Annotated in this window: 53 protein-coding genes, 1 tRNA gene, 1 other RNA gene and 1 pseudogene; 31 read left to right on the top strand and 25 right to left on the bottom strand. The window is 70.3% G+C overall.

The genetic code is table 11. The annotated features are described in order from the left end of the window. Positions 1-475 precede the first annotated feature (475 nt). Positions 476-1,450 (top strand): heme o synthase, encoded by a 975-nt coding sequence (locus D456_RS0119335; protein ID WP_017577835.1) that lies wholly within the window; start codon positions 476-478, stop codon positions 1,448-1,450. Positions 1,451-1,638: 188 nt separating this feature from the next. Then, the gene (locus D456_RS0119330; protein ID WP_017577834.1) at positions 1,639-2,928 is read left to right on the top strand and encodes a PrsW family intramembrane metalloprotease; all 1,290 of its coding nucleotides are present in this window, start codon (positions 1,639-1,641) and stop codon (positions 2,926-2,928) included. Here the strand turns inward: D456_RS0119330 and D456_RS0119325 are convergent. The 5 genes from D456_RS0119325 to D456_RS0119305 all read right to left on the bottom strand — a co-directional run bounded on the left by D456_RS0119325 (position 2,855) and on the right by D456_RS0119305 (position 6,534). Then, complete coding sequence (locus tag D456_RS0119325) at positions 2,855-3,979, bottom strand: COX15/CtaA family protein (RefSeq protein WP_026116029.1); 1,125 nt, start codon at positions 3,977-3,979, stop codon at positions 2,855-2,857. The two genes, D456_RS0119330 and D456_RS0119325, sit on opposite strands and share 74 nt — an antisense overlap. 123 nt (positions 3,980-4,102) lie before the next feature. Further along, positions 4,103-4,699, bottom strand: coding sequence for a DUF4352 domain-containing protein (locus D456_RS0119320; protein WP_017577832.1), 597 nt, complete (start codon positions 4,697-4,699; stop codon positions 4,103-4,105). Between the two features lie 168 nt (positions 4,700-4,867). Further along, positions 4,868-5,074, bottom strand: a complete 207-nt coding sequence (locus D456_RS0119315; protein ID WP_017577831.1) for a hypothetical protein — start codon at positions 5,072-5,074, stop codon at positions 4,868-4,870. Between the two features lie 137 nt (positions 5,075-5,211). Further along, the gene (locus D456_RS0119310) at positions 5,212-6,159 is read right to left on the bottom strand and encodes an EamA family transporter (protein ID WP_017577830.1); all 948 of its coding nucleotides are present in this window, start codon (positions 6,157-6,159) and stop codon (positions 5,212-5,214) included. A 6-nt stretch (positions 6,160-6,165) separates the two neighbouring features. Next, a complete protein-coding gene (locus tag D456_RS0119305) occupies positions 6,166-6,534 on the bottom strand; it encodes a hypothetical protein (RefSeq protein WP_017577829.1) in 369 nt (122 codons plus the stop codon). 145 nt (positions 6,535-6,679) lie between these two features. Between D456_RS0119305 and D456_RS0119300 the strand changes: the two genes are divergently transcribed. Further along, the gene (locus D456_RS0119300; RefSeq protein WP_017577828.1) at positions 6,680-7,462 is read left to right on the top strand and encodes an RICIN domain-containing protein; all 783 of its coding nucleotides are present in this window, start codon (positions 6,680-6,682) and stop codon (positions 7,460-7,462) included. Positions 7,463-7,471: 9 nt separating this feature from the next. On the opposite strand, the gene D456_RS0119295 is transcribed toward D456_RS0119300, so the two are convergent. Then, a complete protein-coding gene (locus D456_RS0119295; protein WP_017577827.1) occupies positions 7,472-8,302 on the bottom strand; it encodes an ABC transporter permease in 831 nt (276 codons plus the stop codon). Then, complete coding sequence (locus D456_RS0119290) at positions 8,303-9,241, bottom strand: ABC transporter ATP-binding protein (RefSeq protein WP_017577826.1); 939 nt, start codon at positions 9,239-9,241, stop codon at positions 8,303-8,305. A 318-nt stretch (positions 9,242-9,559) separates the two neighbouring features. On the opposite strand from D456_RS0119290, the gene D456_RS0119285 reads away from it, so the two are divergent. From D456_RS0119285 to D456_RS0119250, 8 genes are read left to right on the top strand one after another with little or no spacing between them, the layout of a single operon-like run. Next, positions 9,560-10,336 (top strand): helix-turn-helix transcriptional regulator, encoded by a 777-nt coding sequence (locus D456_RS0119285; RefSeq protein ID WP_017577825.1) that lies wholly within the window; start codon positions 9,560-9,562, stop codon positions 10,334-10,336. A 19-nt stretch (positions 10,337-10,355) separates the two neighbouring features. Next, on the top strand, positions 10,356-11,768 hold the full coding sequence (gene sufB / locus D456_RS0119280; RefSeq protein WP_017577824.1) for a Fe-S cluster assembly protein SufB: 1,413 nt from the start codon (positions 10,356-10,358) through the stop codon (positions 11,766-11,768). Between the two features lies 1 nt (position 11,769). Beyond that, entirely contained in the window at positions 11,770-12,930 is a 1,161-nt protein-coding gene (gene sufD / locus D456_RS0119275) for a Fe-S cluster assembly protein SufD (protein WP_017577823.1), read from the top strand. Further along, complete coding sequence (locus D456_RS0119270; RefSeq protein WP_017577822.1) at positions 12,923-13,258, top strand: non-heme iron oxygenase ferredoxin subunit; 336 nt, start codon at positions 12,923-12,925, stop codon at positions 13,256-13,258. The genes sufD and D456_RS0119270 overlap by 8 nt, the downstream gene beginning before the upstream one ends. A gap of 8 nt (positions 13,259-13,266) precedes the next feature. After that, positions 13,267-14,028 carry a Fe-S cluster assembly ATPase SufC gene (gene sufC, locus D456_RS0119265; protein WP_017577821.1) on the top strand — a complete coding sequence of 254 codons (762 nt, stop codon included), beginning with the start codon at positions 13,267-13,269 and terminating at the stop codon, positions 14,026-14,028. A 3-nt stretch (positions 14,029-14,031) separates the two neighbouring features. Further along, positions 14,032-15,333 (top strand): cysteine desulfurase, encoded by a 1,302-nt coding sequence (locus tag D456_RS0119260; RefSeq protein ID WP_017577820.1) that lies wholly within the window; start codon positions 14,032-14,034, stop codon positions 15,331-15,333. Between the two features lie 2 nt (positions 15,334-15,335). Further along, positions 15,336-15,809, top strand: a complete 474-nt coding sequence (gene sufU, locus D456_RS0119255; RefSeq protein WP_017577819.1) for a Fe-S cluster assembly sulfur transfer protein SufU — start codon at positions 15,336-15,338, stop codon at positions 15,807-15,809. Continuing rightward, on the top strand, positions 15,809-16,174 hold the full coding sequence (locus tag D456_RS0119250; protein ID WP_017577818.1) for a metal-sulfur cluster assembly factor: 366 nt from the start codon (positions 15,809-15,811) through the stop codon (positions 16,172-16,174). Before sufU ends, D456_RS0119250 begins: the two co-directional genes overlap by 1 nt. Positions 16,175-16,242: 68 nt before the next feature. On the opposite strand, the gene D456_RS0119245 is transcribed toward D456_RS0119250, so the two are convergent. Further along, a complete protein-coding gene (locus D456_RS0119245; RefSeq protein ID WP_017577817.1) occupies positions 16,243-18,534 on the bottom strand; it encodes a hypothetical protein in 2,292 nt (763 codons plus the stop codon). Between the two features lie 861 nt (positions 18,535-19,395). Between D456_RS0119245 and D456_RS0119240 the strand changes: the two genes are divergently transcribed. Then, the gene (locus D456_RS0119240) at positions 19,396-20,352 is read left to right on the top strand and encodes an SGNH/GDSL hydrolase family protein (protein WP_040699680.1); all 957 of its coding nucleotides are present in this window, start codon (positions 19,396-19,398) and stop codon (positions 20,350-20,352) included. Positions 20,353-20,474: 122 nt separating this feature from the next. Here the strand turns inward: D456_RS0119240 and fabF are convergent, their stop codons facing one another. From fabF to D456_RS0119220, 4 genes are all read right to left on the bottom strand, one after another. Further along, a complete protein-coding gene (gene fabF / locus D456_RS0119235) occupies positions 20,475-21,713 on the bottom strand; it encodes a beta-ketoacyl-ACP synthase II (RefSeq protein ID WP_017577815.1) in 1,239 nt (412 codons plus the stop codon). Positions 21,714-21,865: 152 nt separating this feature from the next. Beyond that, the gene (locus D456_RS0119230) at positions 21,866-22,108 is read right to left on the bottom strand and encodes an acyl carrier protein (RefSeq protein WP_017577814.1); all 243 of its coding nucleotides are present in this window, start codon (positions 22,106-22,108) and stop codon (positions 21,866-21,868) included. 102 nt (positions 22,109-22,210) lie between these two features. Beyond that, complete coding sequence (locus D456_RS0119225; protein WP_017577813.1) at positions 22,211-23,167, bottom strand: beta-ketoacyl-ACP synthase III; 957 nt, start codon at positions 23,165-23,167, stop codon at positions 22,211-22,213. A 2-nt stretch (positions 23,168-23,169) separates the two neighbouring features. Beyond that, positions 23,170-24,078, bottom strand: coding sequence for an ACP S-malonyltransferase (locus D456_RS0119220; RefSeq protein WP_017577812.1), 909 nt, complete (start codon positions 24,076-24,078; stop codon positions 23,170-23,172). Between the two features lie 373 nt (positions 24,079-24,451). On the opposite strand from D456_RS0119220, the gene D456_RS0119215 reads away from it, so the two are divergent. Both D456_RS0119215 and D456_RS0119210 read left to right on the top strand, forming a co-directional pair. Continuing rightward, on the top strand, positions 24,452-25,651 hold the full coding sequence (locus D456_RS0119215; RefSeq protein ID WP_017577811.1) for a PucR family transcriptional regulator: 1,200 nt from the start codon (positions 24,452-24,454) through the stop codon (positions 25,649-25,651). Positions 25,652-25,969: 318 nt separating this feature from the next. Beyond that, positions 25,970-27,031 (top strand): hypothetical protein, encoded by a 1,062-nt coding sequence (locus D456_RS0119210; protein ID WP_017577810.1) that lies wholly within the window; start codon positions 25,970-25,972, stop codon positions 27,029-27,031. Positions 27,032-27,388: 357 nt separating this feature from the next. Here D456_RS0119210 and D456_RS0119205 read toward each other — a convergent pair whose 3' ends face one another. Further along, a complete protein-coding gene (locus D456_RS0119205) occupies positions 27,389-29,041 on the bottom strand; it encodes a DUF7800 domain-containing protein (protein WP_026116026.1) in 1,653 nt (550 codons plus the stop codon). Between the two features lie 140 nt (positions 29,042-29,181). Here D456_RS0119205 and D456_RS0119200 point away from each other — a divergent pair, with 140 nt between their 5' ends. The 4 genes from D456_RS0119200 to D456_RS0119185 all read left to right on the top strand — a co-directional run bounded on the left by D456_RS0119200 (position 29,182) and on the right by D456_RS0119185 (position 31,060). Then, complete coding sequence (locus tag D456_RS0119200; protein WP_017577808.1) at positions 29,182-29,589, top strand: YjbQ family protein; 408 nt, start codon at positions 29,182-29,184, stop codon at positions 29,587-29,589. Positions 29,590-29,797: 208 nt separating this feature from the next. After that, complete coding sequence (locus D456_RS0119195) at positions 29,798-30,223, top strand: DUF3052 domain-containing protein (protein WP_017577807.1); 426 nt, start codon at positions 29,798-29,800, stop codon at positions 30,221-30,223. A gap of 101 nt (positions 30,224-30,324) precedes the next feature. Then, positions 30,325-30,786: a peroxiredoxin gene (locus D456_RS0119190; protein ID WP_026116025.1), complete on the top strand. Its 462-nt coding sequence runs from the start codon at positions 30,325-30,327 to the stop codon at positions 30,784-30,786. A gap of 200 nt (positions 30,787-30,986) precedes the next feature. Next, positions 30,987-31,060: transfer RNA gene (locus tag D456_RS0119185), tRNA-Val, on the top strand. Between the two features lie 92 nt (positions 31,061-31,152). Here the strand turns inward: D456_RS0119185 and D456_RS0119180 are convergent. From D456_RS0119180 to D456_RS0119170, 3 genes are all read right to left on the bottom strand, one after another. Then, complete coding sequence (locus D456_RS0119180; RefSeq protein WP_017577805.1) at positions 31,153-31,596, bottom strand: small multi-drug export protein; 444 nt, start codon at positions 31,594-31,596, stop codon at positions 31,153-31,155. A 94-nt stretch (positions 31,597-31,690) separates the two neighbouring features. Continuing rightward, positions 31,691-31,933 (bottom strand): hypothetical protein, encoded by a 243-nt coding sequence (locus D456_RS0119175; protein ID WP_152442618.1) that lies wholly within the window; start codon positions 31,931-31,933, stop codon positions 31,691-31,693. Positions 31,934-31,969: 36 nt separating this feature from the next. Next, positions 31,970-32,770 carry a cyclase family protein gene (locus tag D456_RS0119170; protein ID WP_017577803.1) on the bottom strand — a complete coding sequence of 267 codons (801 nt, stop codon included), beginning with the start codon at positions 32,768-32,770 and terminating at the stop codon, positions 31,970-31,972. A gap of 431 nt (positions 32,771-33,201) precedes the next feature. On the opposite strand from D456_RS0119170, the gene D456_RS24525 reads away from it, so the two are divergent. From D456_RS24525 to D456_RS0119155, 3 genes are all read left to right on the top strand, one after another. Then, a complete protein-coding gene (locus tag D456_RS24525) occupies positions 33,202-34,137 on the top strand; it encodes a SpoIIE family protein phosphatase (RefSeq protein ID WP_017577801.1) in 936 nt (311 codons plus the stop codon). Positions 34,138-34,426: 289 nt separating this feature from the next. Further along, complete coding sequence (locus D456_RS0119160; protein WP_017577800.1) at positions 34,427-35,587, top strand: FAD-dependent oxidoreductase; 1,161 nt, start codon at positions 34,427-34,429, stop codon at positions 35,585-35,587. A gap of 101 nt (positions 35,588-35,688) precedes the next feature. Then, positions 35,689-36,303 (top strand): TetR/AcrR family transcriptional regulator, encoded by a 615-nt coding sequence (locus tag D456_RS0119155; protein WP_017577799.1) that lies wholly within the window; start codon positions 35,689-35,691, stop codon positions 36,301-36,303. A 53-nt stretch (positions 36,304-36,356) separates the two neighbouring features. On the opposite strand, the gene D456_RS0119150 is transcribed toward D456_RS0119155, so the two are convergent. From D456_RS0119150 to D456_RS0119135, 4 genes are all read right to left on the bottom strand, one after another. Beyond that, positions 36,357-37,568: an acyl-CoA dehydrogenase family protein gene (locus D456_RS0119150; protein WP_017577798.1), complete on the bottom strand. Its 1,212-nt coding sequence runs from the start codon at positions 37,566-37,568 to the stop codon at positions 36,357-36,359. Further along, positions 37,568-38,581 carry a phosphotransferase family protein gene (locus D456_RS0119145; RefSeq protein ID WP_017577797.1) on the bottom strand — a complete coding sequence of 338 codons (1,014 nt, stop codon included), beginning with the start codon at positions 38,579-38,581 and terminating at the stop codon, positions 37,568-37,570. The genes D456_RS0119150 and D456_RS0119145 overlap by 1 nt, the downstream gene beginning before the upstream one ends. Before the next feature lie 66 nt (positions 38,582-38,647). Further along, complete coding sequence (locus D456_RS0119140; RefSeq protein WP_017577796.1) at positions 38,648-39,424, bottom strand: SDR family oxidoreductase; 777 nt, start codon at positions 39,422-39,424, stop codon at positions 38,648-38,650. Between the two features lies 1 nt (position 39,425). Continuing rightward, positions 39,426-40,181, bottom strand: a complete 756-nt coding sequence (locus tag D456_RS0119135) for an SDR family oxidoreductase (protein WP_017577795.1) — start codon at positions 40,179-40,181, stop codon at positions 39,426-39,428. A 155-nt stretch (positions 40,182-40,336) separates the two neighbouring features. Between D456_RS0119135 and D456_RS0119130 the strand changes: the two genes are divergently transcribed. From D456_RS0119130 to D456_RS0119120, 3 genes are all read left to right on the top strand, one after another. Further along, the gene (locus tag D456_RS0119130) at positions 40,337-40,630 is read left to right on the top strand and encodes a GNAT family N-acetyltransferase (protein ID WP_017577794.1); all 294 of its coding nucleotides are present in this window, start codon (positions 40,337-40,339) and stop codon (positions 40,628-40,630) included. 23 nt (positions 40,631-40,653) lie between these two features. Then, positions 40,654-41,556, top strand: a complete 903-nt coding sequence (locus D456_RS0119125; protein WP_017577793.1) for an LLM class flavin-dependent oxidoreductase — start codon at positions 40,654-40,656, stop codon at positions 41,554-41,556. Between the two features lie 77 nt (positions 41,557-41,633). After that, positions 41,634-43,130, top strand: a complete 1,497-nt coding sequence (locus D456_RS0119120) for a carboxylesterase/lipase family protein (RefSeq protein ID WP_017577792.1) — start codon at positions 41,634-41,636, stop codon at positions 43,128-43,130. Positions 43,131-43,191: 61 nt separating this feature from the next. On the opposite strand, the gene D456_RS0119115 is transcribed toward D456_RS0119120, so the two are convergent. After that, positions 43,192-45,537 (bottom strand): Tex family protein, encoded by a 2,346-nt coding sequence (locus D456_RS0119115; protein ID WP_017577791.1) that lies wholly within the window; start codon positions 45,535-45,537, stop codon positions 43,192-43,194. Between the two features lie 500 nt (positions 45,538-46,037). Then, a complete protein-coding gene (locus D456_RS0119105) occupies positions 46,038-46,382 on the bottom strand; it encodes a hypothetical protein (protein ID WP_017577789.1) in 345 nt (114 codons plus the stop codon). A gap of 220 nt (positions 46,383-46,602) precedes the next feature. Between D456_RS0119105 and D456_RS0119100 the strand changes: the two genes are divergently transcribed. Next, the gene (locus tag D456_RS0119100) at positions 46,603-47,874 is read left to right on the top strand and encodes an MFS transporter (RefSeq protein ID WP_017577788.1); all 1,272 of its coding nucleotides are present in this window, start codon (positions 46,603-46,605) and stop codon (positions 47,872-47,874) included. Between the two features lie 67 nt (positions 47,875-47,941). Continuing rightward, positions 47,942-48,631 carry a transcriptional regulator gene (locus D456_RS0119095; RefSeq protein WP_017577787.1) on the top strand — a complete coding sequence of 230 codons (690 nt, stop codon included), beginning with the start codon at positions 47,942-47,944 and terminating at the stop codon, positions 48,629-48,631. A gap of 8 nt (positions 48,632-48,639) precedes the next feature. Here D456_RS0119095 and D456_RS0119090 read toward each other — a convergent pair whose 3' ends face one another. Beyond that, positions 48,640-49,491: a deoxyribonuclease IV gene (locus tag D456_RS0119090; protein ID WP_017577786.1), complete on the bottom strand. Its 852-nt coding sequence runs from the start codon at positions 49,489-49,491 to the stop codon at positions 48,640-48,642. Between the two features lie 418 nt (positions 49,492-49,909). Between D456_RS0119090 and D456_RS0119085 the strand changes: the two genes are divergently transcribed. The 5 genes from D456_RS0119085 to D456_RS27145 all read left to right on the top strand — a co-directional run bounded on the left by D456_RS0119085 (position 49,910) and on the right by D456_RS27145 (position 53,116). Then, positions 49,910-50,779 carry a Nif3-like dinuclear metal center hexameric protein gene (locus tag D456_RS0119085; RefSeq protein ID WP_017577785.1) on the top strand — a complete coding sequence of 290 codons (870 nt, stop codon included), beginning with the start codon at positions 49,910-49,912 and terminating at the stop codon, positions 50,777-50,779. A 117-nt stretch (positions 50,780-50,896) separates the two neighbouring features. Beyond that, a complete protein-coding gene (locus D456_RS0119080; RefSeq protein WP_017577784.1) occupies positions 50,897-51,658 on the top strand; it encodes a zinc ribbon domain-containing protein in 762 nt (253 codons plus the stop codon). Beyond that, positions 51,655-52,305 carry a histidine phosphatase family protein gene (locus D456_RS0119075; RefSeq protein ID WP_017577783.1) on the top strand — a complete coding sequence of 217 codons (651 nt, stop codon included), beginning with the start codon at positions 51,655-51,657 and terminating at the stop codon, positions 52,303-52,305. Before D456_RS0119080 ends, D456_RS0119075 begins: the two co-directional genes overlap by 4 nt. A 22-nt stretch (positions 52,306-52,327) precedes the next feature. Beyond that, positions 52,328-52,714: RNase P RNA component class A (gene rnpB / locus D456_RS25185), an RNA gene on the top strand. A gap of 252 nt (positions 52,715-52,966) precedes the next feature. Then, entirely contained in the window at positions 52,967-53,116 is a 150-nt protein-coding gene (locus D456_RS27145; RefSeq protein ID WP_017577782.1) for a hypothetical protein, read from the top strand. Here D456_RS27145 and D456_RS0119065 read toward each other — a convergent pair. Both D456_RS0119065 and D456_RS26925 read right to left on the bottom strand, forming a co-directional pair. Beyond that, entirely contained in the window at positions 53,065-55,434 is a 2,370-nt protein-coding gene (locus D456_RS0119065; RefSeq protein WP_017577781.1) for a SulP family inorganic anion transporter, read from the bottom strand. The genes D456_RS27145 and D456_RS0119065 overlap by 52 nt on opposite strands. 324 nt (positions 55,435-55,758) lie before the next feature. Continuing rightward, positions 55,759-56,190, bottom strand: a pseudogene (locus D456_RS26925) (hypothetical protein); the annotation flags it as partial.

Genomic DNA, 56,190 nt, shown 5'->3' with positions numbered 1-56,190 from the left:
CCTGTCGGACTGCATCGCCGGGGAAGACAGCCGCCGAGGTCGGCGAAACCGCGACGGGTTCGGCCAACTGTGAGCCTATCGTCCGCGGTCGGTGGTGTCGTGGCCCGACACCTCTGTCTACCAGCCGGTAAGGTGACCTGCCCGCCCGCTGGGCCCTGCCGCGGCCGTTGCGCGCGGCGCGTGGCACGCTGGTTGCGGTCCGAGGGGTGTGCGACCCTGCTGTACGCCCTGGCCTGCCCGGAACGGGACTTCGGTTGACGGGGGGCTGGTCCTCGGTCCGGGAAAAGAAGTACTACAGTATGTCGTTGACGGGGTTTCCGCCGGTCCGGGCAGTGCGTCGGCCGTTCGGCCCCGCGTGGCGAGCAGTGTCGAGAATCCCTAGAGTTGTCGAGGTATCCGCGTGTCTGAAACCGAGCCGGTGCCCCCTGTGGGAACCCGACTGCGGCGTAGCCGTCCGGCCGTGAGGACACGGTAGATGGCCCTCGCAGACCGAACCCCGCACACGGGGTCCGCCGGCACCGACGGCACGAGCCCCGAGGCTGCCCGCAAGGCCTCCTTGGGCGAGTACGTGCGTGCCTACGTGGCCCTGTCCAAGCCCCGCGTCATCGAGCTGCTGCTCATCACCACCATCCCGGTGATGTTCGTCGCGGCCGGGGGAGTGCCGCCGCTGTGGACGGCCGTGGCCACCCTGCTCTTCGGGACGATGTCGGCAGCCAGCGCCAACGCGATCAACTGCTACATCGACCGCGACATGGACCGCAAGATGCTCCGCACCCGGAAGCGTCCGGGCGCGATGCAGTTGGTCACCCCGCGCGGTGCCCTGGTCTACGGACTAGCGCTGTCGATCGGCTCCACCGCCGGTTTCGCCCTGTGGGTCAACCTGCTCGCGGCAGCGCTGTCGGCCTTCGCGATCCTGTTCTACATCTTCGTCTACACGATGCTGCTCAAGCGGCGCACGGCGCAGAACGTCGTGTGGGGCGGTATCGCCGGCTGCATGCCCGTGCTCATCGGTTGGGCGGCCGTGACCGGCAGCCTCGCCTGGGCCCCCTTCGTGCTCTTCCTCGTGGTGTTCTTCTGGACACCGCCGCACACCTGGGCGCTGGCCATGCGCTACCGGGAGGACTACGCCGCCGCCAGTGTGCCCATGCTGCCGGTGGTGGCCACCGACCGCCGGGTGCTGCTGGAGTGCGTGCTCTACAGCTGGGCGACCGTGGCCGTCTCCCTCGTCTTCTGGCCGGTGGCCGGCACCACCGTCTTCTACGGTGCCGTCGCCTCGGTCCTGGGGGCGTTGCTGTTGGTGCAGGCCCACCGCATGTACAACCGCTCCCGGGCGGGCGTGACCGGCGCCAAGCTCAGGACGATGGGTTTCTTCCACCTGACCAACGCCTACCTCGCGCTGCTGTTCGTGGCGGTGACCGTCGACCCGCTCATCGCGGGCGTCCTCGCCTGAGCCCTGCCCTTCGCACGCGGCCGTCGCCGGCACCCGCCGGGGCGGCCGCACGTGTGTGCGACCCCGGAACGGCCCCGCACGGCCGACCCCGCCGCCGGGCCTCCCCCGCCCGGGATGTGGCCGGCACCACTGCGGAGCAGCGGAGCCGCTGCGGCCCTGAGGAGGCCTTCCTACTACGATCGGTGGCCATGCCCCGCCTCGACACCAGAGCCATCCTGCAAGGACGCAACTCCCGGCGTTCGGCCACCCTCCTGGTCGGCACCACCGTCAGCGTCGTGTGCATGGCCGGAATGCTCGTCTACCTCTGGACGCTCGCGATGGCGGGGGGAGCGGCAGCGGGCATCGACGGTGCCACCGGGTTCGTCCTCAGCCTCCTGGCCGCCGTCGTCCCCGTCAGCATGCTGGTCCCGCTCATCCTGCTGCTGGACCGGCTCGAACCCGAACCCCGCTCGGTCCTCTTCTTCGCCTTCGCCTGGGGCGCGGGTGTGGCGGTGGTGGCCTCCCTCGTGCTCAACACCTGGGGGATGCGCAATGTCGCGGTGCCGCTCCTGGGCCCCGAGGCCGGGGGGATGGCGGCGACCTCGGTCGTGGCACCGGTCGTGGAGGAGAGCGCCAAGGGGGCGGTGCTGCTCATTCTGCTCTGGCGGCGCCGTCACGAGATCGACACCTACACCGACGGTGTGGTCTACGGCGGCATGGTCGCCACCGGTTTCGCCTTCACCGAGAACATCCTGTACTTCCTCGGCGCCTTCTTCGAGGGCAACCTCGCCGCGACCTTCGTACTGCGCGGGATCGTCGCCCCCTTCGGCCATCCCGTCTACACCGCGGTGATCGGTGTCGGTGTGGCCTACGCGGCCATGCACACCGGACGGGCACTGGCGCCGGTCGCCGGATGGTTCGCTGCGGTGGTACTGCACGGCCTGTGGAACGGTGCGGCCCAGACCGGGTGGACGGGGCTGGGCCTGGCCTACGCGGTACTGTTCGTGGTCGCGCTCGGGCTCGTGGGGCTGTCGGCGCGCGACCGCCGTTCCCAGGTCGCGGCGATCGGACGCTACCTGCCCCCGTACGTGTCCACCGGCCTGGTCACGCCCTCCGACATCACCATGCTCAGCTCCGTGCCCCGGCGCCGTGAGGCCCGTGGGTGGGCCTCACACAACGCCGGGCCGAAGGGGCGTGCCGCGATGAAGGAGTACCAGCTCGCCGCGACCGAGCTGGCCCTGCTGCACCAGAAGATCGACGCGGGACGGCCCCGCAGTGACTGGAAGGTGCGGCGCGATTCCTACCTGGCGCTCATGCACGTGTCCCGGGACACGTTCCTGGGACGCATGCATCAGCCGGCCACGCCGGGATGGGCGGAGAACCCCACGGATTCCGGGTTCATGCGCCGCGCCGACTTCGCGCAGGTCATCGCTCAGGCGCGGGCTCCGCAGCCCCTGCAGGACTACGTTCCCCGCCATGCTCCGCGGAGTGGTCCGTGACGGGGGCCGCGGGCGCTTCCAGCCGGGTGGTGGAGAAGTACAGACGTGCGATCGCGATCCAGGTCAGGGCCGATCCGAGTACGTGCAGCACCACGAGGTACTCCGGTAGGGCCAGTGCGTACTGGACGTAGCCGACCACGCCCTGGAAGAGCACCAGGGCCACCAGCGCGAGCGAGGCCACACGCACCGGGCGGGCGGCGCCGGTGCTGAAGGCCAGGGCCACGGCGATCACGGCCCCGGCCAGGGTCAGCCACGCCAGGCCCGAGTGCACCGGGGTGATGATCTCCAGGTTCAGGTCCCAGCGGGGGGCCTGCGCGTCACCGCCGTGCGGTCCGGTGCCGGTGACCACGGTCCCGGCGATCAACAGCAGGAACCCGACCACGACCAGGCCGACCGAGATCGCGTGCAGCAGCGGGTTCACGATCACACGCGGTTTGCCCTGCGGTTCGAGGACGCGCACGTACAGAGCGACGGTGAGGAAGACCATGACCATCGACAGCAGGAAGTGGGAGGCCACCGAGGCCGGGTGCAGGTCGGTCCAGACGGTGATGCCGCCGAGCACGGCCTGACCGAGGACGCCGGCGGGGATGATCGCGGACAGGAGCTTCAGGTCGCGGCGGTGCGGGAACGAACGCAGGACCGCGATGAGGGTGATGACTCCGACCGCCATGACCAGGAAGGTCAGCGTGCGGTTGCCGAACTCCACGGCGGCGTTGAACGCGGCGTGGCCGGTGTCGACCGGCACGAAGCTCTCGGGGGTGCACCGGGGCCACTCGGAGCAGCCCAGCCCCGATTCGGTGACGCGGACGGTGGCGCCGGTGACGGCGATCCCCGCGTTGACCACGATGTTGCCCAGGGCCCATGCACGCAGGGACCGTGTGGTGGGGCTCCAGATGGTGCGTGCGAGGAAGATCAGGGCGAGGACCCCGGCGGCCGCCAGGGCGATCTGCCAACCCCACAGGGGCAGGCCCAGGACGACGATGTCGTCCATCTCCGCTGCGGCGGGGGGCAGGGTGCTCGGCGGTGTCGTGGTGGCCGGGGAATCAGGCATACGACAGACTGTAGTACACGGAGCGCGCGCCGGTGACGCGCCCCCGCCGCAGTCGCCACCTGCGGGGACGCGGCCCTTCCGCAGGCGTTCGGGCTCGTTCGCGACCGGAAGGTCCGCGGCGCCTCAGGGGCGGACGGGTGCCTCGTGGACCGGGTCCCCGTGGGGCCGGTCGAGCAGTTCCAGGCTCTCGGGCGTGAACGAACCCGGCGCACTGACGGTCCCCGAGGTCTTCTGTCGGGGGAGCAGTGTGAGGGTGCCGATCTGGTCCTCGGCGAGCCCGGCGGCGTCCGAGGACTCGTGTCGGCTGCCGGAAACGCCCTTGAGTACGAAGTGTGAGGGGCTCACGTCGAGTTCGCCGTCGGTGCGGTTGGCAACGGTCACGTGCACGGTGGTGTACTCACCGCCGGGGTCCGGTCCACCCACGGTGGTGTATCCGCCGTCCGGCCCGGGGCCGGGTGTGGCCGCGGGGACGAACTCGGCAGGGGCCACGGTCAACCCGACCGGCGCGTCGGGGCTCTCGGAGGGGACGGCCTCCTCGCCCGTGCGGTCCTCGACCCGGTCGGGTGAACTCCGGGAGGAGGGCGAGGACGGGGACCACGGGCCCGGGACGGGGCCGGAGAGGAACACCGCGCCGAGGACGGTGGTGCCGCCTACGAGCGCGGCCAGGCCGAGCAGGCCCTTGAGGGGCGAGGCCCGCTCCCGGCGGGTCGGTTTCGGCACGGTGAGCCCTCCTGGTCGGGGCTCCTTCACGCCCCGTATTCGGCCGGATGCGCACAGAGGGTAACGATCGTGGGTGCGGGGGTGGGGGAGGCCGACCGGTCTCGGCGGGGCGCATATGAAGGGGGCGACGGAGACCCCTGCGGTCCCGCCGCCCCCTCGAAGCCGCTCCTAGGCGTCAGCGTTGCTGATGCACTGGTTGAGCAGGTCCAGGTCGAGGTTGATCAGGCCGAGGGCCTGCTGCTCCTGGACGCAGGAGTGCACCACGTCGGTGTCCCACTCGTCCCCGCCGCTGCCCGCGGCGGCGGTTCCGACGCCGGCCCCCACGAGGCCGGCAGCGAACAGACCGGTGATGGCGATCTTGGCAACCTTGTGCATGTCTTCCCTCTCCGTGGGTGGATACAGCGTCTTGGGCTCGGTGCCCACCAGGGCAGATAACCGTTCGCTCACGGATCGAAACCCCGAGTGAGTAAACGCTTGGCAAGGGGCTCTCGGATTTGGGTGGCCACGCACTGTTATGTCGCTTGAGGCGGGCCCTCGTCATCGCCCGGGGACGGTGTTCGGGCCGTCCTTTCCGTGTCGCCGCCACCGTCGCGCGCGGAGGTGCGGGTCGAGCCGGCGCTGGCCGCGATCACGCACGCCACCGCGACCCACTGCCACACGGTCAACATCTCGCCGAGCAGCAGGAGCCCCACGAGCGCGGCCGCGGCCGGCTGCAGGCTCATGAGTACACCGAACACACGCGGTGGCATACGGCGCAGGGCGGTCAGCTCGAGGGTGTAGGGCACGACCGAGGACAGCACACCCACGGCCAGGCCGAAGAGCACGAGGCGCCAGTCCAACAGGGCCGCGCCGCCTTCGGCGATCCCGGGCGGCGCCAGGAGCGCCACACCGACGACGCTGCCGATCGCCAGCCCGGAGGCGCCGCTGAAGCGCTGTCCCGTAGCCGCGCTGAGCAGGATGTAACCGGCCCAGGCCACCGCCGCCAGCACCGCGAAGAACACACCCACAGGGTCCAGGTCGGTGCGTTCCAGACCCAGGGCGGCCACCCCGGCCCCGGCCAGACCGGCCCAGAGCAGATCCAGCCTGCGGCGCGAACCCAGGACCGCGATCATGAGCGGTCCCAGGTACTCGACGGTGACCGCGATACCCAGGGGGATGCGGGCGAAGGCCTGGTAGATGAAGAAGTTCATCAGCGCCAGCGCTGTGCCGTAACCGATCACCACCGCCCAGTCGGCGCGGGTGCGCGCCCGCAGGGCCGGCCGCACCAGGACCGTCAGCAGTACGGCCGAGGTGAGCAGGCGCAACCACACCACAGCGGTGGGAGGCAGCTCTTCGAACAGGCCCTTGGCCACGCCGGCGCCGGTCTGTACGGAGACGATCCCGAGCAGGACCAGCCAGGTCGGCGGGACCGCCTCGGCAGCCGAGCGCAGCGTCGGAGGTGTACCGGAGGAGATGCGCATGAGGGGTCATCCTACGTTTTCGGTGACCCGGTCCCCGACCCGGTCCGGGGCCGCTCCCCGGGGGCGCCGCTCGTGCGAACGCGGATCCACCAGCGCCCACAGGAGCACGAGCCAGGCCAACACCACCAGGCCCGGCTGCAGGAGCGTCATGGCCAGGCCGATCACCGTCAGGTCGCCCGCGCCGGCGGCTCGCTGTACCGCGATCCACAGGAACGGCAGCGCCGCGGCCAGCAGATTGGTCCCCAGGGCCGTCCAGGCCAGGCCCCGGCGGCGCGGGGGACGCCACAGCAGCAGGGTGCCGCCGACCACGAGCAGGAACAGGGGCGGCCCCAGATGGCGGACCAGAACGAACCAGGGGATTGCGAGGGCTTCCATGGGCTCCGACACTATCGGGACCCTACGGTACGCACAGGCCGTAGCAGAGCCGCCGTCGGCCGCACTTAAGGTGAGATGGTCTCGGCGCGCCCGAGTCCGCCCGTGTCCCCCGCTGCGCCCGTGTTCCCCGCTGGAGTCCTCGCCGATGTCCTCATTCCGATCCCGTTTCCACGACGATGCCGAGGAGCGCCGGGCCCCGCGCCGGCCCATGGTGGCCGGTGCGCTGGCGCTGCTGCTGGGAGTGACCGTGGGCGGTTACGCGGTGGGGGCGGCCGTCAGCGGGCTGGAGGAGGTCGAGGAGGACGAACTGGAGGTCTCCTCCGGCCTCCTCGTGGCCCCCTCCGACGGGCCGGAGGAGGCGGAGGGGGCGGAGGAGCCCGAACCGGAACCGGAGCCCGACCCGCTGCCGGAGGGCGTGGAACCCGGCGCCACGCACGTGCTGCAGAACGTCCACGGTGACCGGGTCATGGACGTGGCGGGCGGCTCGACGGACGCCGGCGCCCCGATCCACCTGTGGGACCGCCACGACGAGGGCAACCAGCAGTGGCGTTTCCACGTGGTCGACGACACCCACGTGGAGATCGAGGGTGTGCAGAGCGGCAAGCTCGTGGAAGTCGCCGAGGCCCCCGACGATCCGGGTCTGGTGCTCGGGGAACGTGACAGTGAGCCCACCCAGCACTGGATCGTGGTGGAGATGCAGGACGGTTCGGCCCGGCTCGTCAACCGGGAGACCCGCAGCGCTCTGGGGAGCCAGGACGGGAACCCGGAGAACGGTTCCCGGGTGGTGGAGGACACCGACGCCGGCCAGCCGCACCAGAAGTGGCGTCTGTTGCCGCTGGACCCGCCCCCGGAGGAAGGGCCCGGAGACGGCAGTGGAAACGGAGACGGCAACGGCGGCGACGACCGCCGAACCTCCCAGCCGGGCTGACCGCCGCCCCTATTCCCAGCGGAACAGGCGTGCGGCGAGCAAGGCGCACACGGTCGCCCACACCGCCAGGACCACGAACGCCCCCAACGAGGGCAGCGAGCCCTCCACCAGGGTGCTGCGCAGCCCGGAACTGAGCGCGGTGATCGGCAGGGCCGCGACCACCTGTTCCATCGGTCCGGGGAAGGTACTGGTCGGGAACAGCACTCCGCCCAGGCCCAGCATGAGCACGTAGACCAGGTTGGCGCCGGCCAGCGTGGCTTCGGCGCGCAGGGTTCCGGCCATGAGCAGGGCCAGCGAGCTGAACGCGGCCGTGGCCATCAGCACCAGTGCCAGCGCCCCCGCGACGGCTGCGGAGGTGAGCGCGGGCGACCACCCCAGGGCCAGTGCCACGGTGCACAGCACCACGGCCTGGATCGCCTGGATCGCCAGTACCGCCAGGGTCTTGGCGGCCAGGAGGCCGAACCGGGACAGCGGGGTGGCCCCCAGGCGTTTGAGTACCCCGTAGCGGCGTTCGAAGCCGGTGCCGATGGCAAGACCGGTGAAGGCGGTCGACATCACCGCCAGCGCCAGCACACCGGGTGTGAGTACGTCCACGCGCGCGCCCTCGCCCATGTCCAGGACGGGGGTGACGGTGAAGCCGATCAGGAGCAGGACGGGGATGACCATGGTCAGCAGCAGCTGCTCGCCGTGGCGCAGCATGATGCGCAGTTCCATACCGGCTTGTGCGAGCACCATGCGCCACAGGGGCGCCGCCCCGGGGTCGGGGCGGAACAGTGCGGCGTCGCCGGTGCCGGGTGTGCCGCTGTCGGCGGTGGAGGAAGTGGTGGTGTGCTCGGTCATTCAATCCCGCAGTTCCCGGCCGGTGAGTTCGAGGAAGACGTCTTCGAGGGTACGGCGCCTGACACGCAGGTCCTCGGCAAGGACGCCGGAGGAGGCGCACCAGGCAGTGACGGCGGCCAGGAACTCCGGTCCGGCCCCTTCCGGGTCCTCGGGCCGGACCACGTGGTCGTGGCGATCACCGTTGTGGGTGCTGGTCACGGTGGTTCCGGGGGGCAGGGCCGAACGCAGGGAGCCGGTGTCGAGACGGGCGTGGGTGGAGAAGCAGACTTCACGGTGGCCGCCGGTGAGGGCCTCGGGGGTGCCCTCGGCGACGACGGCGCCGCGGTCGATGATGATCACGTGGTCGGAGAGGCGTTCGGCCTCTTCCATGTGGTGGGTGGAGAGGATGACGGCGACCCCGGCCTCGCGCAGAGTGGTGACCAGGTCCCAGGTGGCCATGCGCGCCTGGGGGTCCAGGCCCGCGGTGGGTTCGTCGAGGAAGACCAGTTCGGGGCGGCCGATGACGGCGCAGGCCAGGGACAGGCGCTGCTGTTGTCCGCCGGAGAGGCGCCGGAAGGGGGTGTTCGCAGCCGAGGTCAGTCCCAGGCGGGTCAGGAGCAGCTCGGGGTCGATGGGGCGGGCGTGGAAGGACGCCATCAGGCGCAGCCATTCTCCGGCGCGGGCTCCGGTGGGTACGCCCCCGGACTGGGGCATCACACCCACGCGTGGTTTGAGTGCACCGGAGTCGGCCCGGGGGTCCAGGCCCAGGACGCGCACGTGTCCGCCGTCGGAGTGGCGGAAGCCTTCGCAGATCTCGATCGTGCTGGTCTTGCCCGCGCCGTTGGGTCCCAGCAGTGCCGTCACCGCTCCCCGCCGCGCGGTGAATGTGAGGCCGGTGACTGCGGTTTTGGCGCCGTAGCGCTTGACCAGGTCGACGACCTCGACCGCGGCTGTTTCCATGGGGCCAGAGTCTACGTGCGCCCGGCGGCAGGCTCTCACCGCCCCGGGTCCGAAGGCAGGGGTGAGGGGACGGAGAGCGGTCCCAGGCGCCCGCATGGTGGTCAAATGTCTCAACATGTGGACGTCGGGAATGTTCGGGCGCCGCCTGTCCTTTCAACCCTTGGTGTGCCGATCCCGCGAAGTCCCACTAAGGCAAGGCTGGCCTGCGTGATGAAAGGCATGGAGATGCGTTTGCCTAGCCGGACCGATTTAGGCCACACTGATGTTGTCTAATCAATTTGGACACTCCGAAGAGCCGTAGGACCGAAGGGGGGCCGTATGTCGGACGCATCCAGCATGCCCCGTCCTCCGAGCGGTCCCGAGCGCGGGGCCGAGAACGGTACGCGCGCGCGTGTGGCCCGGCTCATTCTGGAGAAGGGCCCGATCACCGCAGCCGACCTCGGCGAGCAGCTCGGGCTCACGCCGGCGGCCATCCGCCGCCACCTCGACAACCTGACCGGCGAGGGCATGGTCGAGGGACGCGACGCCCGGCCCCATGGCGGCCGCCGCCGCAGGGGAAGGCCTGCGCGCGTGTTCGCCATCACCGAGGCCGGCCGTGACGCCTTCGTCCACGCCTACGACGATCTCGCCTCCGGTGCACTGCGCTTTCTGGCGCAGACCGCCGGTCCCGAGGCAGTGAGCGAGTTCGCCCGCAGTCAGGTCGCCGATCTGGAACAGCGCTACGAGCCCCTGCTGAACTCGGTCCCGCCCGAGGACCGCGTCCACCTGCTGGCCCAGGCACTGTCCAACGACGGCTACGCCGCCACAGCGGGCCGGGCGCCCGCACCCGGAGGCGGCGATCAGCTCTGCCAACACCATTGTCCCGTCGCGCATGTGGCCGCGGAGTTCCCGCAGCTCTGCGAGGCCGAGATCGAGGCCTTCTCGCGGCTGTTGGGCACACCGGTGCGCAGGTTGGCCACCATCGCCCACGGCGACGGTGTGTGCACCACCCACGTCACCCCTCGGGATGACGCCGTGAGCGGGGAGGACCACAGCCCCGCGACCGACAGCGTCCGCCGTCCGGCGGACGGAAGATCGTCCCACGAGGACGTCTGAGTCCAGGAGGAGTCCGCGCATGACGTCTATCGCGCACCCCGAGCTCGAAGGGCTGGGGACTTACGAGTACGGCTGGTCCGACTCGGATGAGGCCGGGGCTTCGGCCCGCCGTGGTATCAACGAAGAGGTCGTCCGCGACATCTCCGCCAAGAAGGACGAGCCGGAGTGGATGACCAAGCTCCGCCTCAAGTCGCTCAGGCTCTTCGACAAGAAGCCGATGCCCCAGTGGGGCGCGGACCTGTCCAACATCGACTTCGACAACATCAAGTACTTCGTGCGGTCCACGGAGCAGCAGGCCACCTCCTGGGAGGACCTGCCCGAGGACATCAAGAACACCTACGACAAGCTGGGTATCCCCGAGGCGGAGAAGCAGCGCCTGGTCGCCGGTGTCGCCGCGCAGTACGAGTCCGAGGTCGTCTACCACCAGATCCGTGAGGACCTGGAGGAGCAGGGCGTCCTCTTCCTGGACACCGACACCGCGCTCAAGGAGCACCCGGAGATCTTCGAGGAGTACTTCGGCTCCGTCATCCCGCCCGGTGACAACAAGTTCTCCGCGCTCAACACCGCCGTGTGGAGTGGTGGGTCCTTCATCTACGTTCCCAAGAACGTGCACGTGGAGATCCCGCTGCAGGCCTACTTCCGGATCAACACCGAGAACATGGGCCAGTTCGAGCGGACCCTGATCATCGTCGACGAGGGCGCCTACGTCCACTACGTCGAGGGCTGCACCGCGCCGATCTACAAGTCGGACTCGCTGCACTCGGCCGTCGTCGAGATCATCGTCAAGAAGAACGCCCGTTGCCGTTACACGACCATCCAGAACTGGTCGAACAACGTCTTCAACCTGGTCACCAAGCGCGCCATCGCCGAAGAGGGCGCGACCATGGAATGGATCGACGGCAACATCGGTTCCCAGGTCACGATGAAGTACCCGGCCGTCTACCTCATGGGCGAGCACGCCAAGGGCGAGACCCTGTCGATCGCCTTCGCCAGCGAGGGCCAGCACCAGGACACCGGCTCCAAGATGGTGCACTGCGCGCCCAACACCTCCTCGAAGGTCGTGTCGAAGTCGGTGGCACGCGGCGGCGGACGCTCCTCCTACCGGGGGCTGATCCAGGTGCAGGAGGGAGCCAGCACCGCCAAGTCCTCGGTCGAGTGCGACGCGTTGCTGATCGACACGATCAGCCGTTCGGACACATACCCCTACAACGACCTGCGCGAGGACGACGCCGAACTCGCGCACGAGGCGACCGTCTCCAAGGTCAGCGAGGACCAGCTCTTCTACCTGATGAGCCGGGGCATGGAAGAGGAAGAGGCCATGGGCATGATCGTGCGCGGGTTCGTCGAGCCCATCGCGCGTGAGCTTCCCATGGAGTACGCGCTGGAACTGAACCGACTGATCGAGCTTCAGATGGAAGGAGCGGTTGGTTAAGTTGACCAGCCCGAGCACCGAACCCAAGGCCCATAGCCACGGCCTCGGGGAGATCCCGTTCTCCAAGCTTGCGACCCACGGGTCCTTCGACGTGAACGACTTCCCCGTTCCCAACGGCCGCGAGGAGGAGTGGCGTTTCACTCCGCTGCGCCGTATGAAGGGCCTGCACGACTTCAAGGGCGAGGCCGACGGTGTCGACAAGCTCGACGTGGACGCCCCCGAGGGCGTGACCGTCGAGAAGGTCGGCCGTGACGACGCGCGCCTGCGCACCGCGGGCCTGCCCGCGGACCGGGTGACCGCCCAGGCCCACAGCTCCTTCGAGGAGGCAACGGTCCTGACCGTGGCCAAGGGCACCGCCCTGGAGCGCCCGATCACGATCGAGCGCCAGGCCCAGGGCGGCACGCGCTTCGACCAGTACCTCATCGAGCTCGAGCCGATGGCCGAGGCGATCGTGGTCCTCAAGCAGACCGGTACCGGCGTGCGAGCCGGCAACCTCGACCTGCACGTGGGGGAGGGTGCCCGTCTGACCCTGGTCAGCGTGCAGGACTGGGACGGCGACGCCGTCGACGTCACCCAGCACAACGCCCAGGTCGAGAAGGACGGCACGTTCAAGTCGATCGTGGTCACGCTCGGCGGTGACCTGGTGCGGCTCTCCCCGAAGGTGGCCTACAAGGACCGCGGCGCCAACGCCGAGCTCTACGGCCTGTACTTCAGCAGTGACGGCCAGCACCACGAGCACCGTTCGCTCATCGACCACAACGTCTCCAACACCCGCTCGCGTGTGGAGTACAAGGGCGCACTCAGCGGCAAGGACGCCCACGCCGTGTGGATCGGTGACGTGATCATCGGTGAGGGCACCACCGGCACCGACTCCTACGAGATCAACCGGAACCTCCAGCTCACCGACGACACCCGCGTGGACTCGGTGCCGAACCTGGAGATCTTCACCGGTGAGGTCGAGGGCGCAGGGCACGCCTCCGCGACCGGGCGCCTGGACGAGATCCACCTCTTCTACCTGCGTTCGCGCGGGATCCCGGAAGAGGAGGCCCGTCGCCTGGTCATCCGGGGCTACTTCCTGGAGCTCATCAACCGGATCCCGATCGAGGACCTGCGCGAGGAGATCATGGAGAAGGTCGAACAGAAGCTGGCCGCCCATGAGTGAGTCCGCGCACTGGGTCAAGGTCGCCGAGCTCGACGAGATCCCCGACGAGGGGGTTCTGGGGATCGAGACCGACGACGAGACCCCGATCGCCCTGGTTCGCAGTGAGGGCGAGGTGTTCGCGGTAAGGGACGTGTGCTCCCACGCCGAGGTCGCCCTCTCCGAGGGCGAGGTCGAGGACGGCACCATCGAGTGCTGGCTGCACGGGTCGTGCTTCGACCTGCGCTCCGGCGCTCCGCTGAACCCGCCCGCGACCAAGGCGGTCCCCACCTACGACGTGAAGCTCGACGGCGACGACGTGCTCGTCTCCCTCGACCGAGAGAATTCCTGAGGCTTGACATGACGAAGTTCGAAATCCGCGGCCTGCGCGCCGATGTCCTCATCGGTGAGGACGAGCGCCAGGAGATCCTCACGGGCGTTGACCTGACCGTCAACTCCAACGAGACCCACGCCATCATGGGCCCCAACGGCTCGGGCAAGTCCACGCTGGCCTACGCCATCGCCGGGCACCCGCGCTACGAGATCACCGAAGGCGAGGTCCTTATCGACGGTGAGAACATCGTCGAGATGAGCGTGGACGAGCGCGCCCGTGCCGGCGTGTTCCTGGCCATGCAGTACCCGGTCGAGGTCCCGGGTGTGTCCATGTCCAACTTCCTGCGCAGCTCGGTCACCGCGGTGCGTGGCGAGGCCCCCAAGCTCCGCCAGTTCTCCAAGGAGCTGCAGGGCGCCATGAAGAACCTCTCGATCGACTCGGGCTTTGCGGCCCGTGGCGTCAACGAGGGTTTCTCCGGTGGTGAGAAGAAGCGCCACGAGATCCTTCAGCTGGAGCTGCTCAAGCCGAGGATCGCCGTTCTGGACGAGACCGACTCCGGTCTGGACGTGGACGCGCTCAAGGTCGTCTCCGAGGGCATCAACCGCGCCAAGGAGACCCACGAGATGGGCACCATGCTCATCACGCACTACACGCGCATCCTCAACTACGTGAAGCCGGACTACGTGCACGTCTTCGCGAACGGGCGCATCGCCGAGTCCGGTGGTCCCGACCTGGCCGACACCCTCGAGTCCGAGGGTTACGAGCGTTTCGTGAAGGCGGGCGCATAACCGATGAACATGCGCGAGCTGGAGCGGCTCGACGTCGAGGCGGTCCGTAAGGATTTCCCGATCCTTTCCCGGACCGTCCGCGACGGACGCCGCCTGGTCTACCTCGATTCCGGGGCGACCTCGCAGAAGCCTCGACAGGTACTGGACGCCGAACGGGAGTTCTACGAACGCCACAACGCGGCGGTGCACCGAGGCGCGCACCAGCTCGCGGAGGAGGCGACCGACGCCTACGAGGCGGCCCGTGAGACCATCGCGTCCTTCATCGGTGCGAGCAGCGGTGAAGTGGTCTTCACCAAGAACGCCACCGAGGCCGTCAACCTGGTGGCCTATGCGATGAGCAACGCGGCCACCGCCGAGTCGGCGTTGAACCGTTTCCAGGTCGGTCCGGGCGACGAGATCGTCGTCACCGAGATGGAGCACCATGCCAACCTGGTGCCCTGGCAGCAATTGTGCCAGCGCACCGGGGCGACGCTGCGGTGGTTCCCGGTGACCGAGGAGGGTCGCCTGGACCTGTCCGACATCGGTGGGATCGTCAACGAGCGCACCCGTGTGGTGGCTTTCGCTCACCAGTCCAACGTGCTGGGCACGGTCAACCCGGTGCACACCATTACCGCCCGGGCCCGCGAGGTCGGCGCCCTGGTGGTGCTGGACGCCTGCCAGTCCGTGCCGCACATGCCCGTGGACGTGGGTGAGCTGGACGTGGACTTCCTGGCCTTCTCCGGGCACAAGATGCTCGGTCCCAACGGCATCGGCGTGCTCTGGTCGCGCCGTGAGCTGTTGGAGGCCATGCCGCCCTTCATCACCGGCGGGTCCATGATCGGTGTGGTCCACATGGACCACTCCACCTGGGCCGAGCCCCCGCAGCGTTTCGAGGCGGGGGTCCCCATGGCGCCCCAGGCGGTCGGGTTGGCTGCGGCCTGTGACTACCTGAGCGAGATCGGCATGGACCGGGTCGCCGCTCACGAACACCGGCTCACCGAGTACGCGCTCGATGTGGTCGGTTCTGTCGAGGGCGTGCGGATCGTCGGCCCCACCGAGGCCGTGGACCGCGGGGGAGCGGTGTCGTTCGTCGTGGACGACATCCACCCCCACGACCTGGGCCAGGTCCTGGACGACCGGGGCGTGGAGGTCCGGGTCGGGCACCACTGCGCCTGGCCGATGCACCGCAAGCTGGGTATCGTCGCCACCACGCGTGCGTCGTTCTACCTCTACAACTCCGTGGAGGACGTGGACGCGCTCGCCGAGGCCATCCGGGACGCCCAGAGGTTCTTCGGGACCCGCCCCAAGGACAAGGATTCAGCCTGACCATGCAGTTGGACGCGATGTACCAGGAGATCATCCTGGACCACTACCGGAACCCGCACAACAAAGGGCTGCGGGATCCGCACAACGGTGAGGCGCACCACGTCAACCCGACGTGCGGTGACGAGGTGACGCTCCGGGTCACGCTGACCCCCGGGGACGGTGGCGCACTCGACGAGGAGGCCACCGTCGCCGATGTCTCCTACGACAGCATGGGGTGCTCCATCAGCCAGGCGAGCACCTCGGTCCTGACCGATCTGCTGATCGGCCGGACCGTCGCCGAGGGGATGCAGACTCTGGACGCATTCACCGAGCTGATGCAGTCCAAGGGCAAGGGCGAGCCGGACGAGGACGTCCTGGACGACGCCGTGGCGTTCGCCGGGGTGTCGCAGTACCCGGCTCGGATCAAGTGCGCGCTCCTGGGCTGGATGGCCTGGAAGGACGCGGTGTCGAAGTCTTTGGACAAGGAAGGCGTCTGATGAGCGAGAACGAGACGACCACCACCGAGGCCCCCGAAACGGCGGCCTCCCCCGAGCAGGAGCAGCTGGCCGAAGAGGTCGCTGAGGCGCTCAAGGACGTGATCGACCCCGAGCTGGGGATCAACATCGTCGACCTGGGTCTGCTCTACGGGGTCAACACCGACGACTCGTCCATCACTCTGGACATGACCCTGACCAGCGCGGCCTGCCCGCTGACCGACGTCATCGAGGACCAGGCCAACGGTGCGCTCGACGAGTTCGGGCGCGAGGTCAAGATCAACTGGGTCTGGATGCCGCCGTGGGGCCCGGACAAGATCACCGACGACGGGCGGGACCAGCTGCGGATGCTGGGCTTCAACGTCTGAGGTGACCCGAGTGTGCGAAAGGGCCGGGACCCACGGGGTCCCGGCCCTTTCGCACACGAGGACGTGTGTCAGCGTGTGGCGAAGAGCCCCGTGCGCAGCTCCTGGGCGATGTCCTCGTCGCCGCGGCGCGAGAGGTGCTCCAGCAGAGACTGCGGGTCGGGCAGGGCGCTCTCGTCGGAGTCGGTGATGCGCCGCGACAGGATCCGCAGCGCCTCCTCGGTGGAGGCCGGCGCCGTGTACCCGCTCAGGTGCAGGGCCCGCGCGGCCGGGGAGAACCCGCTCATGTCCGTGGCCGGGAGCTTGCGTGCGTCCAGGCGGTCGCCGGAGACGGTGATGAACATGCGGTCGCCGGGCTGGGCGGCCTGGCGGCGCAGGAGCGGGCGCAGCGAGTCGAAGGCCGGGTGGTCGCGCCAGACCAGCACCAGCAGGTCGGCGCCGGGCGCGGTCAGGCACAGCAGGCGGCCCGGCTGCAGGCCCAGATGGGTGGCGTAACCCGTGGGAACGGCCACCGGGGCGCCGTTGAGGTGGTCGGCGGTGATGTCGACGCGGTGCCACCAACGCCCGTCCGGGGCGCGGAAGCAGCGCGCGGACGTGGAGGGGGCGCCGGGGCCCTGGTGGGCCGCAGCCGGCGCGGCAGGTGTGGCCGGAGATGCTGTCGGCGGCACGGGGGCGGGCTGCGGTGCGGGCTCGTGACCGTGCTGGGGCGTGTACGGCTCCTGTGGTTGGGCGGGCGCCTGCTCCTCGGGGCGGCGGCGGATCGGCAGCCCGTTCTCGGTCATGGCACCGTCCGTGCCCTGGGGCGCGGACGTGGGGGCGGCCGGGGCCTCCATGGGCACGGAGGGGTCGACGAACACGTGCCCGTCGCGGATGTTGATCCCCGGGGTGCTCAGCAGCCAGGCGCGCAGCTCGGGCTGGCGGATACCGATACGGGCCAGCCGGTTGCCGGCATCGGTGAGGTTGGGTGCGTCGGTGACCATCTCCCGGGTCTGCCAGCGTAGCCGGTTGGGGTCGTCGGCGATGAGCCAGCCGTTGTGCATACGGCGGTCGGTGAACAGGGTGATGACCACTCGCCACATGGGCGTCTGCAGGGTGGGAACGTCCACGGGATGGTCGGCGTGGGCGTTGATGAGCCGGTCGATGGTGGTAGCGGTGCCCAGCTGCTCGGACAGGTCGCGCAGATGCTTGGTGAGTGAAGCGCCCTCCGCCGAGTTCAGCCAGGTCAGCAGGCGCTCCTCGACCTTGCGCTGTGCGGAGCGGATGTCGTTGACGTCCACCGAGAGCTGTTCGGAGAGCACCCGGATGCTGATGGGGTCGGTCGCGAAGAGGCGTTCGGCGGCCACCGTGCGTTCCAGCTCGGGCCAGGAACGGATCATCTGTTCGGTCTGGTCGACGAGGGGGTGGTCGCCCAACGCGGGCGCCTCGGGTGCCTCCTCGGTTTCGGCGCGCATGGCTTTGGGCGGGCCGAAGCTCGGACGGCGCAGGGTACGTCCGGGGCCGAGCAGGGAGCTGCGGAACCGCGAACGCAGGTCGGTGCCGCCGGGTTCCTCCGCCTCGGTCCCGGCCGGGGAGCTCTCGTGCGCCGTCTCGGGGATCATGGCAGCGGAGCTGACCATGCCGTTCGCGGGAGACTGCTCGCTCGCCGAGGCCTCGTACCGGCTCCCGGTGCTCTCGTGTCCGTCCTGGCTCTGCTCCTCGCGGTCGCGCTGGGCCCGCAGCGCACGCAGGGTGCGGATGGCCCGTGTGGCCGGGGTCTGGGGAGGCCCGCTGCTGCCCTCGGTCGCGTCCTCCGGGGGGAGGCCGTCGGCGTTGGTGGCCGTGTTCAGGTAGTCCAGGGCGTCGCGTACGTGTTCGGGTGCGGACTCGGGCAGCCAGTGGGAGATGGTACGCACCGCCTCCAGCATGAGAGCCGGGGAGGGGGTCGGGCCGGTGGGCAGGTTGCCGCAGGGGCGCAGTGCCCGCCAGGCGACCGTACTGACCACGTCGATGGCGCGGCACTCACGCAGCGACCAGGAGTCGATCTCCTGTGGGGAAGCGTTGACGAGCCGCTCCCAGTGGCCTGCTGTGGAGGAGACCGCGGTGCGGACCGGTTCTGCGAGCTCGCCGCACTCGACCTGTTGACCGCGCAAGCTGGGCAGGAACTCCACCAGGGGCACGTGTTCCCACTGCTCGACCGCCAGACGCGCGAGGCTGTGCGCGAGCCAGGGCGGTCCGGCGATCTCCAGGACACGGGCGACGGGCAGGGAGTTCCACCACCCCTCGACGAGTCGGTCGTGGTGCAGCAGGGATGCCACGTCCGGCGACTTCGACCAACGCAGAGCGGGGGCGAGGTCAATGAGGCAGATCGGAGAGACGGCGTTCATCTGAGTGTTGGGCGTGGGGACCCCACCTTCAGGCAGGGGAAGAAACGCCCCCTCCTTCCTGACGCAAGCTTATAAGAAGTCCCGAGAGCGTGTGAAAATGGTGAGGGGCGCGGTGAAACGGGCATCCGAGTGCCGTTTCTTTTCCACTGGTGCGCAGGCAGCGGAGGAGGATGCGGGGCCTCGACGGCAGTCCTGCCGGGCGGGGCGCCCGGTGGTGGAGCAGGAAACCCCGGGCGGGTCCCCGAGGGTCTTTCTCCTTCGAAGAGAAAGGTGAAGCCAACCTTCACCTCCTGGTCTCTGCTCGTGAATGCGAAAAGAACCGCACGGGTCTTCGGCTCGATCTACCACAGTATGCGCCCCCGCCCCGGTCACGGGTCGGCGAGGTGCGGGGGAGCCACCGGTGCTCCTGGGAGGGCACGGCCGGCCGGGGTCGGGGCGCCGTGGACACTTCCCGGAATCGTACGTGTCTCGGAGACGTATCGGTACCCCCATGGTCTCCTGTGCAGCGCCGCCGCGCCGGGCAACACGGTGGGTGATCGCTCAACAGCAGGAGTTTCCGCAGGGTGCGGCACGTACTCCTGTGGCTTACCTCATGCCCGGCCACGGGCTCCGACGTTGTTCCCACGGGCCCGAGGACCGGTCGTACACGCATGAAACGGAAGACGTCCCGGGTATGCTGGTTCGGCACTGTCCTCGTCCGAAGGACCTTCGGCCGGGTGGCCCGCTCGAGGCCGACCAGAGGTCGACGGTGTTCGAACGCGGGTCGGCGGCCCAGCGCCCCCGCACCAAAGGATTTGCCGTGACCCACGCACCCTCGGCCCAGCGCGAGCGTGGGGCGGTCGAGCCGGATGATTGGTTGACGTGACAGATCTTGAGAAGAACCCCCCCGCGTCCGCGCGCGTGGGAAGACCGGAACCGATCCGGTCCTACGTGGCCATCGGCGACAGCATCACCGAGGGGATGGAGGACAACAGCGGCCCCGGCGGTGAGTATCGCGGATTCGCCGACCGTCTCGCCGAGCACCTGGGAACCCTCACACCGGACTTCCGGTACGCCAACCTGGGGGTACGCGGGCGCCGCATGCACCACATCTTCGGGGAACAACTCGAGCAGACCCTGGAGTGGAAGCCGGACCTGGTCACCGTCCTGGCCGGCGGCAACGACGTCCTCCGCCCGCGCAACGACCTCGATGCCCTGGCCGAGCACTTCGAGTGGGGCGTGCGCCAGTTGCGTGACGCCGGTCTGCGTGTGGTCATCCTCTCCGGCCACGACACCGGGTGGATCCCCGTGCTGCGCTACTACCGGGGCCGCATCGCCGTGTTCAGCATGCACATGCGCTCGGTGGCCGAACGCACCGGTACCGAGATCGTGGACCTGTGGGCCCTCAACGCCCTGACCGATGCGCGCGCCTGGAGCGAGGACCGCCTGCACCTGAACGGGACCGGCCATCAGATCGTCGCCGCCCGCGTCGCCGACCTGCTCGGGTTCCCCATGGGCCCGCGCGAGGCCTGGACCGACCCGTGGAGGACCCCGCCTCAGCAGCTGCCGCGGATCCTGCGCCGCCGGGAGAACCGGCGTTGGGCCCGCCAGTACCTGGTGCCGTGGCTGCGCCGACGGGTCATGGGCCACTCCTCCGGTGACGGACGCATGGCCCGCCGCCCGCAGCTGGACTTCCTCTACGACGAGGCCACCCGCGCCCGTGTGGCCCGGGACCTGGCACCCGGTGCCGCGGACGGTGCCCAGGGGCCGGTCGCCCCCGTGGAGGAGGTCCCCACCATCAGCCCGTCGGGCACCAAAGGACCCGCGCCCCGCGACTGATCCCGTCACGACCGGTCCCGTGACCCGGGCCCCTTCCCAAGGGCCGGGACCGCAGACCGTACCGGGAGGCGGAGAACGGGCGGGCACCGCCGTGTGCGATACCCGCCCGTCCGTCGTGTGTCTCAGGCGCGTTTGAAGGCCAGAGCGATGTTGTGTCCGCCGAACCCGAAGGACTCGTTGAGGGCCGCCACGTCGCCGGCGGGCAGCTCCTCGGAGCTGCCGCGCACGATGTCCACGGCCGTGTCCGGGTCGAGCTCGTCGATGTTGATCGTGGCCGGGACACGTCCCTCGTGCAGGGCGAGCACGGTGGCGATCGACTCGACCGCTCCGGCCCCGCCCAGCAGGTGGCCGGTCATCGACTTGGTGGAGGTCACCCGCACGCTGTCGGCGGCTGCGTCCCCCAGGGCCGTGCGGATCGCACGGGTCTCGCCCACGTCACCGGTCGGGGTGGAGGTCGCGTGCGCGTTGACGTGCACGATGTCGGACGGCTTCAGGTCGGCGTCCTGGAGCGCGTCACTGATGGCACGGGCCTGTCCGCGGCCCTCGGGGTCGGGCTGGACGATGTCGTAGGCGTCGTCGGTGTAGCCCACCCCCGCGGCCTGGGCGTAGACCTTGGCTCCGCGTCGGGCGGCGTGCTCGGCCGACTCCAGGACCAGGATGCCGGCGCCCTCGCCCATGACGAACCCGTCGCGCTCCCGGTCCCAGGGGCGCGAGGCGCCCTCGGGGTCCTCGTTGCGGGTCGACAGCGCCCTCATGGAGGCGAACGAGGCGATGTTGAGCGGGTGGATGGCGGCCTCGGTCCCGCCGGCGATGACCACGTCCGCGCGGCCGCTGCGGATCATCTCGACCGCGTCACCCACGGCCTCGGCGCTGGAGGCGCAGGCGCTCACAGGGGCGTGGGCCCCGGCGCGGGCGGTGAACTCCAGGGCCACGGCGGCCGAGGGGCTGTTGGGCATGAGCATGGGCACCGTGAACGGGGAGACCCGCTTCCAGCCCTTCTCACGGAAGGTGTCGTACTGCTCCAGGACCGTGAGGATGCCGCCGATGCCGCTGGAGACCACGACGCCCAGGCGCACGGGGTCGACCTCGGGGGCCCCGGCGTGGTCCCAGGCCTCCTGTGCGGCGATGAGCGCGAACTGCTGGGTACGGTCCAGGCGGCGCAGGCGCGGCCTGGGAAGTTTCTCGGACGGCTCCTGTGCGATCCGACCGGCGAAGTGCACGGGGAGGCTCTCGTGCCATTCCTCCGGCAGCATGCTGATACCGGAGCGGCCGTCGAGGAGCGCGGACCATGTGGTCGCGACGTCACCCCCGAGGGGGGTGGTGGCCCCGAAGCCGGTGACGACGACATCGGTCTTGGACATGATCCGATCGCCCTTCTCGTGGGTCGTTCCCGGTCGCGGGCCGGGAGGTGGTGGGTGTGCGACTAAGGAGTGCGATGCGGACCCGGGGCCGGAGACCGGCCGGGGTCCTGGGGCGCCCGCGCGAGGGTCTCCCGCCCGGGCGCCGGGACACGCTACTTCTGGATGTAGTTGATGACGTCCTGGACCGTCTTGAGGTCCTTGAGCTGGTCGTCGGGGATCTCCACGCCGAACTTGTCCTGTGCGGCGACGGCGATCTCGACCATGGACAGCGAGTCGATGTCCAGGTCGTCCACGAAGCTCTTCTCCGGGGTGACCTCGGAGGGCTCGGTGCCGACGATCTCCTCGACGATCTCGCCGAGGCCGGCCAGAATCTCCTGCTCGCTGTGGGCGGCCATGTGTCTTCTCCTTGTTCGCTGTTCTTGCTTTCGACGGCCCCGCCGCACGGGGGTGACGGGAATCGGCCCGTGGCCGTGCGGTGCCGCTCGGGCTCGGCGGGGTCAGGGGATGCGGATCACCTGTGCGGCGTAGACCAGCCCTGCTCCGAAGCCCAGGGTGAGTACGGTGCTCCCCGACCGCAGCTCCCCGCGTCCGATCAAGCGCGAGATCGCGAGCGGAACGGATGCGGAGGAGGTGTTGCCCGCGGTGACGATATCCCGGGCCACGAGTGCCTGGGGAGCTCCCAGCTTCCTGGCGATCGACTCGACGATGCGCAGGTTGGCCTGGTGAGGGACGAAAGCGGTGATCTCGGTCGGGTCGACCCCGGCGCGTTCCAAGGCCTGCAGTGCGACCTTGTACAACTCGGTGGTCGTCCACCGGAACACCGCCTGGCCCTCCTGGTAGAGGTAGCGGTTCTCCCGCAGGTAGATGGTGTCGGCGCGCTCACCGGAGGAACCCCAGACCACCGGTCCGATCCCTTGGTCCTGGTCGGCCGAGACCACGGCGGCGCCGGCCCCGTCGGCGAAGATCACACACGTGGCGCGGTCCTCCCAGTCGACCCAGTCACTGAGTTTCTCCGAGCCCACGACCAGGACGTTGCGGGAGCTGCCCGCACGCACCGAGTCCGAGGCCAGGTTCAGCGCGTAACAGAAGCCCGCGCAGGCCGCGTTGACGTCGAAGGCGCCGGGGGCGGGGATGCCGAGCCGGGCGGCCACGGTGGCGGCGGAGTTGGGGATCTGGTCCTGGGACGTGCAGGTGGCCACGATCACCAGGTCGATGTCCTCGGGGGCGAGCCCTCCGGCGGCCAGGGCCTTGCCTCCGGCGGCCACCGCCATGCTCTCCACACTGTCGTCGGGGCCCGCCACTCGCCGTTCCTCGATGCCCACACGGCTGCGGATCCACTCGTCATCGGTGTCCACGCGCTGGGCCAGGTCGTGATTGGTCACCACACGGGCGGGCTGGTACTCGCCGAAGGAGCGGATCACCGCTCCGCCCGGCGCGCTGGGGGCGTTGAACATGGTCAGCCTTCCTGAACGGTGCCCGCGGTGGGGGCCGAACCCGCGTGCTCCTTGATGATGGAGACGGCGCGCTCCAGGTCGTCGGGGGTCTTGACCGCGTGGAGCTGGACCCCGCGCAGGGCGCGCTTGGCCAGTCCGGTCAGGGTGCCTGCCGGAGCGAGTTCGATCATGGCGGTCACGCCGAGGTCGGCGAGGGTCTCGGTGCAGGCCTGCCAGCGTACCGGCGAGGAGATCTGCGCGACGAGCCGTTCCAGGTACTGCGAGCCCTGCTCGACGACGGCTCCGTCGAAGTTGGACAACAGGCGCACCGAGGGGTCGTTGGTGCGCAAGGAGGCGGCGGCGGTGCGCACGCGCTCCACGGCCGGGACCATGTGCTCGGTGTGGAAGGCGCCGGCGACCGGCAGGGGGCGCAGCCGGGCGCGCTCGGGCGGGTTCTCGGCGAAGGCTGCCAGCTGTTCGGTCGTGCCGGCGGCCACGATCTGTCCGGAACCGTTGTCGTTGGCGGGGGTGAGCCCGGCGGTCCCGATGGCGGCCAGCACGTCCTCGCGGCGCCCGCCCAGAACGGCAGTCATCCCGGTCTCGGTGCGTGCGGCGGCGTCGGCCATGCCTCGGCCGCGTTCACCCACCAGCGACAGCGCGTCCTCGGGGGTCAGGACCCCGGCCAGCGCGGCAGCGGTGAACTCGCCGACGCTGTGGCCCGCCACGGCGTCCACGCAGGAGGGGTCCACGGGCAAGGGAACCCGGGAGTCCGAGACGGAGCCCAGCAGTGCGGTGGCGGTGGCCAGGCCTGCACTGACGAGGAGGGGTTGAGCGACGGCCGTGTCGCGGATCTCGTCCGCGTCGGCGGTGGTGCCGTAACGCACCAGGTCCAGCCCGGCCACCTCCGACCAGGCCTCGAACCGCGGGGCCATGCCGGGCAGTTCGAGCCATGGAGAGAGGAAACCGGGTACCTGGGCGCCTTGGCCGGGAGCAACGATGACAAGCACGGCATCCACCTTGCCCTGTAGGAGATCACCAGTCGGATGGGGACGGACACGAACTTCGCTCCGTCCTGTTTGTGGACCCTCCACAAAACGGGGCCGACCTTGTGTTTCGGGGGCCGGCGCCGGTGAGGGGCGCACCCCTTGACGTTACGCGGTTCCGGAGCGCGTTCCCCTGTCAGGTGCGCCGTTGTACTCGTGTGCAGCCCCGGGGCGGGGCCGGTCCGCTGCGCGGGGCGGATGCCACCCTGGTGGGGTGAACGATCAATCCGACCGACCCCATGACCACGAGGACGCTGAACCTGTGGAGGCCGATCCCGGAGGCCATGACGCGGTCCGGGCCGAGACCGCGCGCCGCCTGGAACGATCGATGGGCCGACTGGGCACCGCGGCCGTGGTGAGCATGGAGGAGCGCCTGCCCTGGTTCCGGCGTATGTCCGCCGAGGACCGTTCCTGGATCGGGCTGGTCGCCCAGTCGGGGGTGGCCGCGTTCGTCGACTGGTTCCGCAACCCTGTGCGCGGGCGCCCGGCCATCACGGTGGAGGTCTTCGGCACTGCCCCGCGTGAGCTGACCCGTTCGGTGTCGCTGCAGCAGACCGTGGACATGATCCGTGTGGTCATCGACGTGGTCGAGGGCCAGGTCGATGCTCTGGCCGCCCCTGAGGGCGCCCAGCAGTTGCGTGAGGACGTGCTGCGTTACACCCGGGAGGTGGCGTTCAGCTCGGCGAAGGTCTACGCCCGTGCCGCCGAGGCCCGGGGGGCCTGGGACGCGCGCCTGGAGGCGTTGATCGTGGACGCGCTGCTGCACGGCGACCACCAGGACGGGCTGCAGACGTGGGGGTCGGCGCTGCGGTGGTCGCAGACCCCGGTGATCGCCGTCGCCGGCGACAGCGGGGAGGAGGACGGCAACAAGATCCTGGACGATCTGCGCGGGGCGGCCCGCCGTATGGGCCATGACGTCATCGCCGGGATGCAGGGCGAGCGTGTGGTGCTGGTGGTAGGGGTCGGGGAGCGCTACTCCGAGGGCGCGCTGCCCGCAGCGGCCGCCGAACCCCTGGTCGGCCTCTTCGGACCTGGGCCCGTCGTGGTCGGTCCGGTCGTGCCGGACCTGAGAACCGCGGGTGCTTCCGCCCGCGCGGCCGTCAGCGGGTTGCGTTCGGCGACGGCCTGGCCCGACGCGCCCCGTCCGGTCCTGGCCGAGGACCTGTTGCCCGAGCGGGCTCTGCAGGGGGAGGGGAGCGCGCGCCGCCAGCTGGTCGAGGAGGTCTACCGCCCCCTGCTCGGTGCGGGGTCACCGCTGCTGGACACCCTCTCGGTGTACCTTGAACACGCGTCCTCCCTGGAAGCCACGGCACGCATGCTGTTCGTCCACCCGAACACCGTCCGGTACCGGCTCAGCCGCATCGCCGAACTGACCGGCCACACCCCGTCCGACGGCCGGGGCTCCTTCGTGCTCCGTATCGCGGTCGCACTGGGGCGGCTCGGTGAGACCGAGCACGGGTGAGTGCCACAGCACATGATTCGAGTGGAACCTCACAGGTCACAGGAACGTCCCACGAAACAGGCGTGATTCGATCGTTGCCTGAACCTTCTGTCCGCTTATCGCACTTTCATCGGTGTCGGGTAGGTATGTAACTGACCGTACGCGCCCGGGGACGACGCGAAAAGGGATAGCTTTGTGACGAGCGGAGTACCGCCGGTGGCGCGGTGACCGGATCCGGACCTCGGGCGAGGGCTATCGCACCGCTTCCGTCTGTGACGTTCTTGGGGGATCGAAACTGTGGTCGAACGACCGGGGACAGGGGGCCGGATACTACGGCCCGTGACCAACTACGTGCTGGAGCCGACGCAGGAGGGCCAACTGCGTCGCCGGGTCCTTTTCTGGCTGCCCGCGCCGCTGCCCGTCCTGGGGCTGGTCGCCCTGCTGGTGGGCGGCGCGCAGTCGGCGTCCGGCTGGACCATCCTTCTCGCGGCGAGCGTGGGTGTGGGCACGCTGCTGCTGGCTCTCGTCGTCCACCCCACACCACTGCCCGAGGGGCTCACACCCCAGGTCTCCTCGCGCCGCTCACTGCACCGTTTCCGCCAGTTCACCGGGCTCCGTATCGCCCTGGCGCTGGTCCCGGTGGTCATCGGTGCGGCCGCCTCGGTCATCGGGGGCGGCATGTATCCGCTCTACGCCGCGCTGGCACTGGCCTGGCCGCAGATCCTCATGGCGCTGCCGACCTTCTTCGTCGTCACCCGGGCACGGCGCGCCATGGAAGCCTGGGGGACGACCGCTTACCTGTGGCACGCGCTCTCCCGCCCGGCCAAGGTCAGCTGGCCCGTCGTCACCCCCGCCCGACGGGTCTGGAGCCAGTGGCGGCATGACCGGACCAAGGCGCGCGCGGTGGCGCACCGTGAGTCCGAACTGCGCCGGTCCGAGAAGGCCGAGCGCGATCAGGCCCGTGACCCGCACGTGGTCCTGCCCCACCCGGACCAGGTGACCACGGCACGCATCCCGGTCCTGCCCGAGGACACGGCCGCTCAGGACGACGGTTCCCAGCAGCAGGACGCCGGTTCCGACGGGGCGAGGACGGAGGTCTCCACGACCGATGCCTCCGCGACCGACGGCCCCGGGGCCGAAGACACCGGGGACACGGGCGAAGAGGCCGCTGCCCCCGACGGGAGCGGGAACAGGGAGGACAGGGAGGGGATCGAGCCCACTGCCCTCCTGCCCGCACTCGATGCGGAGGCCCGGACCGCCGAGACCCCGACCACGGGCACCGGCTCCGAGCGCACCGCGGGCACCCTGTTGGAACGGGGAGGCGCACCCTCCCAGAGGGTGCGCCGGAACCGGCGCGGGTCGTTGCAGTCCACGCGCCGCCCGCGCTCCCAGAAGCCCTGAAGCACGACCCCTGAGGGCAGCAGCGACGCGGCCCGCCGGTTCGGTTCCGGCGGGCCGCGTCGTCGCGTCGGGCCTTACCAGTCTTGTCCGAGAGCGCTCCGGCCTTCAGGCCGGAGGTGAATCGGCTCTCATCTGCGCGGTGGGTTCTCGGCCGTGTACCTGCTGTGTTGCCGGCGGGTGAGAACCGAACCCGTCGGCACGTCGCCGCCGGGCGGTCCGAGGCCCTGAACGCCTGCGGAGGCAGGGTAGGACCCCGTCTTCCGGGTGGGGCACCGGCCGGTGAGACAGGAACCGGCGGACTCCGCGAGACGCACCGCGCCTACAGCCGAAAGGCTGGAGGGATCCCCGGGGAGGACGTCAAAGGCTCGTGCTGAAACGCACCCCGGGAGCGGCGTCGGGCCCGCCGTTGGGGCAATGGTACCAACGGGCCTCGGCCTCCCGGCCCCGCAGGAGGACCTCTCCGATGGTGTTGCCGAAGTAGGGACGCCTCTCCAGAGCCCAGCGCAGAGCCGGCGGCGCGACCCGCGCCAGCCGGGACATGATGCGCCCGGCCAGGTGGAGGGGCCGGGTCGTGGACAGCCGTGCCGTGCGGCGCAGGTTCGCGGGCATCCGGTTGCACAGAGGTGAGGAGACCAGCTGGGCCACACGGGAGGAGACCTCCTGGCCCTCCCGGGGCCGGGCCCGCGCCATGTAGGAGAAGTGCACGTCGCCGCTGAGCAGCAGCACGGTCGCCGGGGCAGGGCCGCGTTCGCCGCGCGCAACCGCCAGCACCGTCTCCGCCAAGCGGGTGAACGAGTACTGGAAGGCGCCCCAGTGCTCCAGGTCCAACCCCTGGCGCAGGCGTTCGGCCGGGTCCCGCAGCCACTCGCCCCAGGCCCCCGCGCACACGGCCTCGTTCCAGGCCTCGAGGTGGTGCACCGCCGGGGGCAGCAGCACCGGGACCGTGGAGACCACCACGACGTGGTCCGGGCCCCCGGTCAGGTGCTCGTCGACCCACTCGTGGCCCTCGGGTCCCAGGATCGACCGCGACCCGTCGGAGGGATCGCCCTCACCGAGGGCGCGCGCACAGCGGGTGTCGGTCATGAGGACCCGTACCCGGCCCACGTCGACCCGGTGGCTCCAACGGTAGGAGGAGGGGTCCTCGTGCGCCCGCCACGCGAACCCGTCGACCACGTCCCCGGCCTCGCCCTCGCGCTCGCGCACCCGGTTCCACCACGGATCCTTCTCCCGCGCCTCGGGGGAGAGGTTGCCCAGGTGCTGGTACACCCAGTAGGCACCCAGACCGTGGGTGACACGCTCGTGCCACCAGGGCAGCCGGTCCATCGCGCGCCGCCAGGCGGCCGAGGTGTTCCAGTCGTCGCGGACGTCGTGGTCGTCGAAGACCATCAGGGTGGGCACGGTCGACAGCAACCACCGCACCTGGGGATCGCTCCAGGCCTGCCGGTACAGCTCCGCGTACTCGCTGTAGGCCACCACCTCCTCGTCGGGGGAGGAGAGGTCGGTGCCGCGGGACCGGCGCAGGTACTCACGCATCGGTTCGCGCACTTCGTCGGCGTAGACCTGGTCGCCGATCAACAGCAGCAGCAGGTTCCCCTCGGGCTTCTCCTCCGCCAGACGCCGTGCAGTGGCGCGCAGCATGTCCGGGCCGCGGTCGACCACCCCCTCAGGGGTGTCGCCGGTGGGTACGTGGCAGGACCCGTACAGCAGTCGTGTGGGCGCCCCTGGATCGGTGGTGCGCAGTTCACTCGAGGGCAGGGACGAGGTGGGGTCGGGCCAGACACGGTCCTCGTCGAGGAAGACCTCGTAGGGCGAGGCCGTTCCCGGGCGGAGCCCCTCGATCTCACACACGGCGTAATGGTGGCCGTGGACGGTGAACGTCCGTGCGGTAGCGGTGGTGTGTTCGCCCACACGGACCCGTACCCGGCAGGGAGCGTCGGTCTCGACCCACACGGTGGCGGTGGTGGGACCGACGTGCCGCAACAGGGGGCCCAGACGCAAAGAAACAGTCATGGTTTCCCCTCCTTTTTCCCAGGTTCGCACACCTGGAGCAGGGGTCGTTAGCCGCGGCAGGAAGCCGCTGGTCCGGCATCCCTCCACAGTCATGACGATCGATGGTTGCACGAAGGCCCGGCCTGCGCGAAGGTGGCGCTATGCGGACACAGATCCTCGAGCTGCACACCGGAGGGTCGGAGAGCATCACCGACATCACCTCCCAGTGTGCGGACTTCGTCGCCGGCTCCGGCGACGGCCTGCTCCACGTCTTCGTCCCGCACGCGACCGCGGGCGTGGCGATCATCGAACTCGGGGCAGGCTCCGACGACGACCTGCTCGCTTCCCTGGACGATCTGCTGCCGGCCGACGACCGGTGGCGCCACAAGCACGGTTCGCGCGGCCACGGACGGTCCCATGTCATGCCGGCCTACGTCGCGCCCCAGACCACGGTCCCCGTCATCGGGGGATCACTCGGACTGGGCACGTGGCAGTCCGTGGCGGTGGTGGACCTGAATGTGGACAACCCGGAGCGACGGGTGCGCCTGTCGTTCCTGACGTCGGCGTGAATACCCGGGGCCCACAGGGCCGGCCGGCAGGGTTCGCCCACGCGTTGACGGGACATGTCATAGCGTGTGAACTAGGCCATCAGCGATGGTGAAGGACCTACGGACCCACACCGCGGGCGCAACGCCCGACATCGTTGAGACAACTGCACCGGGCCTCCTTGCCCGGGCAGAACAGACTGACAACATCCATTTGTGGAGGAGAACTTTCGTGAGCGCGACCGCGGGCCAGGCACAGAGCGAACGCGGCTTGGCTGACCGACTCGGATTCAAGCCGGGTCAGGTGGTGCAGGAATTCAGCTTCGACGACGACGTTGACGAAGGCCTGCGCGCTTCCATCGTCGAACTCACCGGTGAGGAACTGGTCGATGAGGACTTCGACGGCGATGTCGACGCGGTACTGCTGTGGTGGCGGTCCGACGAGGAGGAGGAACTCACCGACGCGTTGATGGAGACGGTCACCCAGGTAGCCGACGGCGCCACCATCCTGGTGATGACGCCGAAGGCCGGACGTGACCTGCACGTCTCACCCAACGACGTTGCCGACGCGGCCGGGACCTCCGGCCTGTCCCAGACCAGCGCTGTCAGTGTCGGCTCGGACTGGTCGGGGACCCGACTGGTCGTGCCCAAGCGGTAACGGGCCTTCCGAACGACCGGCCCGCCACCGGTGCCGCGCGCCCCACAGGGCGGGCGCGCGGCGCTGAGCGACGCTTGCACGCCGCCGACACGAACGAGAGCATGACGAACACCGCAGCGGGCGCCCGAGCGCCCGACTTCACTCTGGACGACCAGCACGGCCGTCCCGTCACCCTGTCGGCTCTGCGCGGCGGCCCTGTTCTCGTGGTCTTCTACCCGCTGGCCTTCTCCGGCGTGTGTTCGGGAGAGCTCACCGAACTGGCCGGGCTGTACCCGCGATTCGCCGAGGTCGGCGTCCACGTGTTGGCGGTCTCCGTCGACTCCACCTTCGCCCTGCGCACGTGGTCGGACCGGGAGGGTTTCCCGTTCCGGTTGCTGTCGGACTTCTGGCCGCACGGGGCCGTCGCCGAGGCCTACGGGGTCTTCGACGACAGGCGCGGTGTGGCCCGGCGCGGCACGTTCCTGCTCGACACCGGGGGTGTGGTGCGCTGGAGCGACCACACGCCCGTCTCCGAGCCCCGTGAGATGGGCCGTGCCCTGGAACAGGCCCGCTCTCTCGTCTGAGGCCCGGTCCGCAGCCCTGCTCCGGCCGCGGTCCGCCCCGGGTGTGCGTACCGGGTCCGCTCCGGGATACCATGGCGGGCCTGGAGACTCTCCCCGGGAAGCCGGTGGGTTCCGAGGCGGGCCGACATCCGGGCCCGCCCTTTCTGGGGGAACGGTTCGGCAGCACGCCGAAGGAGAGGTATGATCTCCAGTCGACGCCGGGGCGCGTAGCTCAGTTGGCTAGAGCGGTTGCCTTACAAGCAATAGGTCAGGGGTTCGAGTCCCTTCGCGCCCACTTCGCAACGACCCTGTCCGGGGCCTTCGGCCCCTGGGCAGGGTCGTTCTCTGTTCCGGGGGCGCTGGTTCGAGAGCCGGTGCCCCGCCCGGTCAGGTGAACAGTTCCACACCCGCGGCAGTGGTCGCGGCCAGGGCGATCGCCCACAGGGCGTTGCTCACCGTGGTCCAGAACGCCACCTTGTGGCGCGGGGCGCCGAGCAGTACCGCGAACAGCACGGCGAAGTACATCCCAGACAAGAACGGCCCCTGCAGGGCCAGACCGGGGACCCCGAAACGCTCGAAGGCCTTGCGCACGCGCGCTCCGCTGCGCGAACCCTCGCCGATGGGCCTGCCGCGGCGGCGCTCCCACCATTCGAGCAGTCGGGCCGATCCGGAGATGACGGCGACAGCGGCCGCCGTGTTGCCGATGAAGGCCACGACTGCGACCGTGACCGGGTTCAGCCCCATGGCGACCGCCGGGGGGATCACGAAGAGTTCGAGCCACGGCACCACGGAGCATGCCAGGACGAGCAGGTGGGTGAGGACGTCGTTCAAGGGTGCTCCGTGCGGGGAGGGGCGAGGGTGCTGTGCGGGGTGGGGTGGACCCGGTTCGGTCCTCGTCCCGCGTGTTCGGCCCCCGTCAACGATCTCAGGTCAGCTGCGAGCTCCGGGAACGGGCCCACCCCTGCTCCTCCTCGCGCAGTGGGCCCGCGCGCCCGCCGAGGTGGAAGCCGGCGCCGCGCTGGGCACGTTCGGACCCGCGTTTGCGCAGCGCCTCGGCGGCCGACCCGCTCAGCCGTTGTTCGACGGCGGTGCGTGTGCTGCCGAAGACGGCCCCGACCACGGTCAGGACGTTCACGGGGTCCTCGAACACGGGGTGGAAGGCCGTCACCACCGGGCAGGTCCCTCCCTGCCCGTCTCCTCGGTCTCACACCAGGGCCAGGACCCGACTGGGCGCCCCCGAGGCGTCCTCGCCCGGCATGACCCCGACCGTCAACACCGCCCCCCGTGGGGGGAGCCGCTCCAACCCGGTCAGGCACTCCAGCCCCCACCGGTCGGCCCGCCCGATCACCTCGTGAGCGGGAAAGTCCGTCGAGGTCCCCGGGTCACTGCTCAGCGTGTCCACCCCGAACCCGGACACACCCCGCTTCTCCACCAGGAACGCACACGCCTCGGCCCCCAGCCCCGGAAAGTGCCAGGTTCCTTCGGTGCCCATGCCCCGTACAGCGGCATCACCCTGCTCCCACTTCGTGCTCCACCCCGAGAACATGAGTACCGCCGACCCCTCGGGCACAGGGCCGTGCGCGCGCTCGTGCTCGAGCACGTCCTCGACGGTGACCACCGTGTCGGGGTCCTGCGCTGCCCGCTCGCGCACGTCCAGGACCACCGCGGGCACCACCAGTTCCTCCGGTGCGATGTCGGGGACCAGCCGGCCGCCGCCGACCACGTGCCCGGGAGCGTCCAGGTGGGTCCCCGAGTGCTCCAGGAACGTCCACCGGTTGAAATGGAAACCCACCTCTCCCTCGGGCAGGGCCGGGGCGACCGTCTCCCGGGTCGGTTTCTCCTCGTCGAAAGTGGCCGTCGTCGGAGAGAGCACGTGGCTCAGATCCACCACCCGCCCGGGCCGCGACGGCCACGCCGGGAGCCCCGCCTCGGGCCGCGCGGGTTCTGCGTGGACCGGGCCTCCGGTGCGCGCACGCACGGTCTCGCCGGTTCCGTTCAGGCACATGGGCTCACTCCTGGTGCTCGGGTTCCTCGGGCCTTCGTTCCCGGTGCGGGACGGTACGGGCCCACGGGGTACGGGGACACGCCACATCTGCACCAGCATGTTCGCACCCCGCGGTGTGAGACTCCATGAGGGTGATCGAATGGCGGAGGGTTTTCCCTTGAGTGAGAGCGAACGTGTCTTCGAGGACCTGCTCTGGGCCGCGCACGCACACGGACCGATCGAGGCCCTGGAGCTGGCCGACCGTTACGCTCATGTGCTGGGTCTGGCCCGGGTCACCGTGTACCTGGTCGACCTGCAACAGCGGGTCCTCGCCCCCCTGTTGAGCGGACCCGAGCTGGAAGTGGACACCACGACGGCCGGAGAGGCCTACCGCTTCGAGTCCATGCGCCTGGTCGAGGGGGGAGCAGGGGCTGGAACTGTGGCTGCCGCTCATGGGCGGCGCCGACCGCATGGGTGTGTTGCACGTGGTCGCCGGATCCCTCGACCAGCCCACCCTGCACCGTTGCCGGACCCTGGCGTCCCTGCTCTCCCTGATCATCAGCTCCCAGCACGTCCACAACGACGGCTATCTGCGACGCGTCCGCAAACGCAACGTGGACCTGCGCACCGAGATGCTGCGTGCCTTCCTGCCGCAGCGCTCGGTCGGTACCGGCCGAGGCGTGTCCACCGCAGTGCTGGAACCGGCCTACGAAGTGGGCGGTGACGCCTTCGACCACGCCATCACCCGCGACATCCTGCACGCGACCATCCTCGACGCCATGGGCCACGACCTCGCCTCGGGGCTCACCGCGGCAGTGGCCATGGCCGGTGCGCGCAACGCTCGCCGTAGCGGCGCCGGCCTCACCCAGCTCACCGGCAACGTCGGCAGCGCCCTCTCCGAATGGCTGCCCGAACGTTTCTGCACCGGGGTCTTCTCCACCCTCGACCTGGTCGGGGGTGTGTTCTCCTGGGTCAACTGCGGGCATCCCGCGCCCCTGCTGATCCGGCGCCAGGAACTGGTCGGCGGGGCCCTGGACCGGGCCGCCGAACCCCCGCTCGGCCTGGGGCTGGGGGAGGACCGCAGCTACGCCCTGCACCAGCTCCAGCTCGAACCCGGTGACCAGATCCTCCTGTACACCGACGGGGTCGTGGAGGCCCGCGGTCCCGACGGTGAGATGTTCGGCCTCGAGCGTTTCGTGGAGTTCATCATCCGCGCCACCGCGGGCGGGGAACGTGCGCCCGAGACCTTGCGCCGCCTCATCCAGGACATCCGCGACTACCAGGAGGGCCACTTCACCGACGACGCGACGATCATGCTCATCCAGTGGTGGCCCGCGCTCCGGATCAGTGGCGACGCTTCCGGTCCCATCGACGCCCGAGACCGCTGACGGGGCCGAAGGGGGAGGAGGCCGGCCTTGAGCAGGGGACGGGTCGGGTGGGTCGGTGGTCGGCCGGTGGAGGGGTGGTAGGTGGGGCGGGCCCGATGGAGAAGTGGCGGGGCTCCTGGATGACCGGAGCCCGGTGGGTCACCCCGGCACCACGAGAAACCCCCACACCACCCAGCCCGCACCACAAGACCCCTCCACCCCGTCGACACCTGGGGCCGTTCCGCGGTACTCGCCCTTATCGGGACTGCACACGGTACGCATTAACCTCGGAGCGAAGAAAGGGGATGGTATGCGGGTTGTGGTCATCGGTGCCGGCGTCGGCGGACTGGCTCTGGCTGCCGGGCTGGTCGAGCGCGGTATCGGGGTCGAGGTCCACGAGAAGGACGAACGGCTGCACACCGGCGGGGCCGGCGTGGGCCTGTACCCGAACGGGGTGGCGGCCCTCAACGAACTCGGTGTGGCCGTGGACGACCTGGGACGGCCCATCGACGTCATGGAGACCCGGGACCCCGAAGGGCGCCCCGCCCTCAACATCGATGTCGCGCGCATCAGCGAGCACTTCGGGTTCGTCGCGCGTACCGTACCCCGGCGTGCACTGCTCGACCGGCTCCACCACCGTCTGCCCGAAGGGGCGCTCCACCTGGGCCGTGAGTGCGTGGGGGTCCGCCTGCACGCCGACGGCACCGCCAGTGCCGTCTTCTCCGACGGGACCCGTAGCACCGGCGACGTCGTCGTGGGGGCCGACGGGGCCGGTTCGGTGGTACGTGCCCAACTGCTGGGCGAGGATCCCCCGGCGATGGGACGTTGGGCGAGCTGGCAGGGGCTGAGCACTCTCGACTCACCCCGCGCGGGCGGGCGGGTGGCCTCCCTCACCCAGGGGCGCCAGGGCATCTGCGGCATCATGCCGGCCGGGAACGGGCTGGTGCACTGGTGGTTCGACGTGCGCTGGCGGCGCGGGCTTCCGGTCACCGACGATCCCGTCCCGGTGCTGAGGGAGCTGTTCTCCTCCTGGAACGACCCCGACGTGCGGGCCGTACTGGAACAGATCGAGAGCTCGCAGACCAGGTTCTTCCCGCACCTGAACACCCGTGTGCGGGGCAGGTGGGGCCAGGACAACACGACCCTGCTGGGAGATGCTGCCCACATCTTCCCCCCGGCCACCGCCCAGGGCGCCAACCAGGCGTTGGAGGACGCCTGGGCGTTGGTGACCGCGCTCGGCGACAGCGGAGCCCGCGCCGACCCCGCTTGGGCACTGCGCCGCTACGAGGAAGTGCGCCACCGCCCGGCTGCGGTCGCCTCCTTCGCCTCCTCGCTCAACGGGGTGCAGCGCATCCGGCTGCCCCGACTGCCCGTCCGCGGGCTGCGCGACCTGCCCGGCAACACCGCCACACGCTGGTTCGGCGGGTACTTGTCGGCGGTGAGTAACGTGCTGACCGGACAAAGGCCCTGAGGCAGCGGTAGGAAAGGTCAACCCGGGTACCAGCCGGTCGGTATGCTGGCGGGGTTGACTTGATGCCCGCGACGAGGCGGGGACACGAAGTGAGGCAGGACATGGCACAGGCGCGTGACGGCGAGGACAGCGACAACGGGACGGGGACGGTGCCCGAACGGCTCCTGGGATCGGCGACCCGGCTCTTCGCCGAGCGCGGTTACGAAGGCACTTCCGTGCAGGAGATCGTGGCGGCCGCCGGTGTGACCAAGGGCGCCATGTACCACTACTTCGGTTCCAAGGACGACCTGCTCTACGAGGTCTACGCCCGTGTGCTGCGCATGCAGACCGCCAACCTCACCGAGATCTCCGGCCGCGACGAGCCCGTCACCGACCGGGTGCACGCAGCGGCCGCCGATGTCATCGTCACCAGCGTCGCCAACCTCGACGACACCGTCATCTTCTTCCGGTCCATGCACCAGCTGGAGGCGGAGAAGCAGCGCACCGTGCGGGCCGAGCGCCGCAAGTACCACGAGCTCTTCCGGTCGATGATCGAGCAGGGCCAGGCCGAGGGGACCTTCCGTGCCGACGTGTCCGCCGACCTGGTCGTCGACTTCTATTTCGGCTCTGTGCACCACCTGAGCACCTGGTACAGCGAGGACGGCCCGCTCACCGGCGCCGATGTGGGACGCCACTTCGCCGACCTGCTCATCTCCTCCCTGAGACCGACCGGCTGAGGCCGCCACGGGGGCGCGGGACGGAAGAGCAGGCCCTGCCGTCCCGCGGGAGCTCAGCGGTACTTGCGCAGCTCGGACCGGCCGAGCGAACGCAGGTGCACCTCGTCGGGGCCGTCGGCCAGGCGCAGCGAACGCGCCCCCGCCAGCCATTCGGCCAGGGGCAGGTCCTGGCTCACCCCGGCGGCGCCGTGTGCCTGGATCGCCTTGTCCAGGATCCACTCGACCGTACGCGGCGTCGCGATCTTGATCGCCTGGATCTCGGTGTGGGCGCCCTTGTTACCCACCGTGTCCATGAGATAGGCGGTCTTGAGTACCAGCAGCCGCAGTTGCTCGATGGCCACCCGCGCCTCGGCGATCCACTGGCGCACCACACCCTGGTCGGCCAGGGGGTGGCCGAACGCGGTGCGCTCCAGGACCCGCCGGCACGTCAGCTCCAGCGCCCGCTCGGCCATCCCGATCGAGCGCATGCAGTGGTGGATGCGGCCCGGTCCCAGACGCGCCTGGGCGATCGCGAACCCTTCGCCCTCACCGCCGATCAGGTTCTCGGCCGGCACCCGCACGTCCTCGAGGACGACCTCGGCGTGCCCGCCGTGGTCACTGTCGTCGTAGCCGTACACGGTCATCCCGCGCTCGACCCGCAGCCCCGGGGTGTCGCGCGGCACGAGGACCATGGACTGCTGCTCGTGGCGCTGGGCCCCCGGGTCGCTCTTGCCCATGACGATGAAAATCTCGCAGGCCGGGTTCAGCGCACCGGTGATGAACCACTTGCGGCCGTTGATGACGTACTCGTCGCCCTCACGGACGATGCTCGTGGTGATGTTGGTGGCGTCGGAGGAGGCCACAGCCGGTTCGGTCATCGCGAACGCCGAACGGATCCGCGCGTCCAACAACGGTTCCAACCAGCGTTTCTTCTGGTCCTCGGTGCCGAACATCGTCAGCACCTCCATGTTCCCGGTGTCGGGCGCCGCGCAGTTGAGTGCGACCGGTCCCAGACCCGGGCTGCGGCCGGTGATCTCGGCCAGGGGCGCATAACTCAGGTTCGACAGCCCGCCGTGCTCGGGGTGCCCGGCCAGGAACAGGTTCCACAGGCCGCGCCGCCGCGCCTCGGCCTGCAGCTCGGTCACCACGGGCGGGGCCGACCAGGGATCCTCGCGCTCGCCCAACTGGCGGGCGAAGGTCTCCTCGGCCGGGTGGACGTGTTCGTCCATGAAGGCCAGGAGCTCGGAGCGCAGCTCCTCGGTCGCGGGGTCGTGAGCGAACTCCATCAGTCCTCCTGCAGTGTGGCGTGAGCGCGTTCGACCAGGAGCGGGACCACCTCGCCCATGTTGTCGAAACCGGCCCCCACGGTCAGTCCCTGGCTGTACCGGTAATGGATGCCTTCCGCGATCACCGCGAGCTTGAAGCAGCCGAAAGCCACGTACCAGTTCAGCCGGGACACGTCGCGTCCGGTCGCGGCCGCGTAGGTCTCCACCAGCTCCGAAGCGCTGGGGAACCCTTCCGCGGAGGTGGCGGGGGAGGGACCGCCGGTGACCGAGTACTCCTTGTAGACCAGCATCAGGCCCAGGTCCACCAGGGGGTCCCCGAGGGTGGCCATCTCCCAGTCCAGGACCGCGGCCAGGCGGCCTTCGTCGGTGACGAGTACGTTGTCGAGCCGGTAGTCGCCGTGCACGATCGCGGGCGCACCCTGTTCCGGCCGGGTCCGTTCCAGGCGTTCGTGCAGTTCGTCGATACCGGGGATGTCGCGGCTGCGCGAGGCGTCGAGCTGCTTGCGCCAGCGCCGCACCTGGCGCTCCAGGAACCCCTCGGGGCGTCCGAAGTCGCCCAGCCCCACCGAGGCGGGATCGACCGCGTGCAGCTCGCCCAGGGTGGTGATGAGTTCCCGGGCGATCCTGCGGGTGCCCTCGGCCCCGTACGGCGCGATCTCGGACTCGGTGCGCAGGGGAAGGCCCTCCACGTGCTCCATCACGTAGAAGGGAGCCCCCAGCACCTCGGTGTCCTCGCACAGCAGATGGGTGCGGGGCACGGGTACGGCGGTGTCGCGCAGACCGGTCATCACCCGGTACTCGCGGGACATGTCGTGGGCGGTGGCCAGCACATGGCCCAGGGGAGGACGGCGCACCACCCAGCGGCCGGACCCGTCGGTGACCGTGTACGTGAGGTTGGACTTGCCGCCGGTGACGACCTCACCGCTGAGCGGGCCCGCGGTCATCCCGGGCGCTTCGCGCTCCAGATGGGTGCGCAGCCGGTCCAGGTCCAGTCCGGGTAGTTCCTCTGTCATCGTCGTCTCGGGCGCCTCGCGGAGCGGCCCGCTCCTTTCCGGGGTGTGTCTGTCGTGCTCGGAGGGTCAACCGTTCGCGCCGGTGACCTTGGCCTGCAGGCGCCGCATGCCCTCGAGCCAGCGGTCGGTGTCGCGGGCCCGGGCCGCGTAGAAGTCGCCGACCTGGGGATGGGGCAGGATCAGGAACCGTTCATCGGCCATCCCGGCCATGACGGCCTCGGCGACCTCCTCGGGGGTGATCGCGTCTGCGCTGAGGATCGCCCGGCCCATGTCGCCGCTGTCCTCCAGCAGGGAGGTGCGCACGCCCAGGGGGCACACGCACTGCACGGTCACCCCGCGGTCGCCGTAGGTGGCCGAGAGCCACTCGGCGAAGGAGACCGCCGCGTGTTTGGTCACCGAGTAGGGGGCGCTGCCGAGCATGGTCAGCAGTCCTGCGGCCGAGACGGTGCTGAGGAAGCGGCCGCGGCCGCGCTCGATCCACCCCGGCACCAGGGCGCGTGCGGCCCGCACGTGGGCCATGACGTTGACCTGCCAGGCCAGGTCCCAGTCGGACTCGGGGGCTTCTTGGCTGCCGCTCACCCCCACACCGGCGTTGGCGACGTAGAGGTCGATGCCGTCCAGGTGCGCGCCGGCCTCGGCCACCAGCGCGGTCACACCGTCCTCGCTCGCGGCGTCGCCGGGTACTGCCAGTCCGCCGATCTCGGTGGCCACGGACTCGGCGGCGACGGCGTCCAGGTCGTTGACGACCACGTCCGCGCCGGCTGCGGACAGGCGGCGGGCGAGGGCCGCCCCGATGCCGTTCCCGCCGCCGGTGACGACCGCGCCGGTGCCGGTCAGATCCATGTCACAGTCCTCCGGTGAGGGTCACGCCGCCGTCGACGACCAGGGTCTGTCCGGTGACCCAGGCGGAGTCCTCGGAGAGCAGGTGGGCCACGGCGCCGGAGACGTCCTCGGGAACACCCAGGCGTCCCATGGGGTACTGGGCGGAGACCTCGTCCTCGCGGCCTTCGTAGAGCGCTTCGGCGAAGCGGGTCTTGACGACGGCGGGTGCGACGCCGTTGACGCGGATGCCGGGTGCCAGCTCCACGGCCAGTTCCTCGGTGATGTGCTTGACCATCGCCTTGGTGGCTCCGTAGAACCCGATCCCGGGGGCCGGCTTGATCCCGGCGATGGAGGAGACGTTGACGACGGAGCCGCCGTGTTCGCCCATCCAGGCCTTGTAGGACTTCTGCACCCAGGAGATCGCCGAGAGGGCGTTGACGTCGACCATCTTGCGGGCAGCGTCCAGGTCGAGGTCGACCATGCGTCCGAAGACCGGGTTGATGCCGGTGTTGTTGACGAACATGTCGAGGCTGCCGAAGGCCTTCAGAGTGGCGGCGATCGCCTCGTCCTGGTGCTCGGGGTCGTCGGCCTTGCCCGGAACGGCGATGGCGTGCTCGGGACCGCCGAGGGCCTTGACCGCTTCCTCGAGGGGCTCGGGTTTGCGTGCGGTGATGCACACGCGGGCACCCTCCTCCACGAGCCGTTGGGCGATGGCGAGGCCGATGCCTCGGCTGGCGCCGGTGATGACGGCGGTCCGTCCGGCGAACCGGGAAGTCATGGAGCTCTCCTTTGACCGACTGGTCGGTATGGCAAGGAGACTCTATGCCCGCCGGGATATGCGCCGCAAGGGGGCCCACCCGTTGCGGACGGCGCCACAATGGGCAGGAAGGGGCCGAAGGCCCTAGCGGGACGAGGACGAACGGGGGACCACCGATGGTGACCGAAGTCGTGGACCGTCCGGGAGAGCTCCGGTACGAGATCACCAGTGACGGGGAGCCGGCCGGTCACGCCGAGTACACCGTCACCGACGGACTCATCACCTTCACCCACACCGAGATCGATCCCTCTTTCGAGGGACAGGGGTTGGGGGGAAGGCTGGTGCGCGAGGCCCTGGACGACGTCCGCGGGCGAGGACTGAAAGTGCTACCGATGTGTCCGTTCGTCAAGGGGTGGATCGAACGCCATCCCGACTACATCGACCTGGTCCACCGCTCACCGAAGGAGTGAACCGTCCCTGACAGGAGCGAGCGATGACGGGTGACTACGGCCGCGAGGTGGCCTTCGGGCTTTTCCCCTCCCCGCAGGCGGACCCCGAATCCCAACGGACCCTGTGGGCGCAGGTCTCCACGGCCGACCGCGCCGGCCTCGACTACATCGGTATCCAGGACCATCCCTACCAACGACGCCACATGGACACGTGGATGCTCATGGCCACGGTGCTCGCACGCACCGAGCGTGTACGGGTCTTCCCCGACGTGGCCAACCTGCCGTTGCGCCCGCCCGCCGTGCTGGCCACCTCCGCGGCCAGCCTGGACGTGCTCTCCGGGGGCCGGTTCGAGCTCGGGCTGGGCGCCGGCGGTTCCCGGGAAGCCGTCGATGCCATGGGTGGACCCCGGCGCAGCCCGCGCGAGGCCGCCGATGCCCTGGTGGAGGCGGTCGAGATCATCCGGCTCATGTGGTCGGGAGAGCGCTCGGTGCGCTTCTCCGGCGATCACTACCGCCTGACCGGGGTCAAGCCGGGCCCGTTGCCGGTGCACGACATGGACATCTGGCTGGGTGTGCTGGGCCCGCGCCTCCTGCGGGAGCTGGGGCGCAAGGCCGACGGATGGGTGCCCTCCAGCGGGTTCGCCGGGCCCGATCAACTGGCCGACAAACACGCTCGTATCGACGAGGGTGCGGCCGAGGCCGGACGGGATCCGGCCTCGATCCGTCGTGTGTACAACGTGTTCGGCAACATCACCGACGGCGCCTCGTCCGGGTTCCTGAACGGCCCCGTCGACCAGTGGGTGGACCAACTGACCGAACTCGTCCTGGAGTACGGCATGGACACCTTCGTCTACGGGCCCCAGGAGGGTTCGGTCGCCCAGGTGGAGCGGTTCGCCGCCGAGGTCGCCCCCGCAGTGCGAGCCATGGTGCGCGACGAACGGTCCTGAACACGGAACGGACTTGCGACTCTGTGCCTAACGTTGTTAGGTGAATGTGCCCCACATCACGACGGGAGGACACACACGTGGACGACGAACTCACCGTGCACACCCCCACCGGGAGTTACAGGGGTGCACACGCGCCCCGTTCACAGACCGGAACGGTCGTCCTCCACCAGGGCATCCCCTACGCGGCCGCCCCCTTCGGCGAGCACCGCTTCGCCGCGCCCGCGCTGCCCGAGCCGGCCGACGGCGTCCGCGACTGCACCGCACCCGGCCCCCCGGCGCCCCAGGGCGAACTCCTCCTCGGCGCCGCCCGGTGGACCCCCGGGAGCCCGCTGGACTGCTTGGTCCTCAACGTCTGGAGCAGCGCCCGTGCCGGCGACCAGGCCCCGGTCCTGGTGTGGATCCACGGCGGCGCCTACCTCGTCGGTTCGGCCTCCGAACCGACCTACGACGGCACCCGCCTGGCCGAGACCGGGCTGGTCGTGGTCGGTATCAACTACCGGGTCGGTTTCGAGGGGTTCGGACATGTGCCCGGTCGCCCCGACAACCGCGGTCTGCTCGACCAGATCGCCGCGCTGCGCTGGGTACGCGAGCACATCCCGGCCTTCGGCGGGGACCCCGGCAACGTCACGGTCGCGGGTGAGTCGGCCGGGGCCGGGTCGGTGGCCGCCCTCATGGCCATGCCCGGCGCCCGCGGCCTCTTCCACCGCGCCATCGCCCACAGCCCGCCCGGCGACATGGTGCACACCGGGACCGCGCGCCTGGTCTCCGAACGTTTCGCCCAGACCCTCGGGGTCCCCCTGGAGGCCGAGGCGCTGGCCGCCCTGCCCCCGGAGAAGATCCTGGAGGCCACCGAGGAGGTTCTCACCCGCACCGACGCCGACGGGCGGCGCACCCGTTCCATGACCTGCTTCGCCCCTGTGGTCGGCGGCCCCGAACTTCCCGAGGCGCCCCTGGAGGCCATCGCCCGCGGCGAGGCCTCCGGCATCGACCTGCTCACCGGCCACAATCTGCACGAGTACCGGCTCTTCAGTGAACTCGGACAGAACGTGGGTGTGGACGACGAGCAGGCCCTGCAGCGCAAGTGCTCCCGTCTCGGCCTGGGCCCCGACGAGGTCGCCGCCTACCGGGAGATCCGGCCCGAGCTCTCCCCGCGCGACCTGTACGTGCACATCATGGGCGACGCCGTGTTCGGCGAGTTCACCCTGCGCCTGGCCGAGACCCACGCAGCCGCGGGAGGGCACGCACACGTGTTCCGCCTGACCCTGGAGAGCCCGGCCCTGCGCGGACGCCTGGGCGCCTGCCACGCCCTCGACCTGCCCTTCGCCTTCGGCACCCTCGAGTCGGAACTGGGCGCCTTCCTGCTCGGCGGGGAACCCGCCGACACCCACCGCGCGCTGTCACGGCGCCTCATGAACTCCTGGCACGACTTCGCGGCCACCGGCGACGCAGGGTGGCCCCCCGTGACCACCGGGGCCACCCCGGTCAAGATCTGGGACGAGGCCGACGAACTTCATTCCCACGACCCCTCCCCGGCACGGGAGATCTGGCGCGGCATCGACCTGGCCCCCAAGTGAGAAGACGTCCGGGAGAGCTGCGCGAGCTCCCCCGGACCGGGGCCGCTTGCCGGGGCGGGTGTTACTTGCCCAGGCCGGCCCGGCGCAGTGCGTCGGCCATCGACCCCTGAGGGGCCTGCTCCTGCTTCTGGCCCCGCTTGCTACCGCGGCCGCCACGGCCCCGCTTGCGGCCGTCGCCGCCCTGCTCCTGGCGCCCGCTTCCGCCGCGCTCACGTGAAGGCGCCTCGTCCTCCATGCGCATGGTCAACGAGATGCGCTTGCGGGGGATGTCGACGTCCTGCACCTTGACCTTGACGATGTCGCCGGGCTTGACGACCTCGCGCGGGTCCTCCACGAACTTGTGCGACATCGCCGACACGTGGACGAGTCCGTCCTGGTGCACACCCACGTCCACGAACGCGCCGAAGGCCGCCACGTTGGTGACCACACCCTCCAGGACCATGCCCTGTTCCAGGTCGTCCAGGCCCTCCACGCCCTCCTTGAAAGCGGCCGTGGCGAAGGCCGGGCGGGGATCACGGCCGGGCTTGTCGAGTTCGGAGAGGATGTCGGTGACCGTCGGCAACCCGAACGTGTCGTCGACGAAGTCGTGCGGGCGCAGCTGCTTCAGCGCCTTCTCGTCACCGATCAGCGAGGGCAGGTCGGAGCCGGCCGAGTCCAGGATGCGCCGCACCACCGGGTAGGCCTCGGGGTGCACCGCGGAGGCGTCGAGAGGGTCGTCGCCATCAGGGATACGCAGGAAGCCCGCGCACTGTTCGAAGGCCTTCGGCCCCAGACGCGAGACCTGCTTGAGCTCGGTGCGGTTGCGGAAGGGACCGTTGGTGTCCCGGTGCGCGACGATGTTGCGCGCCAGCGTCGAGGTCACACCCGAGACCCGGGTCAGCAACGGGACCGAGGCGGTGTTGACGTCCACCCCCACACCGTTGACGCAGTCCTCCACGACCGCGTCCAGCGACCGGGACAGCTTGGTCTCGGCCAGATCGTGCTGGTACTGGCCCACACCGATCGACTTGGGGTCGATCTTGACCAGTTCGGCCAACGGGTCCTGCAGGCGCCGAGCGATGGATGCGGCCCCGCGCAGGGACACGTCCAGGTCCGGCAGTTCCTCGGAGGCGTAGGCCGAGGCCGAGTACACCGACGCGCCCGCTTCGGAGACCATGGCCTTGGTCAGTTTCAGCTCCGGGTGGCGCTTGATCAGGTCGCCGGCGAGTTTGTCGGTCTCACGGGAGGCCGTACCGTTGCCGATCGCGACCAGCTCCACCCCGTGGGCGGCGCACAGCTTCGCCAGGCGCTCGATCGAACCGTCCCAGTCGCGGCGCGGAGCGTGCGGGAACACGGTGTCGGTGGCCACGACCTTGCCGGTGGAATCGGTGACGGCGACCTTCACCCCCGTGCGCAGGCCCGGGTCCAGGCCCAGAGTGGCGCGGGTGCCGGCGGGGGCGGCCAGCAGCAGGTCGCGCAGGTTGGCCGCGAACACCCCCACCCCTTCGTCCTCGGCGCGCTGCCACAGGCGCATGCGCACATCGATGTCCAGGCGCACCAGGATGCGGGTGCGCCAGGCCCATCGCACGGTGTCCTGCAACCACTTGTCTGCGGGACGGCCGCGATCGACGATCTCGAAGCGGTGGGCGATCGCGTTCTCGTAGGAACTGCGCGCAGTCGTGCCCTCGGCGCCCTCGGCGGCCTCCTCCGGCTGCAGGTCGAGGGTGAGCACCTCCTCCTTCTCGCCCCGGTACAACGCCAGGACCCGGTGCGAGGGCAGGTCGGTCAGGGGCTCGGAGAAGTCGAAGTAGTCGGAGTACTTGGCCCCGGCCTCCTCCTTGCCCTCGCGCACGGACGAGCCGAGACGGCCCCGCTCCCACAGGCGCTCGCGCAGCATCCCCGTGAGGTCGGCGTCCTCGGCCATGCGCTCCACGAGGATCGCGCGGGCACCGTCCAGGGCGGCCTTGGTGTCGGCGACGTTCTTGTCGGCGTCGACGTAGCCGCCCGCGGTCTCCTGCGGGTCCAGACCGGGATCGCCCATGAGGGCGTCGGCCAACGGCTCCAACCCGGCCTCGCGGGCGGTCTGGGCCTTGGTGCGGCGCTTGGGCTTGTAGGGGAGGTAGATGTCCTCCAGGCGGGCCTTGGTGTCGGCCGCACGGATACGGGACTCCAGGTCCTCGTCCAGCTTGCCCTGGGAGTGGATCGACTCCAGGATCGTGTTGCGGCGTTCGTCCAGTTCCCGCAGATAGCGCAGCCGCTCCTCCAGAGCGCGCAACTGTGCGTCGTCGAGCCCGCCGGTCACCTCCTTGCGGTACCGGGCGATGAAGGGGACGGTCGATCCGCCGTCGAGGAGCCCGACGGCGGCCTCGACCTGATGCGCGCCGACGTCGAGCTCTTCGGCGATGCGCTGGTCGATCGTGGGTGTCACAGGGGTCGTCACTGGTTCAGTGTCCACATCTCTGGCTGTTCGGTGCGGGGACATTGTCTTGCGGGGGCGAACAGTTGTCACCCTGGGGCCGTCCCCACGCCCAGGGTCCCCCATCGCGCCGGGTGCCCGTGCCCGGACGGGGAGGGCACTGTGGCGGTCCGGTCACCGACCGCCGGCCCCGGACATGACTCGGGTCCGCCGGAAGGCTTCGGGCGCGTTGCTCCGTGTGTGCGGAGACGGCACCCGAGCGGCATCGACGGCGGGCCGGGGCCACGGTTCGGCCCGGCGGAGCGGGGCGGACCGTGTGTTCTCAGCGGTGGCTGCGGCGTTCCTCCCGCAGGGTGAGGGAACCGACCACCCCGATGATGGCGAGTGTGCCGAACAGAATGACGGCGGCGAGAACCATGTCACTGACGATTCCATCCATGGAGGAGGGCTACCCGTGAACCGGCCTGTTCAACAGAGCGTGGAAGGTCCGGGCAGGACGGCCTCCGAGGAGCTCAGGTCTCGTTGAGGTCGGGGGCGTAGTAGGGGTCTATGGGTCGGGGGCCGCGGTAGCCCTGGCACATGCACTGGCGGTAGGTGGTCTCCCTGGAACCGGTCCAGTGCCCCGGGATCACGACCTGGCTCTGGCACTTGGAGGTCTCGCGTTCGTGGAAGACCAGGTGGTGGCCGCATCCGCACAGGGGTTGTGCCTGTTCGTGCCCGTCCTGGGAGATGCGTGCGCGTTCGCGCCGGCGTTCCTCCTCGAGCACCGCACGTAGCTGGCGCCGGGTGGAGAGGCGTCCGACGGCCACTCCGCCCGCTGCGATGAGCGCGCCGATGACCAGGCTCAACGGATCCATGGTGGGCCGTCCCTTCCTGCGGGGTCGTCGCTCTGCCGCTACGGTGCCGCGTCCATTGTCACCCAAGGGCGGGCGAAAGGGGAGGAGGTGCGGGGTGTTCGCGGGCGATGGATCGGGGCGGTGCAGGTAACAGGTATTGCAGCGAAAATTTTGCAAACCTCTATTTGCAAAGGAGTCTTTGTAATAGCGTGAGGGCGTGACCCCGAGCCGAGGAACGCCCATGGCCACTCGTCCGCCCCGCAGGACCGACCGTCTGGGACCCGCGTACGGCGGGCTCTGGGGAGCCGGCGCCGCCACCGACCTCGGCGACGGTATGCTCGCCACCGCGCTACCCCTGATCGCCGCTGCCCTGACCCAGGACCCCCTCGCCGTGTCCGGCCTGACCGTCGCCCGGTTCCTGCCCTGGCTCCTGGTGGCGCCGCTGTCCGGGATACTGCTGGACCGGGTCGACCGCATGCGCGCCATGGCCGTCGCCAACGGGATCACCGCGTTCACCGTCGCCCTGCTCGCCTCGACGGTCCTGACCGGGGACCACACCATGTGGGCGCTCTACACCGCGCTGTTCGTGGTCATCTGCTGCGAGACCGTCAGCGATCCCGCGACCCGGATCACTGTGCCCAGGGTCGTGGCCCGCCGGAACCTGGACCGCGCCAACGGGCGTGCCGAAGGGGCGCGCACCGTCGCCCAGGAATTCGTCGGTCCGCCCGTGGCCGGGATCCTCTTCGCCACCGTCGCGGTCCTGCCGGTGGCCGGGGCCGTGTTCTCCTACGCCCTCAGTGCCGTGCTGGCCGTGCTCGTGCTCGTTCTGCTGCGCCGCCGTCCGGAGCTCTCCCACGAGGACAGCGCCGACCGCACCGGAGAGAAGCCCGGGACAGGAAACGCCCTGCGCGAAGGGCTGGCATATATCCGCCAGGACCGGTTGCTGCCCTCGATGATGGCCTGCAACGCGGCGTGCATGATCGGTCTCCAGTGCGCCACGGCGGTCATGGTGCTCTACGCGCAGCACGTGCTGGGGGTACCCGACAGGTTCTACGGGGTCTTCATCGGTGCCATGGCCGTGGGCGGACTCGCGGGGGCCGTGGTGAGCGCCCGCCTCGTGGCCGTGCTCGGACGGAGCACGGTGATGCTCGGTGGTTACCTCGGCTTTTCCCTGGCCATGATGGCGGTGGGTGCCTTCCCCTCGGTGTGGACGGCCGTGCCCGCACTCGGGCTGCTCGGCCTGTGCGTCACCGCCTCCAACATCGCTGGTGCCCCGTTCCTGCAGCTCGTGGTGCCCGAGCATCTGCGGGGGCGGGTCTCGACCGTCCTACGTACGGTCGGATGGGGACTGACCCCTCTCGGCGCGCTCCTGGGCGGCGTGCTCGGACGGGCGGACCTGGCCCTGCCCTTCCTGGCCGGTCCGCTGTTCACCGCGGTAGCGGTGCTGCTCCTGCGCCGCCGGATCGCCGAGGCCTCCCGGGTCATGGACACAGCGGCCGAACAGGACCGCTGAGGTGCGTGCGCGGCCGGGCACGCACACAGGGGCTGGACCTGCCCCGGCCCGTACTACCGTTGACCCCATGGCAGAGAGCGCCCCGAGCCCCTCCGAGCGTCCCGACAACCACATGGACGTGGACGCCACTGCTCTGCGCGGACTGGCCCATCCCTTGCGCGGACGCCTCCTGGAGCAACTCCAGCTACGGGGGCCGGCCACCGCCACCATTCTGGGCAAACGCCTGGAGGAGAGCAGCGGGTCCACCAGTTACCACCTGCGCCAGTTGGCCCGGCACGGTTTCATCGAACCGGCCGAGGGGCACGGAGGCGGACGCGAGCGCTGGTGGCAGGCCAGGCGCGGCGGATGGTCCATGTCCGGTCACGCCTTTCGGCAGGACCCGGCCACCCGCCACGCGGCCGACACGGTGCTCGAGTACTACTACGGCGAGCGCGAACGGCGTTTCCGCACCTGGAACGATCTGGCCGCCTCAGCCCCCGAGGACCCGGACGTCCAACGGTGGAAGGCCGCCACCATGGACGCCAACCATCCGTTGCCCCTGACACCGGAGGAGGCGCAGAAGCTCTCCCGGGACCTGATGGACTTCATGTGGAGATGGAAGCGCGAGCACGTTCCCGAGAGCCGTGAGTCCGCCGCCGACACCCCCGGCACGGAGACCGTCGAGGTCCAGATCAATCTCTTCCCCGTGCTCGCGCGCCTGCTCGAGCCCGAGGCCGGCCAGGGCCCCGAGGAAGGGTCTTCCGGTCCCCGGGCCTGAAGAGGGCCCTACGGACGCAGGCCCTTGAGGGTGGCCACGTCCTCGCCGTGCGGCTCCTCCGGTCCCGGCGTCTCCAACGTGATCGGTACCCCGGCCGTGACCGGGTGGGTGAACAGCTCCGCGAAGGGCTCGGCGCCGATGTGGCCCTTGCCGATGTTCTCGTGCCGGTCCTTGTTGCTGCCGCACGGAGCCTTGGAGTCGTTGGCGTGGATCAGGTGCAGCCGCTCGGCCCCCACGACCTCGCCGAAGCGGTCCAGGGCCTCACGCATCCCCGCACGCGTGGAGATGTCGTGCCCGGCGGCGAACAGGTGCGCGGTGTCCAGGCACACGCCCACGTTCGGATGCCAGTCCAGCGCCTCGAAGTAGGGCACCAGGTCGTCCACGGTCGCGCACAGCACCTGGCCCTGCCCGGCCATCGGCTCCAGCAGCAGCGGCGGGACGTCCTCGCCGAGCTCTTCCAGGAGCGGCATCAGGCGCTCGCGGGTGCGGGCCAGACCGGCCTCGCGGCCCCCGGAGACGGCCGAACCGGTGTGCACGACCACACCGCCCGCGCCGATGTCGGCCCCGCGCCGCATCGTGTGCCCGAGCGAATGCGCGGACTTGCCCGCGGTCTCCTCGTTGGGTGTGCCCAGGTTGATCAGGTAGGGCGAGTGCACGAACACCGGCAGATCGGTCCCGCGCATGCGCGCGTCCTGCTTCGGGTCGCCTTCCTTGGTCGCCCACCCGCGCGGGTTGGAGGTGAAGACCTGGATGGTCTCGGCGCCGATCGTGTCCGCGTAGGCCAACCCCTTGGTGGCCATGCCGCCCGCGACCGGGACGTGCGCGCCGACCGGGGTGAAGGGGTGTCGATTGTCGTTCATCGCCGCCCAAGCTTACGGCGTGCCCCGCGCCCTCCGGGCCGGACGAAGCGCGGCCCTTCGGCCCCAGGTCGTTGATGGGGTCGGTGGTGAAGTCTTTTTGTGTGGCGGGGTGCCTGGGGTTGGGACTCCGGGGTGGCAGGGGTGGTGGCGAGGGTGGTGGGGTTTCTTGTGGTGCCTGGTGTGGTGGTTCGTCGGGGTCGGGCTACGCTCGACGCTCCGACGAACACCACCCACCTGCACCGATCCACCGGGGCTGCGCACCTGCGCCGATCCGCCCGGCTCCACCAACCACCGCCCCGGCATGCCCGGCACACCGATCACACAACAGGACCCGACCCCTCAGGCCCTGTGCCGTTCGGGAGCGGGGAGGAGCCAGATCGCTTTCCGGCCGCGCACACGCCGCAGATGCCCTAGTGTCGTGCTCGTGAGCACCGAGAATCCGCATCCCCGCCTGTCCGATGTCACCGCGGCCTTCGAGAGCGTCTACCCGACCGCCTGGGCCGCCTCCTGGGACGCCGTCGGTCTGGCGTGCGGCGACCCGGAACAGACCGTGGGCAAGATCCTCTTCGCCGTCGATCCCGTCGAGGCGGTCGTCGACGAGGCCCTGCTCTGGGGCGCGGACCTGATCATCACCCACCACCCGCTCATGCTCCGCGGTGTGCACAGTGTGGCTGCCGACACCCCCAAGGGCCGGATCGTGCACCGGCTCATCCGCTCGGGCACCGCCCTGTACACAGCGCACACCAACGCCGACACCGCCGCTCCCGGGGTGTCCGACGCCCTGGCACGGGCCGTGGGCGTGAGCGGACCCCTGCGCCCCCTCGACCCCGACCCGACCGACCCGGAGGGCCGCCGCGGTATCGGACGCATCGGCGTCCTGGAGCAGCCGCTCGTGTTGCACGACTTCGCCGACCAGGCCGCCCGCGGCCTGCCCGCCACCGCCGGAGGGGTACGTGTGGCCGGGGACCCGGGCCGGCTCGTCACCACCGTCGCCGTCTCCGGCGGGTCCGGGGACTCCCTGCTCGGCGCCGCCCGTGCTGCGGGGGTGGACGCCTATCTCACCTCGGACCTGCGCCACCACCCCGCCTCGGAGTTCGTCGAGGAGTCCGGCTCGCCGGCGTTGCTCGACACCGCTCACTTCGCGAGCGAGTGGCCCTGGCTCACCGATGGCTCCGCGCGCCTGGCCGACGCACTGGCGCGCGAGGCCGGATCGTGGGCGGCTAACGTGGAGATGCGCGTGTCGACGACCGTGACGGATGCCTGGGCACAGGCCTTCGGGCGCGGGTGAGCCCTGTTCCACGGGGCCGCGGCTCCGTACCGGCCGGTGGCCGGAGACCAACTGCACAGAGTCAGGGGCGCCGACGGCCATCGCGCCTTCCCTCAGTCACTCCAGGAGACCTCACAAGTGAAAGCCGAACCCGCCGTGCAGGCCAGACTCCTCGACCTGCAGAACCTGGACACCGAGCTCCAGCGTCTGGACCACCGTGCCCGCACCCTGCCGGAGGCCGTCGAGGCCGCCGCGCTGAAGGAGCGGGCGCAAACTCTGGAGTCGGAACTGATCTCGGTACGTACCAAGGCCTCCGACGTCGAACGGCGCCAGCGCAAGGCCGAGAGCGATGTCGAGCAGGTGCGTGACCGCGCCGATCGCGACAACAAGGCCCTGGAGTCCGGGCAGATCACCAGCGCCAGGGAACTGCAGAACCTGCAGTCGGAGATCGCCTCCCTCGCCCGGCGCCAGGCCGAGCTGGAGGAGATCGTCCTGGAGGTCATGGAGCAGTCCGAGGAGCTCTCCGCCGAGGTCGACCGTGTCGCCGCCGCCCGCGAGGAGGCCGTGGCCGAGCACACCGCTACCGTCGCGCGCCGGGACACCGCCCTGGCCGAGATCCAGTGGGACCGCACCCGTAGGAGCCAGGACCGTGAGCGGATCCTGGAGGAGATCCCCGCGGACCTGCTCGCCCTGTACGACAAGTTGCGGGCCCAGCACGACGGTGTGGCCGCCGCGCCGCTGCGCCACGGCCGCTGTGGCGGGTGCAAGCTCCAGTTGAGCACGGTCGAGCTCAACGAGATCAAGGCCGCCGCCGATGACGAGGTCGTGCGGTGCGAGGACTGCCGCCGCATCCTGGTGCGCACCGACGAGTCGGGGGCGGGGGGTCGGTCCGCCGAGTGAGTACCGGGTGGAGCGCCCCCGACACCGAACCGACGCGGCTGATGCTGCTGCGCCACGGGCAGACACCGCTGTCCGTGGACCAGCGGTTCGCGGGTCGGGGCGACGCCGAGCTGACCGACCAGGGGCATCAACAGGCCAGCGCGGCCGCACGCCGGATCGCGTCCTTGCCCGTGGACGCGGTGGTCTCCTCGCCGTTGACGCGGTGCCGGGACACCGCCGCCCACGTGGCCGAGCAACTCGGGCTCCCGGTCGAGGTCGACGAGGGCTTCGTGGAGACCGACTTCGGTGAGTGGGAGGAGATGACCTTCGCCGAGGCCAGGGCCGCCGACCCTGCGGGGGTGGACCGCTGGATCAGTGATCCGCAGGTGGCTCCGCCCGGCGGGGAGAGCTTCGCGCAGGTGGGGGCACGGGTGTCTGCGGCCCGTGAGGCGCTCCTGCGCCGCCACCGGGGGAGCACAGTCCTGGTGGTCTCCCACGTCACGCCCATCAAGATCCTCGTGCAACAGGCGATGGGGGCCCCGCTGGGGGCGCTCTACAGTATGCACCTGGACACTGCGTGCCTGACGTGTATCGACTGCTACGCTGACGGCCCCATGGTCGTGCGTTCTCTCAACGACACCGCGCACCTGGCCTGGCAGACCCTTTGAGGCGTTAGGATCGTGGACGAGGGGAGTCGGCCAGGCGATCGCGGACCGCGCCGGGTGCGCGGATTCGAGGAAAGTCCGGACTCCACAGGGCAGGGTGGTCGGTAACACCGACCCGGGGTGACCCGCGGGAAAGTGCCACAGAAAACAGACCGCCACCGCTCGGCGGTGGTAAGGGTGAAACGGTGGTGTAAGAGACCACCAGCGGCCGGAGTGATCCGGTCGGCTCGGCAAACCCCACCCGGAGCAAGGTCGAAAAGGGGGCCCCAGGGTCCCCGCGCGGATGTTCGAGGGCTGCCCGCCCGAGTCCGCGGGTGGACCGCACCGAGGCCGTCGGTAACGGCGGCCCCAGATGGATGTTCGCCCGGTCCTCCAGGACCGACAGAATCCGGCTTATCGGCCGGCTCCCCTCCTTCTTCCTCCGGAAGCGGCGAGCGTCCCGGGCCGAGCGGGTGCCGGGACGTGGAGCGCTTTGCGTGCGTCGGGCCGAAGAAGCGCCGGCCACCGATGGTTCGTGTACCGACGGGCCCTCCTGGATCGGGAATCAGCAACGGTTCCCTATCCGGACAGTGATGGAACACGTGGCGTCCGCGCCTGTAGATTGTCCCCGGAACCCCGGGTACCGGGGCCGTGCGGGCGTCCGCTTCATGGGAATGGGTGCAACGTGTTCGATTCCACCACCTTCTGGGTGGTTCTCTTCGGCCTACCGATCCTGGCGATCCTGGTGATCATCCTGCTCGCCTCGTACCATGCCTCGGGTGTTCAACAGGACGGCCGCGACGACACCCCCGACGACGACGCTTCCACGAGCTGACCGTCGGGGCCCTGCCCCTCCGTCCGGGCATGTTGCAGCGGCAGGTCCTGGGCACCGGCCACCGGTACGAACGTGCCGGTGCCGGCGTCCAACAGGTGCACCCGGGCCGTCTCCAGGTCGTAGTACATGCCGGTGAGGGTGAGTTCGCCCGACTCCACACGTTCGCGTACCACCGGGTACTCCATGAGGCGGTCCAGCTGCTCGCGTACGTTCTCCTGGGCCAGTCGGCACAGTGCCTGGGCGGTGGGCAGCCCCGCCAGTGCGCCTTCGTCCGCGCCGAGCCGGGAGAGCCCGCCTTGTCCGTAAGCCAACCACTGGCGCATGTGGGCGGTGTCGGACTCCTCCGCGTCGTGGTGGGTGCGGTTCAGCAGCGCCTGCATGGCCCCGCAGTGGGAGTGCCCGCACACCACGATCGAGGGCACGCGCAACACGGTGACGGCGTGCTCCAGGGCCGCGCCCACCGAACTGTCCGCGTTCGGGGCCCCGTGCGGCGGTATCAGGTTCCCGAGATTGCGGACCGTGAAGAGGTCGCCGGGCCCACTCGCGGTGATGACGTTGGGCACCACCCGGGAGTCGGCACAGGAGACGAACAGGGCCGTGGGTTTCCGGCCGTGGGGGAGGCGGTTGAGCACTGCCCGCATCCGGTCGGCGGTACCGGCGTGGTATTCGCGGGCCCCGGCGGACAGCAGTCCCAACGGGTTGAGCCCGGTGCGGGAAACGCCGCGCATCTCCCACGGCGCCCACCAGCGGGCCGCGCCCCGGGGCGCGGTCTTGGCTGCCGGGGCCGATTGCGCGGAGCTGCGTGTGTACCAGTTCTCGTGCACCTCGTCGATGTCGACCCGTCCGCCGGTGCGTTCGTGGTCGACCCTCCAGGCGTGGATGGCCTCGAAGGCGGCGTGGTCCATGAAGTCCACGTGCAGGTCGAGGTCGACGTGACAACCTTCGGGCACGGTCCGCAACGCGTGGGCAAGCCGGGGCACGGCCAGGAAGGTCAGTGAACCGTGGACCGCGATGTGTGTGCTCCCGGCACGTTCCTCGCTGGTGACGGTGAGCTTGGTCAGGCGGCGCAGCGCCATGATCATCGCCAGTGCGAACCCGAGGAAGACCCCTTCCAGGAGTCCGAGCAGGACCACACCGAACAGGGTGGTCAGGTACACGCCTGCCTCATGGTGGCGGCGCAGGTCCTTCAGGTGGGCGAGGGAGACCATACGGGTGCCGATGAAGACCAGCAGGGCGGCCAGGGCCGGCATGGGGATGAGCTCGACCACGTGCGCGAACAGGGCGACGAAGAGCAGGATCCACAAGCCGTGCAGGATCGTCGACAGCGGGCTCCTGGCACCGGCGCGCACGTTGGCGGTGCTGCGTACGATCACCCCGGCCACCGGCAGGCCGCCCAGGGCGCCGCTGACGGTGTTGGCCGCGCCCTGGCCGCAGAGTTCTCGGTTGAGCTGCACGCGTCGGCCGCTGTGCATGCGGTCCACGGCGATCGCTGCGAGCAGGGATTCCACGCTCGCGACCATGGCCACGGCCGCGACGGCGACGGCCACGCCCTGCCACTGGTCGGAGGAGGGCAGGGCGGGACCGTTCCAGGCGCCGGCCACAGAACCGGGCAGGGCGACCGTCTCCACCTCCCAGCGGCTCAGGGTCGCGATCGAGGTGGCGGTGCCCACGGCCACGAGCGCTGCCGGGACCAGAGCGGGGTTGAAACGGCCGAGGCTGGGAAGGCGGTTCCAGCCGAACATGAGCACGATGGTGATGACACCGACCCCCACGGCTGCGGTGTGGTTGTCGGCGATCTGCGCAGGAAGTTCGGCGATGTTGGCCGGTGCCGAGCTCTGGGGCGCACCACCCAGGACCACGTGGAGCTGGGCCAGGGCGATGGTCACGCCGACCCCGGCGAGCATGCCGTGTACGACGGCGGGGGAGACGGCGAGGGCGGCCCGGGCGATCCGGCAGGCGCCCAGGGCGAGTTGGACGAGGCCGGCCAGCAGGGTGACGAGGCAGGTCACCCGCCAGCCGTAGGTCATGACCAGGTCGGCGACGATGATGGTCAGCCCTGCGGCGGGACCGCTGACCTGCACCATCGATCCACCGACGGCGCCGGCGACGGTCCCGCCGACCACGGCGGCGATGATGCCGGCGATGAGGGGTGCGCCCGAGGCGACGGCGATCCCCAGGGAAAGGGGGACGGCGACCAGAAAGACCACCAGGGAGGCGCCGACGTCCGCGGCGATCCCTTTGCGGCCCGTCGGTCCCCGTGCGGAGTCCGATGGTTCGGCCGGTGGTCGGCTCGGTGTTCCCTGGGCGTTGTCGCGCATGGTTACTCCGTTCGGATCGGGCCAGGCAAGTGGTACGTCGGTGCACGGGGAATGCGGGAACGGGCCGGTACGGCGTGTGGTGGGGACACGAGACCGCCGGGCCGTGCTTTGTGCTTCACCGGACACCAACTGTAGTCATTTCTGTGGTTGCCTGGCTACGGAGTGTGTTTGAAATGGGGGTGTTCTTTCGGAACCGACCTCGGAACGGGGACCGGTGCATACGAAGAACGCCGAGGTGGCACGGGATGTGCCACCTCGGCGTTGTGGATACCGGGCCACCCCGGTCGTGGTGGCATCACGCGATGCCACCGCTGGAACGGGGGCTCAGCGGTAACGGCCGTCTTCGTAGTTGCCCTCGTAGTAGCCCTCGGGCGGAGGCAGTGGACGGCCGTAGGCGTCCCGCGGGTAGAGGTCGGTCGTCTCGTTCTGTACGGGGCCGCCCCACCCTTCGTAGGGTGCGGGCCCGCCGTGCTGGGACTGGGACGGAGGCGCATAACCGCCGTCGAACAGTTCCCCCGGACCGTACTGGCCGGGGTTGTGGCCCGGGCCCGGCTGAGGCGGGTTGCCCTGGGGCGGGCCGGTCGGGGCGGACTGGATCGGGTGCGTACCGCTGTCGTAGGGCGAAGGGCCGCCGAAGGGGCCGTACCCGCCCTGGGCCTGGGGCGGAGCACTCGGAGCTCCGCCGTCGACGGGTGCCCCCCAGGGCGGGGTCCCGCCGGGTGCGGGGTATGTGTGGGTGCCGCTGTCGTGGGGCGA

The organism is Nocardiopsis kunsanensis DSM 44524 (assembly GCF_000340965.1).
GTDB lineage: Bacteria > Actinomycetota > Actinomycetes > Streptosporangiales > Streptosporangiaceae > Nocardiopsis > Nocardiopsis kunsanensis.
The sequence above is the reverse complement of the archived record's forward strand: the minus strand, read 5'-3'. Positions and strand labels throughout refer to the sequence as shown.

Excerpts from the sequence above, each read along its gene's own strand:
- D456_RS0119335 (WP_017577835.1), top strand. The coding sequence starts at position 476 with ATGGCCCTCGCAGACCGAACCCCGCACACGGGGTCCGCCGGCACCGAC.
- D456_RS24525 (WP_017577801.1), top strand. The coding sequence starts at position 33,202 with ATGGGCGGCGCCGACCGCATGGGTGTGTTGCACGTGGTCGCCGGATCC.
- D456_RS0119135 (WP_017577795.1), bottom strand. The coding sequence starts at position 40,181 with ATGACTTCCCGGTTCGCCGGACGGACCGCCGTCATCACCGGCGCCAGC.
- D456_RS0119105 (WP_017577789.1), bottom strand. The coding sequence starts at position 46,382 with ATGGATCCGTTGAGCCTGGTCATCGGCGCGCTCATCGCAGCGGGCGGA.
- D456_RS0119270 (WP_017577822.1), top strand. The coding sequence starts at position 12,923 with ATGAGTGAGTCCGCGCACTGGGTCAAGGTCGCCGAGCTCGACGAGATC.
- D456_RS0119290 (WP_017577826.1), bottom strand. The coding sequence starts at position 9,241 with ATGGAAACAGCCGCGGTCGAGGTCGTCGACCTGGTCAAGCGCTACGGC.
- D456_RS0119190 (WP_026116025.1), top strand. The coding sequence starts at position 30,325 with ATGACGAACACCGCAGCGGGCGCCCGAGCGCCCGACTTCACTCTGGAC.
- D456_RS0119065 (WP_017577781.1), bottom strand. The coding sequence starts at position 55,434 with ATGCGCGACAACGCCCAGGGAACACCGAGCCGACCACCGGCCGAACCA.
- D456_RS0119205 (WP_026116026.1), bottom strand. The coding sequence starts at position 29,041 with ATGACTGTTTCTTTGCGTCTGGGCCCCCTGTTGCGGCACGTCGGTCCC.
- D456_RS0119295 (WP_017577827.1), bottom strand. The coding sequence starts at position 8,302 with ATGACCGAGCACACCACCACTTCCTCCACCGCCGACAGCGGCACACCC.
- D456_RS0119125 (WP_017577793.1), top strand. The coding sequence starts at position 40,654 with ATGACGGGTGACTACGGCCGCGAGGTGGCCTTCGGGCTTTTCCCCTCC.
- D456_RS0119285 (WP_017577825.1), top strand. The coding sequence starts at position 9,560 with ATGTCGGACGCATCCAGCATGCCCCGTCCTCCGAGCGGTCCCGAGCGC.
- D456_RS0119305 (WP_017577829.1), bottom strand. The coding sequence starts at position 6,534 with ATGGAAGCCCTCGCAATCCCCTGGTTCGTTCTGGTCCGCCATCTGGGG.
- D456_RS0119330 (WP_017577834.1), top strand. The coding sequence starts at position 1,639 with ATGCCCCGCCTCGACACCAGAGCCATCCTGCAAGGACGCAACTCCCGG.
- D456_RS0119310 (WP_017577830.1), bottom strand. The coding sequence starts at position 6,159 with ATGCGCATCTCCTCCGGTACACCTCCGACGCTGCGCTCGGCTGCCGAG.
- D456_RS0119245 (WP_017577817.1), bottom strand. The coding sequence starts at position 18,534 with ATGAACGCCGTCTCTCCGATCTGCCTCATTGACCTCGCCCCCGCTCTG.
- D456_RS0119300 (WP_017577828.1), top strand. The coding sequence starts at position 6,680 with ATGTCCTCATTCCGATCCCGTTTCCACGACGATGCCGAGGAGCGCCGG.
- D456_RS0119160 (WP_017577800.1), top strand. The coding sequence starts at position 34,427 with ATGCGGGTTGTGGTCATCGGTGCCGGCGTCGGCGGACTGGCTCTGGCT.
- D456_RS0119315 (WP_017577831.1), bottom strand. The coding sequence starts at position 5,074 with ATGCACAAGGTTGCCAAGATCGCCATCACCGGTCTGTTCGCTGCCGGC.
- D456_RS0119325 (WP_026116029.1), bottom strand. The coding sequence starts at position 3,979 with ATGCCTGATTCCCCGGCCACCACGACACCGCCGAGCACCCTGCCCCCC.
- D456_RS0119170 (WP_017577803.1), bottom strand. The coding sequence starts at position 32,770 with ATGTGCCTGAACGGAACCGGCGAGACCGTGCGTGCGCGCACCGGAGGC.
- D456_RS0119140 (WP_017577796.1), bottom strand. The coding sequence starts at position 39,424 with ATGGATCTGACCGGCACCGGCGCGGTCGTCACCGGCGGCGGGAACGGC.
- D456_RS0119145 (WP_017577797.1), bottom strand. The coding sequence starts at position 38,581 with ATGACAGAGGAACTACCCGGACTGGACCTGGACCGGCTGCGCACCCAT.
- sufU (WP_017577819.1), top strand. The coding sequence starts at position 15,336 with ATGCAGTTGGACGCGATGTACCAGGAGATCATCCTGGACCACTACCGG.
- D456_RS0119155 (WP_017577799.1), top strand. The coding sequence starts at position 35,689 with ATGGCACAGGCGCGTGACGGCGAGGACAGCGACAACGGGACGGGGACG.
- D456_RS0119250 (WP_017577818.1), top strand. The coding sequence starts at position 15,809 with ATGAGCGAGAACGAGACGACCACCACCGAGGCCCCCGAAACGGCGGCC.
- D456_RS0119220 (WP_017577812.1), bottom strand. The coding sequence starts at position 24,078 with ATGGCCCCGCGGTTCGAGGCCTGGTCGGAGGTGGCCGGGCTGGACCTG.
- D456_RS0119200 (WP_017577808.1), top strand. The coding sequence starts at position 29,182 with ATGCGGACACAGATCCTCGAGCTGCACACCGGAGGGTCGGAGAGCATC.
- D456_RS0119090 (WP_017577786.1), bottom strand. The coding sequence starts at position 49,491 with ATGAACGACAATCGACACCCCTTCACCCCGGTCGGCGCGCACGTCCCG.
- sufC (WP_017577821.1), top strand. The coding sequence starts at position 13,267 with ATGACGAAGTTCGAAATCCGCGGCCTGCGCGCCGATGTCCTCATCGGT.
- D456_RS0119225 (WP_017577813.1), bottom strand. The coding sequence starts at position 23,167 with ATGTTCAACGCCCCCAGCGCGCCGGGCGGAGCGGTGATCCGCTCCTTC.
- fabF (WP_017577815.1), bottom strand. The coding sequence starts at position 21,713 with ATGTCCAAGACCGATGTCGTCGTCACCGGCTTCGGGGCCACCACCCCC.
- D456_RS0119100 (WP_017577788.1), top strand. The coding sequence starts at position 46,603 with ATGGCCACTCGTCCGCCCCGCAGGACCGACCGTCTGGGACCCGCGTAC.
- D456_RS0119095 (WP_017577787.1), top strand. The coding sequence starts at position 47,942 with ATGGCAGAGAGCGCCCCGAGCCCCTCCGAGCGTCCCGACAACCACATG.
- D456_RS0119150 (WP_017577798.1), bottom strand. The coding sequence starts at position 37,568 with ATGGAGTTCGCTCACGACCCCGCGACCGAGGAGCTGCGCTCCGAGCTC.
- D456_RS0119260 (WP_017577820.1), top strand. The coding sequence starts at position 14,032 with ATGAACATGCGCGAGCTGGAGCGGCTCGACGTCGAGGCGGTCCGTAAG.
- D456_RS0119230 (WP_017577814.1), bottom strand. The coding sequence starts at position 22,108 with ATGGCCGCCCACAGCGAGCAGGAGATTCTGGCCGGCCTCGGCGAGATC.
- D456_RS0119130 (WP_017577794.1), top strand. The coding sequence starts at position 40,337 with ATGGTGACCGAAGTCGTGGACCGTCCGGGAGAGCTCCGGTACGAGATC.
- sufB (WP_017577824.1), top strand. The coding sequence starts at position 10,356 with ATGACGTCTATCGCGCACCCCGAGCTCGAAGGGCTGGGGACTTACGAG.